Source organism: uncultured Methanobrevibacter sp., from assembly GCF_947166415.1.
In the GTDB taxonomy this organism is placed as follows: Archaea; Methanobacteriota; Methanobacteria; order Methanobacteriales; family Methanobacteriaceae; genus Methanocatella.
This window is the reverse complement of the sequence record NZ_CAMVEE010000005.1, coordinates 1-57,671: the sequence shown is the minus strand read 5'-3', so window position 1 is coordinate 57,671 and position 57,671 is coordinate 1. Positions and strand designations below refer to the sequence as shown.

Sequence of the window (57,671 nt, the reverse complement as noted above, 5' to 3'; positions counted from 1 at the left end):
ATCTCATCAACGCTCATGGATAAATTTTCACATCCAAAAACCAGCTCGCTTGTTGTATCAACATTGAAGAATTGCGTTTTCGGATTCTGAAAAACAGATCCTATATGCTTTGAGATTTCATATATGGGCATTTCGCTTATTAAATCATCGCCCAAATAAACATCGCCCTGTCTTTTTCCATCAAAGAAATTTGGAATTAGTCCATTTAGGAAACGTGTGATCGTTGTTTTTCCACAGCCTGATTCTCCGCAAAGCAGAATAACTTCTCCTTTTTTAACATTTAACTTTATATCAGTTAGATTTTGAGCATTGCCATTGTTTTCGTATCTAAATGAAACATCTTCCATTTTAAGCAATCAGAACACCTCTTAAAAAATTATATGCATATATTCCAAAACCGATGAATGTTATTGCTAAAAGGGAGTAATCCACTTTGGTTAATTTGACTTCAAGTAAATGGGTCCTAGGTTCTGGATTACTGAGCCCTCTTGTTAGGGAAGCGGCTGACAGTTCATCTGCAGTTTTAACGGCACTAATTAAAATTGGAATCATATAAAATTCAATTACTTTTAAAGGGTTTTTCAATGATTTAATATTCATTCCGAAACCCCTCATCCTCATTGCATCAGTAATCGATTTTATCTCTTCATAAACTGACGGGATATATCTAAACACAACGGAAACGGGAATAATGATATCTCGGGGGATATTGCTTCTTTCCATAGATGAAATGAATTCACTTACTTTTGTTGTTGTTATAGTATAATATCCCATCATGAGAATAGGCAACATTCTAGAGGTGGTATAACTAAATGTGATTAGTATTATCGCCTCCAATCCTGTTGCTGTAGGGAGAATATAAATTTGAATATATTTTGCCAGCACATAAACTACAATATACATTAATGCAGATTTTTTATGATTTGAAAATAATAAACAGATAAATGGAATTAAAACTAAAATTCCACTAACATATAATGACATATCATTAAAAACCATGAAACTTAAAATAACCAGAATAATAATTTTGGTTCTTGGATCCAGGTTAAAATTTAGTTCTAATCCCATAATCACACCTAAGCTATACCTGCTTTTTCAAAATGTTTTTTGAGTACGATTTTTCCAAGATATGCACTTGCAACGCCTGCAATGAATGTTAAAATAAATAGGATTATTAAAACTCCATTGTTAAGGAAAGGGGCAATGACATTAACATAATCATTTCCCATTGAAACACGCATTGCTTCCATGAAATAATCTCTCAAAATGAAAAACGGCAACATATTACCCATAATTCCCATTATAAAAACACCATGGCTGATAATTGAGTTTTTAATTGATGAATAATTGCCCATTTTTAATATACAATCAGCAATGAACGCAAATAGGGTAAATACAAGTATCGGTACCCAGGTGTGGCCGCTTAAAAACATTACAATTCCCAGAATCAATCCCAGTAATGTAACCATTCCAAATTTAGAAACTCTTGTTAAAAACAACATGTATGGGATTCCACAAATCAGCGCTGCCAATATTGGCAGTGCCAACATTAAAATCGGAATATATCCCAGCATTCCAAATGCAAATATCAACACTATCAAAATCACTGCAAAGATACCTACAGTAATCAAATCTTTTACATTTAACATTTCAGACATAATTTTTTCTCCTAAAGTTTTTTAGGGGAATTAAATTACCCATTCCCCACTTAAATTTTGCAAATCGACCATTTTCTTGAATAGTCCATTTTGAGCCAATAATTCCTCAGGTGATCCTTGCTCAGAGATTCTACCCTCATCGAGAACGATAATCTTATCGGCATTAGCTATTGTACGCATCCTGTGAGCAATAATTATCACGGTTTTGTTTTTAATAAGCTCGGATAATGCTTTTTGGATTTTGGATTCATTTTCAACATCCAAAAATGAAGTTGCCTCATCCAAAAGAATCACGTTGGCGTCTTTCAACATTGCCCTTGCAATTGAAATCCTTTGCCTTTGGCCTCCGGACAACAGTTCACCATTTTCGCCAATGACTGTATCGTATCCATCAGGAAGCTTTTGGACAAATTCATCACATTCGGCAAGTTTTGCAACCTCAATCACCTCTTCGTCAGTTGCATCCTTTTTACCGACTCTGATATTCTCCAGAATTGATGTATTAAATAGTATTACATCCTGGAAAACAATTGAAAAGTTTTCTAGGAGTTTTTCACTATCCAATTTTGACAAATCCTGACCTCCCAAGATTACTTCGCCAGAAACAGGATTCCAGAATCTTGCTGCAAGTTTGGAAACAGTGGATTTTCCGCCCCCTGAAGGACCTACAAGCGCTGTGACCTCGCCCTGATTTGCTGTGAAATTAATATCGGTTAAAACATTTTTCAAATCATCATAATTGAAGTCGACATCTTTAAATTCAATGTCATAGCCATCAAGGGAATAATCTGTCAAACCTTCTTCAACGACTAATGATTCGATTTCTTTGGTTCTGTCAATTTTTATGTCCATCATCAATATTTCGGATAAAAACATCAATCCGTTTTCAACAGGGGCATAAACTGTAGCGGAAGCTATCAGGAATATCAAGAGTGTGAAGAGTGACACCTGTGAATTCATTATCAAGTAGGATCCTAGAAGAATCACTGAAACGATTCCTAAATTCAGGACAACTTTACCTGTAATCACTCCGGCAGCAGCCATCAATTCAGCTTTGATTCTTGACCTTTCAATTTTAGAAGTTAATGCAGAAATCTTTCCAAAGTATTCGTCCTGATAGTTGTATGATTTTAAATCCCTGACAGATTCGATGCATTCCTGCATCCTGTCTCCGCAGTCAAGCAAATCCGCCATGACGATTTCTCCACCTTTGTAGATGAGAATCTTTGAAGCATATAATATTGCAAAAGCAACAGGAACTGGCCACAATAGTGCAATGCCCAATCTCCAATCAAAGGTTAGCATACCAATTGCAACAAGACATAGTGAAATAATAGAACCGAGCAATTGTGGAATTGCATGTGAGAAGACATGTTCCAAATCGGTACAGTCATTCATGATTGTTGCTGTTAAGTCCGCCAGGTCCCTGTTTTCAAAAAAGGATAACGGAAGTTTTCTTAAGTTTTCACCCAGATTGATTCTTCTTTTTTCACTTTCTGTGTATGTTGTATTGAATACGAAGTGGTATTGTTTCCATGCACATGCAAAGATTATTCCCAAAACAATCAATATCAATACAATAAACATTCCTAGGTTGGGATCAATTATTTCCCCGCCAGTCAATGGTTCTACCCACATGTAAATGAGCAAGGCATATAAACCGACAGGCAACATGAATGCAATGTTTAAAAGCGCTGTGTAGAGGATTCCTTTAATTAAGTTATCGGAACCTTCCTTTGTAAGTCCGAATCTTTCAACAAAATATTCAGATATCATTTATGCCACCTCACTTTTTACTTTCCATTGGATGGATTGGTTGAATTCATTCCACATTCTTGAATAAAGTCCGCCGTCATCAACAAGACTGTTATGGTTACCTTCTTCCACAATCCGTCCGTTTTCAACAACATAGATTTTGTCCACGTTCTTGACTGTGGATAATCTATGTGCAATCATGATTACTGTTTTATCTTTGGTAATTTCTGAAATCGCCTTTTGAATCATATATTCGTTTTCCGGATCTGCAAGGGCAGTAGCCTCATCCAAAATGATAATCGGAGCATCCTTAAGAATCGCCCTTGCAAGAGCTATCCTTTGCTGCTGGCCTCCTGAAAGATATGTTCCTTCAGTTCCGATTACAGTATCGATTCCATCAGGCAGTTCATCAATGATATCATCGCACTGAGCCAAGCTCAATGCCTTTTTAACATCTTCTCTGGAGGCGCCTTTGCGACCAATTGCCACATTATTGTAGATTGAATCTTTAAACAATGTGGTATTTTGGAATACAAATGAAACGTTTTCCATCAAATCTTTTGTTGAGATATCCCTCACGTCAACTTCACCGACTTTAATAGAACCTCCATCAACGTCCCAGAATCTTGGTATTAATGAAGCTATTGTTGTTTTTCCACCACCGGAAGGTCCAACTAATGCAACAGTTTCATTTTCATTGATTCTTAAATTAACGTTATTTAAGATATGTTCATCGCCATCAGTCTTTTCATAGTCGAAATAGACTCCTTCAAATTCAATTGAATGGTTTTTAGGCTTTTGAGGATGATCTGTTTCAACTAAAGGTTTTTCGGCTAAGATCTCTTCAATGCCATCCAAAGCATGGCTTGCCAGCATCCAATCCTGTGAAACTGTCATTATCCTATTCATCATTACCGCACAAACCGGTGTGAAGATTACATAAAACATGAAATCGGCTAGGAACTTTTTATCCACTACAGATCCTGCAAGCAATATCCCTGCGGGGATTAGAAGAGCAAAAAATCCATTAATGGATACAGTAAATGCTGTCATTGGAAGCTGAGTGGACAATGAATAGTTGGCTGAGAATTTTGCATAATTCTTAATCGCATCAATAAAGTTTTTAAATGAATAAACACTTTGCTGGAATGCCTTAGTAACTGGAATTCCCCTAACATATTCCACCGCTTCAGCGTTCATCTTTTCTAGGTAAGTCTGATATTGAACCATAATGTTTTGGGATTCTGAAGAAAACATCGGATACATGAATATGAAACATAAGATAATTGGAATCAAGCAGATTAAACCTAAAAGCCAATCAAAGCTGAACAGTAATATCAAAAATGCTATTGGAGTAACAATAGCTCCTGTTAAATCGAATAATTGGTGAGCTAAAAATGTTTCTGTTTTTGCAGTGCTGAAGTCAATTACTTTTCTAAGCCCGCCGCTAGTGTGATTTGAGAAGTATCCCAACGGCAGCTTAAGTAGGTGGCTTACAGCAGCATTTTTCATGTTCTTTTCGTTTTTAAATGCAGATAAGTGTGTACCCATCAGGCCGAAAAAGTTTAGGACAATTCCGGCTATTGCAAATGCAAATGCATTAAATGCATATGTATCTATGTTCTGTGCTTGAGAGAAGTTTGGTGCAACAGTTAAGAGGGCATTTACAACATTCCATATGTATATGAATGGAATTAACAGGCATATTGCACTTAAAGCAGACAATATCATGCCTAAGATTGACAGATATTTATAATTGCCCGAATAATTCAATAATCGTATAAATTTGTTTTTGCTTTGAGTATTTGACATAATAAACTCCTTAAAATTTAATTTAGGCATACCTAAAAATTTAAAACAATTCTAAAAGGACAATCCTTTAAATTATCTTAAAAATAAATAAAAGAATTGTTTTAAAAGTATTTATAAAAATATAATCAGATATATCTTTTTTTCACTATTATGTATTTTAAAATAGGTATATATAATTATTTGAACTAAAAAGACAAAAAATATTCCAAAAAGACAATTAGTATTTTCTATACTCGGAAGGTGTGCAGCCGACATGTTCCTTAAATGCCTGGCTAAATTTCGATGGTGAAGAATAACCAACTTTTTTGGAGATTTCTGAAATGTTTAGCCACCCCTCTTCAATCAATCGACAGGCATAATCAAGTCTGTATTCCTTTCTCCATTTATAAATAGGCTTTCCATAAATTTCCTTAAAGCAATTCTTCAGGCTGGTTTTACTTATTCCATATCTGTCGGACAATTCCTCAATTGTGATTTTGCTTTCCAAATCATTGATTAAATCATTTTTAACATTTTCAATAATATCGACTTGCTTTTTAGAAAGGGATAATGATTCTGTTTTAGTTTCTTTAACTATAGAGAAAAATAACAACAGTTCCAGACATTTTAATTTGAAATAAGATTCCTTAATTCTGTCATCGACACAATATAACTCTCCAATCACGTGATCGATTTTTTCATTTGCTCTAAGTAACCTATAACCTTTGGATTTTTCTAAACGTTCATATAACTCAATTAAATCAAAATCAGGAATTAGGTCTTTAATCTGTTTGTTTGCAACATCAACATCAATGAAAATCTCCAAACCTTCATAATATCCTAAGGGAAAATCAGAAACAGTTTTTGTTATATCATAAATGCTAACACACAAATCTCCTTTTCCAAAGTAAACAATCCTGTCATCTCCTACCGCATATGAGTATCTGCCTTTAGCACAATGGTTGATTTGAAGCAAACGGGAAGAGATTTTATCTTCAAAAAATATGTTATCATAATTGCCAGGGGTGATGTCCATAAAAGCAATTATTACTCCATCAAATAGGGAGTAGGTCTCCATTGTTCCGTATTCGCCATCTTTTCCCAGTTCGATTGTCTTTTTTGAACCTTCTTCCATAATCGAATATTCGGATTGTAAAACTTTATCGAACATTCCATAAAGATTTTCATTCATATACTTAATTTGTGATATTTTTTATTAAAGTTTTTATGATGAAAAATCGACAAGGATACTAAAAATTTCATGTTGTGTGGAGTGGAAATGATTATTTAGATAGGATTACAATAGATAATTATGGCGTTAATTGAATTGCAGGATAAAGATTCAGCTGAATTTAAAAGATTAATGCAAGAATCATTTCAATTTGGATATGAAGAAGTTTTTGGTAAATGTGATGAATTAATATTGCCTGAAAAAGACATTGATGAGTGTTTGAAAAAAGAAAACAGCCATGCTTACGTAATGAAGGAAAATCAGGAAATACTTGGCGGCGTGGTTGTTGAAATAAATGAAAAAACGCAACACAACAAATTGGATTTCTTGTTCGTTAATGTTCACTGTCAAAACAAAGGCGTTGGACAAATGATTTGGAGCGAAATAGAAACTTTATATCCCGATACGGAAATATGGGAAACCTGCACACCATACTTTGACAAAAGGAATATTCATTTTTATGTTAACAGATTGGGATTTCATATAGTTGAATTTTATAATGAAAAAAATCCGGACGATAATTGGGATGAAGATCATCCTATGATAGATCAGGAAATGTTTGAATTCAATAAGATAATGAAAAAATAACTTTTTAAGAAATATCAGCATTAACTACTTCCAAGAGACTGCAACATTTATATATTAGTTATGAATATATATTCATAATATCTGAAGATACATTTGGGGAGAATATTATGGTAAGACCTAAAAGAATGAGAAGAGTAGTTACATGTCACAAACATGAGTTGAATAAGAATAGAAAACCAATTGAATTATCAGTAGATGAGTTTGAATCAATCAGATTTAAAGATTACCATGATATAAAGCAAACTGAAGCTGCTGAATTCATGGGAATTTCACAGTCAACTTTTCACAGAATTCTGAATTCTGCAAGGCATAAACTGGCTACCTCTTTAATTGAAGGCCGACCAATAGTAATTGTCAAAGGTGATACAATGATAGATCCGAATAAATATTTATGCGAAGATTGTGGTTTTCAATGGTCAAATCCAGAAAAAGAATACGAGGAATGCCCAGACTGCAAATCAACAAATATCCGAAAATTAAACACAAACAATAGAAGAAATCAAATGTCAAATGACACATGCAGTTGCCCTAATTGCGGTTACACAGAACCGAAGATTAGAGGTGTTCCATGCAGAACCAAAACATGCCCTGAGTGTGGTTCACCACTACAAGGAAGAGGATTATGCAATATTTGAATAGGAGATGATTTTAATGGCTGATAATTTAGAGTATATCTGTAAAGAATGCGGTTTCAATTGGATAACATTGAATGGTGAGCATGAAATGTGTCCAAGATGCCACAGCGAAACAATAGAATATGTTGGGGAAGTAGAAGGATTGGGCATCGATTCAATATTGAATCACAACAAAAGGATGGGAGGATGCTGCGGTTCTGCCCGTGGAAGAGGACCATTGACATGCGGAAAACCATATCTAGATCACCATGACCCAAACGTTCCACATGACCTTGAAAAATGCTGTGGACATAGGGCATGCTAAAATTAGTTGAGGTTAACGGAATGGCAGACATTACGATAAACACTGATAAATGTGACAATTGTGGAGACTGCACAGACGTTTGTCCGATGGAAGTTTTAATTCTTGAAGATGGCATATTAACCATCAATGACCCAGATGAATGTAGTTACTGCGAAACCTGTGTGGATATTTGCCCTAACGAATGCATCAAAATAGAATAAAACTTCAAATTATTTTTTTTATCATTTTTTATTAAAATAACCATCATTAAATTATTTTGAACTCTTCATAATTGATTGAGATAATTTTTTTCCAGAGTTTTAGTTTATTTGATAAGTATGGAATGTTATTTTAAAATTTAAATGAATATGTTTAAATATCCCTTTTGATAGAGTTATATTTGTTAATTATATTTATGGTGGAAAGATATCATGTTGGAAGAATATTTGCCTTTTATGTGGTTGATAATTTTTGGAAACATTGAAAACCTGATTTTATCTTCACAGGGTGTCGTTAAGGGCGTGAACCCTAGGATATTGGGTGGTTTGAGTATACTCGTTGTAATAATCTGGTTAATATTGGGTACGGTTTTGACTGAAGCAGCCATCCAATATTCAGATGTTATTAACTTCATCGGAGGACTTGCAATATTTCTATTAGGTATTCAGGCTGTTTATGCTTCAGTTAAAAATATCAAATCAAAAGGTGGCGAATAATCATGGTTGACTTAAAGCAATATGCCCAATTTTCAACTTTGCTTATTTTCGGAAACATTGAAAACCTGATTTTGGCATCACAAGGTGCTACAGCTCATGTGAATCCGGTCATCCTTGGCGCTTTAAGCATAATTGCTGTTATAATATGGCTTTTAATCGGAACATATGGGACCAAAATTGCCATTAAATATGCTGACTACATAGAAATCATCGGCGGCGTTGCAATTATCCTTTTGGGTATTGAAGCAATGCTGGAAGGTGTTGGAATATTATAATTGCTTTTTTAAAATTAAATATGAGGGAAATGAAACTATTAAGGAACACTCTTGTGTTCCGTTGCTTCCTTTTCCAAGTGTCCAGGTAAAAAACATTTTTCTTTTTTAAAGCTAATTCCTGAAACATACATCAGGAAATTACTTCATTCAAAATTTTTGAGACACTTTCATTTAAGCTTATTCACGTAGCTTTAAAACGCCTTTTTTGCTCACAATCCTATCAATGCCTGAGTTCTTAATCATTCTAAAGCATATCGGACAAGGTTCGGCATCTTCGATTTCCACCCATGCCCCATCATCATACTTTTCGCCGGCAAGATATATTGTTGAGCCAAGCATTTCATTTCTGCTTGCGCTGATCATGGCGTTCTGTTCTGCATGCACTGAAAAGCAGTCATTGTAGTTTCCGGAATTGGATGGAAGGTTCATCCTTTGACAGTCTCCCCTGTCGCAGCAGTTTTCCTCTCCTCTTGGATTTCCGTTATATCCTGTACTGATTATCTCATCGTTGTTGACTATTACTGCCCCATATCTTCTTTTCAGGCATGTGCTTCTTTTTGAAACGGCAAGGGCGATTGCAGTATAATATTCATTCTTGCTCATACGGTTTGCATTGTTTTCATCTGCCATATGTTAATCTCCTGTTCTTTAAAAATAATAAAATTAAATCTTTGGTGCCATTCACCAGAGTTCATGTTATATTATGGAAGTTAATGTTAATATTTTTATTCAAGGCTTTTCCGCAATATCCTTTATCACTTCACCTGCGATTATCAGTCCGGCAACGGAAGGCACAAATGAAACGCTTCCTTTAACCTTGAATTTTCTGTTCTGATTTATTTCGCAGTCGTTGGTGTTTATTGGATGTTCCTTTGAATATACGACCTTCAATTTTTCTATATTTCTCTTTCTAAGGTCCTTTTTCATTATTCTGGCAAGGGGGCATACGGAAGTTTCATAGATGTCTGCCACTTCAAACATTGTAGGGTCCAGCTTGTTGCCGGTTCCCATTGAGGAGATGACCGGAATGCCGATTTCATCGCATTTGCAGATGACTGCAATCTTGGCCATTATGGTATCCACGCAGTCGACGGCATAGGACAAATCCTCCGTGATGATGTCGCTTGTCGAATCGGCCATATAGAATTCCCTGTGCACTTCAACGTTTGCTTCAGGGTTTATCTCCAGAATCCTTTCCCTCATCAGGTCGACCTTATGCATGCCTATTGTCTTTACGGTTGCAATCAGCTGCCTGTTGATGTTGCTTTCATCCACCTTGTCGAAGTCCACCAAAACAAAATTGCCTACTCCGCTTCTTGCAAGCCCTTCACAGACAAAGGAACCCACTCCGCCAAGGCCGAAAACGGCAACTTTCGAATCCTTTAATTTTTCGAGCCCATCATTTCCAATCAGCATTTCTGTTCTTGAAAACTTCTCTTCCATATCCTTTCACCAAAAAATTTAATTTAATTTAGTTTATTATATAATAATTGATATTGAAGCAATAAAAACTTAATGCAAAAAGAGTTTATCATTTTAAATGAGGATTTTCATGATAATAGATACACATTGCCATATTTACGCAAGCGAAATGGAAAATGCAGACCAGATTATAACCGAAGCTGCGGAAAATGACATAACTGTCATATTGAACGGTACAGACCCCCTGAGCAATGAGGAGGTGCTTGAATTTTCCCGCAGGCATGAAAACGCCTATGCCGCTTTGGGATATTTCCATTCCTTTGCAGACAGCATAACTGATGAGGACATTTCCCGATTGGACAGGCAGCTTGAAAGCGACAAGGTGGTTGCGGTAGGAGAGATTGGCCTTGACTATTATCATGGAAAGGATAATAAAGACAAGCAGATTGAGCTATTTGAAAAAATGCTCGGCCTTGCCCAAAAGCATGGCCTTCCCGTGATAGTCCATTCCAGAAAGTCAATTCAGGACACATTCGACACATTGAAAAAATTTGATGTTGCCGGATCAATGCACAGCTATCAGGGTTCAGCCCAAATGGCCCAGGAATTCATTAAGATGGGATTCTATATGGGAGTGGGCGGCCCGGTTACCCACACCAACAACAAGAAGGTAAGGAACATGGTAAAAAGCGTAGGCATTGGCAATATCCTTCTTGAAACCGATTCCCCATATCTTCCTCCGGAAGAAAAAAGGGGAGAGGAAAACACATCTATGAACCTGAAGTATATAACCGAAAAGATAGCTCTGGAGCTTGACATCACAGAAGATGACGTCATCAGGATAACTACTGAAAATGCTAGAAAACTATTCGGAATTTGATTGGTATCTTCCAATCTATTTAGTTTTAAACGAACAGTTCGTATTCAATGATTTTGATTTTTTTATAAAATGTTTAATAATTAGGATATATTTTTAAACAGTATGCTAATTTTTCCTTTTTAGATATATTTATTAACTAATGATTTATAATATAGGTATAAGTGGGGGATTAGCAATGAAAAATAAAAAGCCAATTCAGATTTTCTCAAATTTCAACGATAATCTCGGAGTAAACGTAATCAAAAGTCCAGTGAAGCTCACTATATTGGAAATGTTAAGGGACAGTGACATGGAATTTGATGAAATTGTCAACAATACAGGTAAATCAAAATCTACAGTTTCAGTCCATTTAAAAGGATTAAGGGAAAGCGGAATCATTTCCTATCGGGTTCATCCGGTAGACAACAGAAAGAAGATATTTTTCTTGAATTCAAAATATTTGGGCTCCGTAAACATTACCGAACCGAAGGTTATAAAGGAAACCCAGGCGGATTATATAGTTAAAAACATCGTTGATGAAGATGCTGAATTTTCAACATTGCTGTTCCATACCTTAAAGTCAATGCTTATCCAGGAAGGAATCAACATAGACCCTATCCTGCAATCCACAGGAAACAGCATAGGCAATTCCATTTTCGATAAGCTTTATGATGATGATCTGGACGTATTTTTAGAAAACATCACCCGATTCTGGCAAACCAAAGGCTTGGGCAGAATATATTTCGATGTCGGTCAGGTAATCAAGATTACCACATACGATTGCTTCGAATGTGAACTGCTTCCAAAAACAGGAAAACCGGCATGCTTTTTGGATACAGGAATTTTTGAAGCTCTATTTACAGGATTCTTCAAGTTGCCGGTAAGCGTAATAGAAACCCAATGCTACACAATGGGTGATGAAAAATGTGTTTTTGAGGTAGAACCTCTACCTGTCAAAAACTACTAGTCATCTGTAAATTTTATGATGGTTGTTGTAAGGTAAGGTTTTTCGTTGGAAAAGCCTTCAATAATCTTTTCGTTTTCACGGGTGCAGTTTTGCACTGAATAGATTTCTTTTGGTCTGTTTTTTTCCTCGATTGTATTTTCCAAATCGGAGGTATTTCTTGAAGCCTTCATCAATACGATTGAATCACTGTATTCCAATACTTCATTTAGCCTTTCATCTATTTTAGGCACGATTGTAAGGATATCGTTCTGTTCGACAAGCGCTTCGTTTCTAGCTGCTGCGCATGCGGTGAATGAGGTGATTCCAGGTATTGTTTCTATTTCATATCTTCCGATCAATTTTTTTTGCACGTAGGAATATGTGCTGAATATTGAGCTGTCCCCGAGGGTAATGAATGCGACGTCCCTTCCGCTGTCAAGGTATTGGGCTATCATTTCACCCGCACTGGACCAAACCTTTTCAAGTTCTTTTTTGTCTTCAATCATTGGAAATATTGGTTCTACAAGCATTAATCTTTTGTAATCTTTTCTTTTTTCAATAATTGGCTTGACGATTGATAATGCGATGCTTTCTTTTTCTTTTGAGGATTTTGGTGAGAATATTACAGGCACGGTTTCCAAAACCTTTGCGGCCTTAAGGGTAAGCAGTTCTGTATCTCCCGGTCCAACACCAATTCCAATCAATTTTCCTTTTCCTTTCATATAATCACTTTGTTTGAGAATCATTTAATTTGAAAATTATTTTCCAAATGCTCTTTCTATAATTTATTTATAGGATATTAACTAATATAATGTTAATGTCTAATTCTATTTTTTGTGAAAATTGCGGTATGCTTAAAAGCAATTGTACTTGCGGAAAGTACAAAAATGAAGAGTCCAAGGGTCCCACTACCCTATTCAGCTTTTCCAAGAAGGTTACATCCTCAATTCTGGACGATGAGATTCCGGAAGTGTATAGTGTAGATGACCATAAGCTTGATGAGGGCACAGAGGCATACCTCAAGGAGATTTATCCTCACATAGATGATGAGATAATCGAGAATTTCCCGTTCAATGAGCCTAGATTGGGCCAGCTGGACATCATTCAGGACATCAACGATGCAATCAAGAAGGGCTTCAAGTACATCATTCTGGAGGCAGGAACCGGTACTGGAAAATCCGCAATAGCCACTACCCTTGCCAAAATGTATGAATCAGCCTACATCCTGACAATGACAAAGCAGTTGCAGGCACAGTATTCAAACGAATTCGAATTCCCTCTGGTTAAGGGAAGGGGAAATTTCGCCTGTCTCAACAATAATCTAGACACCACATGCGATATCGGACTGTGCAAAACAGCTCCAAATTCAAAAAACTTCTATTGCAGATACGGCATTGCCAAAAACCCTTCTCTGGATTCGGAACTCGCTTTTGAAGATTCATTCGGAGGGGTGGTGTTTTACCAATCACCTAGCCACTGCCATTACTGGAACCAGAAGGCAAACGCAATCAACTCTCCAATCACACTTATGAACTATGACTATGCTATTGCAGAGCTGAACTATGTAAAGCATTTCGGCAAACGTTCCCTTTTGATTCTGGACGAGGCCCACAACATAGAAAACAAGCTTATGGCAACCATGGAAGTCACACTGTACAACAGGACACTTGAAAAGGACATCAGCAAGGCCATATCTCCAGAAACCCTGAAGGACGGCGAGCTTGAGGACTGGAAAATGGAAATCGAAGCAATTCATGAAAGCTACGAAGACATTGACCTAAAGGATTTAAGCAAAAACAAAGCCGACAGGATCCGCTCAACAATCTACAGGCTCAAGACACTCAGAAACAACCTGGAAAAGGAACCTAAAAATTGGGTCATTGATGCCGAAGAGCACGGCGTCACATTCAAGCCACTGAGGGTTCATCATTATGCCAAAAACAATCTGCTGAAATACGGGGACGTCGTCATCTTCATGAGCGCTACAATCCTTTCCCACACAATGTTTTCAAAATGGCTGGGATTGAATCCTGCTGAAGTATACCACATCAAGGTTGACAGTCCGTTTACCAAGGAAAAAAGGCCGATTATTCTAAACCTCGTCGGAAAGATGTCAGCAAACAGAATCAAGAACACAGCCCCTAAAACAATTCATATACTTCAGGAAATTTTGAAAAAGCATGAGGGAGACAAGGGTCTTATTCACACTCACAGCTATAAGTGCCAGCAGTACATTACCCGAAACCTGCCTAGCTCAAGGTTGATTTCCCATACCTCTCAAAACAGGGAGCAGATATTGAATTTCTTTGAAAAGGATGAAAATCCGCTGGTTCTGGTTTCACCTTCAATGAGTGAGGGTGTCGACTTGCCTTACGACAAGTGCAGATTCCAGGTCATCTACAAGGTTCCGTTCCCTTATCTTGGAGACAAGCAGGTGAACATGAGAATGAAAAGAGACAAGAAATGGTATGCCTATAAGACAGTTATGACACTTATGCAGGCATACGGACGTGGAATGAGGGCAGAAGACGATTCATGCTACACCTACATCATAGACAGTGACATCAACATGCTCTTCAAAAGTCCGCTCTACAGGTCATTGATGCCTGACTTTTTCAAAGAAGCAGTTGTAAGGGTTAAAAATTAGCGGACCTGGAGGGATTTGAACCCCCGACCTCAGGATCCGAAGTCCTGCGTCATTCCTGACTAGACTACAGGCCCATAAAAAATAAAATAAAAAGGAAATTAAAGTCTTAATTTTTTTCTTCTTTTGAATCGATGGAAATGTCCATGTCTTCAACTTCCGCAAAGATCTCGTCGATTGATTCGTCATCGAGTTTTGCCTTTTCGTATTCAATTTCGTCGATTTCCTCGGTGGTCAATCCTTTTTGTTCATCAGGCTTTTCCCTTGCCGGTGGAATGTCTTCGAAATTTTCTTCGCGGGGGATGGTTTTTGGCTTAGAAAGAGTTGGTGGTTTTTTAAGACTTCTTTTCAATTCTTTGAAATCGAATTCACCTATTTTGTAAGATTCCTTGTCTAATGGGATGTTGCTTTTTGGTATAATGTTATCATCGGTTTCAGGTTCTTGTTTTTTGACATTGTCCTGGTCGATGGAATCTATACTGTTTGAAATGCTTGACAGAGGATTTTTGAATCCGATTACTCTGTATAATCCGTATAATAATAGAAGCAATCCTAAAATGGCGAATATCACAGACATAAATGTGCTTTCACCTGAAATAACATTGTCAATAACCTTGTCACTACGTGATGAGAAGATTATTGCAGATATGACTATGAAAATCAATCCCAAAATGGCGCTGACCATTCCGATTACTGGGGTTCTTCCGATTTTTGCATTAATCAGGCTATCAAAGCCTTCGCTTATATCGCCGACAATGTCTTCTTCATATTCTTCAAAATCAGAAGCATCATTTTTGGATTTTTCTTCAGATGGCTCCGGAGCGTTGATTATGAAGTTTTCATCGATAGGATTTTCATCTAAATTGACTGCGTAATTGTTTTCATCGTTTGGACGGTAGATGAATTCGTCGTCAATTTCCAAATCTCCGAATTCCACTTCGTCATGATTGAGGTAGTCGATTAGTTCGCTGTCCTCTTCCATGTCATCATATAGGGAGGAATCGTCTTTGACATTGTCAATCATGTCTTTGAGATTTGAAATCCTATGCTCCTTTTCTTTAGATTCTTTCATGGTATACCCTCAGTGATATGCTCTCCATGTGTGTCCGCATTCGGCACATTCAAAAATACGTGTAGGTGCTTCATCAGCACTACGGGTTTGTTTAATTTCACAATAAGCTTTATCATGTCCGCATTCAGGACATACTTCAGTTGTGGTAGAGCGCATGTCTTCTACTTCTCCAAGGTCTTTTACGGTTTCCTTGGATTCAATATTTTCTATTTTGACTGAGTATTCAACATTTTTTTCTTCAGATGAGTAACCGCATGTCTTGCATGTCAGTACACCGTTTTCATCCGGGAAAAGTATTGCTCTACATTCAGGACAAAATTCCATTTAACTCCCTCCATTTATAAGAAATTTCTCTCTATTATGATGTAATCTTTTTTTTAAATTATTTAAATATATAGCATTAAAACGCATTTTTAGCCATTTTTAAACAATCTTTTATAATTTTATCATGGTCAAATGCAATATTGATTTCAAATAATTTTTCTTCACAAAAAATTCCGATTTCCTTTGCATCGCTGTCGGCTCTCATGTCATCGAAGTTTCCCTTTGCGGTGTAGGCTACAGTAACAGTGTGGCCTCTCGGGTCCCTGTCTGGTTTGGAATAGACATTCACCAGGTCCTTAAGCTCAACATCAATGCTGGTTTCCTCTTTTGCTTCCCTAACAGCTGCAGTTTCCACGCTTTCGCCGTATTCCACAAATCCTCCGGGAAGCGCCCAGCAGTCTTTGTACGGGTCATTCCTTCTTTTGATTAAAATGAAATTGAAGTTGTCATCAAAAATAAAAATATCGGCAGTTAATGAAGGAATCCTATATTCTGTCATTAAATCACTATAAAAAAATAAATGGGAAGCTATAAAGCTTCATCAATAAGTTCTTTAAAATCAGCACTTTCGTTTTTAAGTTCTTCTGCTGCTTTAGCCAAAGCTATTCTTGGCCTTTTTCCTCTTTTTGTTTTGATGGTCATTTCCGGTTTTCCGGTAAGAGGGTGATCGATATTGTAAACAGCATATTCCACATCAGGATTTTGCATTAAGATATGTCTGAGCGCATTGAAAACGCCGTGACTTTCATCTTCAACAGTAAATGTTAATTCTAAAGTTTTCTCTTCAACAATTTTGAAATTTTCATCCATTATATCCAATCCTTAGTTTATTTCGTTAACGTAGTTTTTAGAAATTTTTCTTCTTTCTTTCTTGTTGCATGTATTGCATTGGACCTCATTGTCCTTGTTGGTTGTGTGCATATAGTCTCTACAACGAGTACACATAGCTTTCAATACTCCACAGTCGTCATCTACAGTACCTAAATCGACATTGTCTCCTGTAAGTTTAACTACTTTAGCCTGAACGATGTCGCCTATTCTAAAAGCATCAGATAATTTTTCTAAATAATCTTTTTTAGCTTGAGAGATGTGGATTGCACCCATATACGGTAATGCCAATGGTCTTGCATTGTCTTTTATACATTCGATTTTAACGTTAGCCCTTTGAGGTTTGATGTCAGTTATCTGTCCGTAGACGATATCGCCTAATTTTAAAAGGGCAGGTTTCGCATCTGATTCAACTGAAATAACCTTTTTTTTCTGATTAATCTTAACATTACCTAATACTGATGATTTTATGTCGCCATTGTCGTCGTAAGTACCTTCTCCTGGGAGATATTGCTCAATTATTCCTAACTTGTCTCCAGGCATTACTATTTTATTGTCTTCTATACTCATATTAAAATCACCAAAATAACGATTTAATATAATAATTTTATTTATATTACTATTTAATTATTTGTATCTTTCATGGAACAAAATTTCATCAAGCTGATAGTGTTCCCATTCCCTTTTGTTCAATACTATCTCCAGTTCCTGCGGTGTAAGCAGAGGCTTTTTATACATCTGTGAATCGTCGATAGCTATTCTCGGACATGCGCTTACGACAAATGCCTCAAGCTCGAGATACGGTAGAAGAACGTCAGGGTTAACGTTGTCAACAAGAATTATGTATGCTTCCATTCCATGGTCTTCGAGGGTCTTCTTGATTTCCTTTGCAAGCTTCATCCTGTATTGGCCTTCCTTTGATGATACCAGTATTCCCCATTTTTTCGCGCTTCCTGCCTTTGTAATCCTTGCAAAGCGTATTCTCAAAATCCTGTCTGCATACTCGTCCATTTTCCTGATTTCATTGTTGTAAGGATCAAGTGCCAGTACTGGAACGTTTGTGAAAAGCTTGATTCCGAGAGGGTGGAAATTTCCGCTTCCGATAAAGAGGAATATCTCCGCATCCAGGTTCTTGATTGATGAGAAGTTGCACCCCAGGACCTGCCCCTTTCTTGTTGACTTTGATGAGCCGAGAACAACTTCCTTGCCGTTGTCCTCCAAAAAGTCCCTGATTTCGTTTAGAAGGTGCAGATGCTGTGTGGTTGTGACTAGAGCTATCTTGGAGTATCCCTTAAGTTCCTCCAGACATTTCTCTAGGTCCTTTTTGATGTCTATGTTTGAGTAAGCTTCAATGAAAATGGTTGGAACCTCATATTTCAGCGGAAGTGGTGTGTGTCCGTAGTGAACGATTAAATCGACTGAGCCTTTCATCTTGTAGTCGCTGACGTCACAGGCCCCGTAGCACGGGTCTCCTGAAATGATTACTGTCGCGTCGGTTTCAGCTTCGATTTCGCGAGCTATCTTTACCGCCTGCATTTTCAGACCTTCTGGAAACTGCAGCCCCACTGTCCTTGCGTCTTTGGACTGAATTTTTTTGATAACCCTGTCCAAATCCATATTGTAAAGTGACATCTTAATCTTCGATTGTTCTTTCGATTACCACTTTTCCGTCGATTACGTCAAGCTTGACGATGGACAATACGTCGAGGCCGGTTTCCTTTTCGACTACTTCTTTTCCTTCGCCCTTTTCGATGACAGCAACGATGGATTTGATGTCAAGGCCTAAATCCTGAAGGGTCTTGATCAATGCTATAAGGGTTCCTCCGGTACTTACAACATCATCTATGAGGAGAATCTTTTCTCCAGGATGAAGGTCGTTGATGTAGAGATTGGATGAGCCGTATCCGGTTTTTTGATAGACTTCATGTTCCCCTTCAAGTCCGTACTGCCTTTTTCTTATCACGACAAAAGGAACGTCGGTTGCAAGGGAAAGTGCTGTGGCCAGGTGGATTCCCATGGCTTCAACGGCAACTATCTTGTCGATGTCCAAATCCGCATGCTTATAGACTACCAATGCCAATTCACGCAACATTTTAGGGTCCATTGCAGGAATACCGTCACTTATAGGATTTACAAAGTAATTGTAATCATTTTTCTTAACAATTGGTGAGCTTTCTAAAGATTTTCTTACTTCCTCTAACATGGTATCACACAAAAATTATAAAAACTTGTTAATTATAAATATATTTTAATATAATAATTAAGTTTTCTAATGGAAGTGATTAATCATGCTTGGAAATTTAGGAGAAAATCTTACTAATACTATGAAAAAATTAGTAGGAATGTCTGTCATTGATAAAAAGACAATAAAAGAGGTTGTAAAGGATATACAACGTGCTCTAATTCAATCTGACGTTAATATTAAATTAGTATTAGAATTATCAAAAAAAATAGAGACAAGGGCTCTTGAAGAGGAACCTCCAAAGGGAATCACCCCAAGGGAACATGTCATCACAATCATTTATGAGGAAATGGTAAATCTCCTGGGCAAGGAAGCCGCAGGACTTGACATCAACCAGAGGCCATACAAGATTCTATTTTTAGGTCTGCAGGGAAGTGGTAAGACAACCACAATAGGTAAGCTATGCAGATACCTTCAGAAAAAAGGTTTCAACCCTGCGGTTGTCTGTACAGACACATGGAGGCCTGCAGCATACGAGCAGCTAAGGCAGCTCACAGAGGAAATGGACGTTCCATTATATGGAGATCCTGACAACAAGGACGCTCTTGACCTTGCAAGAAAAGGTCTTGAGGAGTTCAAGAACAGAAAGGTCATCATTTTCGATACTGCAGGAAGGCACAAGGAAGAGGCAGATTTGATTGCGGAAATGGATGAGCTGGACGACATCATCGAGCCTACCGAAGCCATTCTTGTAATCGACGGTACAATCGGTCAGCAGGCCGGAGAGCAGGCAAAGGCATTTTCACAGGCAACCGATATCGGTTCAATCATAATTACAAAACTCGACGGTTCAGCAAAAGGTGGGGGTGCGCTTTCAGCTGTTGCGGAAACCGGCGCTCCAATCAAGTTCATCGGTACAGGTGAAAGGATTGATGACTTCGAGCTGTTCGATCCTGAAAGGTTCATTTCAAGGCTGCTTGGAATGGGAGACATCAAAAGCCTCATAGAAAAGGCTGAGGAAAACATCGACGAAGATATTGCCGAAAAGACCATGAACAACATGCTCACCGGTAAGTTCACATTGATGGACATGAAAAACCAGTTTGAAATGATGAACAAGATGGGTCCTATGCAGCAGGTATTGAACATGATTCCCGGCATGGGAAACAAGATTTCCAAAGAGGCATCCAAGATGACCGAGGACAAGATCGATTCCTACAAGATCATGATGTCTTCAATGACCGAAGATGAAATGCTTAACCCTAAAATCATCAAGCAGTCACGCATTCAGAGAATCGCCCGCGGTTCCGGTGTTGATGAAAGCGAAGTAAAAGAGCTATTGAAGTATTACAACAACACCAAAAAGACTATGAAAGGACTTGGAAAACGTGGAGGCCGTTTAGGAAACGGTGCCATGAACCGTATGATGGGACAATTTATGAACAGATAGCATGTTTGAGTTAGCAAAGCAAATACTGGATGAATGTGACGGTAAAATCTGCAGAAACTGTCTTGGCCGAAAGCTTTCAAGGACAATCGAAGGTACCAACAATATAGAAAGGGCAGACAAGGTCTGTGACGCTTTAGGCATTGATTTAAAAGATTCAGACTGTGTCATCTGCGATAACCTCTTCGACAAGCTCGACGAGGACCTGTACACCAAAATCGACGACAAGATTGACCAGCTGGAAATAGAGTTCGACACATTTCTTGTAGGCTCCAAAATCCCAAAAGACATTCAGGAAAGGGATGATGCGCTATCAGAAAAGTTCGAATTGACTGTCGAGACATTAAAAAAGGAAGTCAACAGGCTTATAGGGCTTGAACTTTGGGAAAGGTATGATAAGGAAGCGGAATTCGAAGCCCAGGATATAGTCTTCAGCATTGACCTCACAGGCGAGCCTAAAGTAAAGATTCAAATTAATCCGTTATACATTGAAGGAAGATACAACAAGTTCAAAAGGGGAATCCCTCAAACCAAATGGCCATGCAGCAAATGCAAGGGCAGAGGTTGTGAGGAATGCAACTTCACAGGAAAGCAATACCCCGAATCAGTGGAAGAACTGATTTCCGAGCATTTCCTGAAACTGACCAAGGGCCGTGAGGCAAAATTCCACGGCGCCGGAAGGGAAGACATCGACGTATTGATGCTCGGTTCCGGCAGGCAGTTCGTTCTGGAAATCAAGGAACCGAAATTAAGAAAATTTAATTTAAAGGAAATTGAAGACAGGATAAATGAGATCAATGAGGGCAAAACAGCCTATCATGACCTGAAGTATTGCCAAAGAAGCAGAAAGGCAATCATCAAGCAGTCTTCACCTGACGCATATAAGGTTTATGAAGCCCTGGTCGAATGCGACGAGGCATATGATAAGGACAAACTCAAGGAATTGCTGGAATTGGGTGAAATCCATCAGCAAACCCCTTTAAGGGTTATGAGGCGTCGTGCCGATAAGGTGCGAATCAAGAACGTGCTGGACCTTTCGGTGGATGCAATCGACGAGAAAAGGTTCAAAATGCGCATCAAAACCGAAGGGGGCCTTTACATCAAGGAACTGATTTCAGGTGATGATGGAAGAAGCCAGCCTAACGTAAGCGACATTTTGGGCGTCAAGGCAATTTGTGCACAATTGGATGTAATTGAAGTAAGCGAGAAGTAGATATTATGGCAGATGAATTTACACATTTAACAGACTCTGGAGTCCACATGGTTGAAGTGGGCGCAAAGCCAGACCAGAAAAGAAGAGCAATTGCAAGTGGAAAGATATGCTTGGACAAGCACACCATCGAACTGATTCAAAACGAGGAAATCAAAAAGGGAAACGTTTTGACTACAGCTCAAATCGCAGGAATCCAGGCAGTCAAGAATACCTCTTCCATGATTCCGCTATGCCATCCTTTGGCGCTTACCGGAATCGAGCTTGACTTCAAGGTCGATGAGACAGAAATCACTGCAACATGCTCAGTCAGCACTTTGGGAAAAACCGGTGTTGAAATGGAAGCTATTACCGGTGTGAGCGTTGCATTGCTTACTGTATGGGATATGGTAAAGGCCGTTGAAAAGGATGAGAACGGACAGTACCCTGATACAAGAATAAGCGACATTCAGGTAATTAAAAAAGAGAAAATATAGCTTTATATACTATGAATATAATAATTTATAATTGATTATTTTTAATGAAATTAAATAAGGAGATTAATTATGGCAAAAAAAGATAATAAGATTTCTATGCCTCAGACAGGTGCAGGTTTAGTAAGATACTTTGACGAAGAAAGTCTTGGTCCGAAACTTTCTCCTGAGCACGTTTTAGTTGCTACTGTTGTTTTAGCAATATTTTGTTTTGTTTTAAGATTCTCTGCTTAAAAATATTATTTTTTAAGCAATGACTACTTTTTTTTATTTGATACTATGTTAACCAAAAGAATTATTCCCTGTCTAGACTGCGACCTTCAGGTTCCTGAAGGAAGGGTCGTGAAGGGCGTTGAATTTAAGGAAATCAAATACGCCGGAAACCCTGTGGATTTGGCAACCAGATACTATGAGGAAGGTGCCGATGAGGTTGTGGTTTTGGATATTACAGCTTCCCATGAAAGGCGCGCAACAATGGCGGACGTTATCGACAGATTGACAGAAAACGTCTTCATGCCGATTTGCGTAGGCGGAGGAATAAGGAAAGTTGACGATTACATAAAAATGCTCAAGGCGGGCGCAGACAAGTGCTCCACAAACACCGCGGCCATCAAGAATCCGGAGCTTCTAACCGAAGCATCCAAGGTCGTCGGATCACAGGCTGTCGTTATAGGAATAGATGCAAAAAGAAGGTATGTTGACCATCCGGATGACGCACCGGACAGGACTGTAATCGAAACAGACAAAGGATACTGCTGGTTTGACACAAGCATATATGGCGGTCGCGAATTTACAGGAATCGACGCAATCCAGTGGGCACAAAAGTGCCAGGATCTTGGAGCAGGTGAAATTCTGCTTACAAGCATGGATGGGGACGGAACCCAAAACGGATATGACATCGAGCTGAATAAGGCAATCAACGATTCAGTCGACATTCCGGTCATTGCAAGCGGAGGCGTCGGAGAGCCTAAACATATTCTGGAAGTATTTGAAAAGACCGACGTGTCAGCGGCCCTTGCTGCAAGCATTTTCCACTTCAATCAATATTCAATAGGTACTGTCAAGGAGTACCTGAAAGAAAATAATGTAGCTGTTCGCCTATGATAATAGATTCACTAATTGATTTGAACCTGACCCAGACTTCAGGCCAGACTTCACAGCCTCCATGGATAAAATCAGGGGATGTTTTCAGTCAGGTCGTCATGGTCGGGGAAAAACCGGTTGTTTTCAACGCCAAACAGTCCGGCGAATATCTTGATTTTGACTTTAAGGGGGACATCACCCAAAATGAGGCCCTTTCAACCATGAAATACATTTATGATCTTGATTTTGATTTGGATAAGTTCTACAAATACCTGTCAAATCATGCGGAGCTTGCTGAAATGAGCAGGTTTTGCAGAGGCCTCAGACTATTTTTGGCACCGGATCCATTTGAATGCATCATCTCATCGATATGCTCTGCAAACAACTCAATAAAAAGGTGGACCAAGTCAATTTCCGATATAAAGTGCAGGTGGGGATGTGAATATGATGGTTTTTACGCTTTCCCTGGCATTTCTGATTTTAGTGACATTTTTCTCGATGATGATGAAGAGATTGACTTATGCGGCAGGTGTGACTCCAATAATCTGAAATCATGCGGTGTTGGCTACAGGGCACCTTACATGAGAAAGGCTTCACAGCTCCTTACACTTGAAACGGACCTTTCTGAAATCCCTAAAATGAGTTATGAGGAAGCATTCGAAACAGTGCTTGAACTTCCGGGAGTCGGTCCTAAGGTCGCAGACTGCATACTGCTTTACGGATTCAACTTCAAAGAGGCATTCCCGTCTGATGTGTGGATAAAAAGAATAGTTTCCCATTTGTATTTTGAAGGAAAGGACATCAGCGTGGCAAAGGTAAGGGATTTTGGAATGGAGGAATTCGGAGAATATGCGGGATACGTTCAACTGTACATGTTCCACTATGCCCGAAAATCCGGATTGATGGAAAAAATAAGATAGAATCTATTCCTCATTGTTCTTTTTAATCAGCTCTTCCAGCTCTTCAAATTTGCTGTTGAAGTGTTTTGTAAGGATTGCGGCTGTCAGTGTTGCGGTACCCACTCCGGATAGGATATAACCCGCCCAAACCAGAACTATAGCATCCAGTTTTCCAGCAATGGAATTTCCTAAAACTGCATATCCGTTACTTGTAAAAGCGTTTGAAACCATAACGAGGGAATCCAAAGCATTAGCCCCTTCTGCAACTTGAGTTGCCAGGAAACTGATGAAGACTATCATAAACAGGAGTATTATTGCTATTCCCAAACCGTTTGACTCGGTATATTCCCTGAACTTGTCATAGTAGATTTTTATGATGTAAATGAATATCGGGACGTGAAGAAAATCCAGAAATCCTACAAGGGTATTTCCAAAGAGCAAATAGGTCAGGGAACCATATGGAACCAACAGAAATATCAAAATCTTGTTTTTAAGAATGCTTCTGTCCAGTCTGATTGCAACAAACAATGACAGGAGAATATCAAATATTACAAGGTATATTACATCTGTAGAAACAAAAACAAGCGAATACAGGATGTTGATGAAACATGCTGCCATCATTATCAGGTAAAATACCTGTCTCAGTGAATGGATTTCCTCTTCCGGGAAATATTCCCGAGGGTTAAATATTTTATTCCTGCTTTTCATAATTTTTTTTAAAAGGAAACTTGCAATTACCATTAAAACCATGAATACGGCTATTTCCACAAAATATTCTATAATCTTTATGTAAAGAAAATCCATTCTAGCACCTGTGTAATATTTTTCTTAGTCCAACTATTAATATTAATTGGTCAAATTCAAAAAAAATTATTAATCATTATCTTGAAATAGTAATATTGATGGAAAAGAAAAACATAATCCTTTTGATTTGTACAATATTGAACTTCTTTGCGGTTTTTGCGGTCAATGCAGTAAACATTGTAATTCCGTCAATCGCAACCGAGTTTCACATGAGCAATATTGTCCAGAACTGGATTACAATAATCTTTTTTTTAGTAATGGCAATGCTTTCCATTCCAGCAGGCCAGATTTCAGGAAAATACGGTCTTAAAAAGGTTACAATCATAGCCAGCGCACTATTTATAATAATTTCAATCGTCAACGTGCTGGTTGCAACTTCAGACCAGTTTCTTGTCTGCCGTCTGGTGCTGGGTCTTGTTCTTGCCTTCATCAACGTAACCTCAATGGCGATGGTGGTGTCTGCCTTTGACCCGCAGGAAAGGGGAAAGGCACTTGGAATGAACATCACGGGAGTCTATGTGGGACTGTCCCTATCTCCGTTTCTTGGAGGATTTTTGAACTACCAGTTCGGCTGGAGAGCGGTAGTGCTCTTTGCAGTTCCGTTTCTTTTAGCAATAATCGTTCTTCTATTGAAAATCGATGATGAGTGGATTACATTTGAAGGAATCCCGATAGACTTGAAAGGTTCAGTGCTCTACTGTGTCGGAATAGCACTGTTCATCTATGGCTTTACAATTCTAAACGAGCCTCTCGGCGTAATCCTGACCGTCTTGGGAGCTATTGTTTTATTAATATTTGGTGCAGTTGAGCTTAAGGTGGACCATCCGGTATTCGATGTCAGGTTTTTCAAAAACCACAAGTTCCTATCGGCGAACATGGCTTCCCTATGCGCATATCTTGCAACATTTGCGGTAACAACAATCCTCAATTACCACCTGCAGTACATAAAGGGATTCGATTCACAGACCGCAGGAACCATTCTATTGGTTGCACCGGTATGCCAGGTGATTCTCGCACCGATTGCCGGTAGATTGGCTGACAGATACATTCCGCAGATATTGGCAGCCATTGGAATGGCACTGGGTACAATTTCATTAATTTTATTCTCATTTTTGGACAAGGGAACATCACTTGAGTTTCTAATTGCCTCAATGGTGATTTACGGCGTTGCGTTCGGTCTTTTCTCACCTCCGAATACAAGCGTCATCATGGGATCCGTTCCGCCGAAAGACACTTCAGTCGCTTCAGCTTCAGTGGCAACCATGCGTACCGTAGGCCAGGCAATGAGCATGGGGCTTTTGACACTGGTTTTCGCATTCGTGATGGGGGACGTGCCTATAATTCCTGAGTATTATCCTCTATTGACAAGCAGCTGCCAGATAACATGTCTGATTTGTGTAGTGTTATGTTTGATTTCAGTATTCGCTTCACTTGTCGGATACAAGTCCAAGTCAAATTAAAAAAAGAAAAAAAGAGGGTACTCTAGAATGTTTGAGTACCGCTTGAAGGGCTTAGGTTAACGCTTTTTGATGTCAAAAGATGACTGTTTGTGTCATAGATGTTGATTGTCGCATGGTCCGGATAGTAATGGTATGCATCGGCACTGGCTATTTCAAGATAACCGTCTGAGTGGACGCTTGCAGGCACCATGTTACCGTGGTTTAGAGTGTTTCCATCCCTTGAATACCAGATTTGGACAATCACGTTTTCACCCGCATGTGCGGTTCCGACATTGATTCTAGCGTAGGTCTTGTCTGATTCAGCGCTTCCAGTTGAGAAGCTTCCACCTAAAATGCTTATTGAGGATGGTGAAGACGGACTGGACTGTGTTGTTGATGAACTTGAACTGCTGCTTTGACTTGCTAATTTTGTTTTGTCAGTGATTTTTATTGAATTGAGCATTTTAACCATTGTATTAGGATCTCTTCCCATTATATTGAAAGAATAATCATCAATGTTTTTTGCAGCAAGATATAATCCTGTTCCAGTTTCATCTTTAAAAATTACAACGCCATCTTCTTCACGTTCGTATTTCATCGCTGAAGGTATTGACGGACCCATTTTTGAAATTCCAAATGTTGATATTTCTTCGGAATATGCACCTTTATTTTGTAAATACACTAACCCTCCGATATTTCCATAAGCAGGAATTGATGTAAATTCTTCAAATCTAGCACCAACAGGCACGTCCATTTCAAATATTTCAAAATCCATTGTTTCAAGAGGAATATTGCTATTAAATAATCCTCCTACAAAAAGCACACCTACAGCTAAAATAGCCACTACAGCTATTAGGGCAATAATTATCATTTTATTTTTATCTGTTGTTTTGGTAGTTGCTTTAGAAACAGAATTAAGTGGTGTTCCGCAATGTTTGCAGAATTTTGCTTCATTTTCGTTTTCATTTCCGCATTTTGGACAGTTCATTTTCTCCTCCTGTTATACTTCGTGTTAATATAATAATTCCGTTATTGTCTTTACTAAAGGAAATGTTTGGCTTTCATTTCAATATTTTTCAAGTTTTGAAATTGTTTTAACTTGCACATTGCATTCCAGACGGGATTTTGCAATTGTTTTTCCAAATCCGTCTCTAGATTACTATATGATGCTAATAATTTATATTATTTTGGACACATGATTGTAATAGTTTTTTAAAGTAAAAAAAGAGGTATTTAATTATAAAACCTCGACCTCAGTGAGCAGATTATAATTTGAAGTGTAAACGGTACAGAGCTTGTTGTCCTTTACAAATGAAAATGAATATGCGTCTGAAAGCTCGTTGTAGTATCCGTCATATCCGAACATGTTTTGCCTTTGTCCGCCGAGATTGCTGTTGACCCGGTTTGCATCAACGAATGTGTTTGCAGAATACATCACGTCAATCTGGATAAAGTCTGATCCGTCTTCGAAATATTTGGATTCGGTTATGATGCCTTGATCGTTTTCATGCAGGTATTTTAATGTGTTTTCCTGGAAGGTATCAGGTATTTCAAATTCGATTGTGTTTACCTGGACCTCTTGGGTTCCATAGAATGCGATGGTTGAAAGGCTTGCGATTGCAATGACTGCAAGGATTAGGAGTCCTCCTATTATTATGATGGGGACCTGATACTTTTTAAAAAAGATGTCCTCCTTTATTTTTGGCTGTTTTATTGGTAGCTGGTATCCGCAGCTTCCGCAGAACTTCACGTTTTTTTCTAGTGCTTCGCCGCAGTTTGGGCAGAAGTTTAGTGAAGTTTTTTGTAATTGTTTTCCGCAGTCGGGACAGTACTGGTCGTTTTCTGAAATTTTTGCGCCGCAGTTTTTGCAATAGTCTGGCATTTTTTTCACCTAATGTATGTTCTGTTTTTTCTTGTTAATAATTTAGAATGATTGATTAAATTTAATATTTTTTCCTATTGTATTAAATTATGGAATTATTGTTCTTGATTATTTTCCTGATTTTAATAAGATGCTCCCTATTTTAAAGATAAATTTAATTAGATTAAGTACTAATATAATATTATCAAAATATTATCAATTTTAGGGATAAATATGAATCAAATCAATAGAAACCAACAACGACTTTTTAATAAATTATTTGCTACTTTACCAAGTGTTAAAAAAGTCACAAACTTTAATAATGATGTTAATTTTGATGGTAAAATTAGTTATATTTTCTATTTTAAAAATAAAGATTTTTGGTTTACAAAATATGAAAATAACGATAAATTCTTTTTTTTATTTGGTATTAAAGATAAATCTATTAAAGATATTACTGGGAAGGATACTTGTTTAATAATTGATTTTGATCAGAATATTCAATTTAATAGTGATTGTTTAGGATTATTCAGTATTAAAAATGCTGAACTTCATATTTTGATAAATAATAATATTTTACAAGAAAAGTATCCTTATATTAATACTTTTGGTCTTAAAAAAACAAACTTTAAATCGGTAAATAACCCTTTAGAGTTGGAAGTAATAGATCTAGGTAATTTGAATAATGATTTTATTGATAACCTTGAAAGATTAATTAAAGCAACTTTTAAAATTCAATCAAAAAATAAGGAACTTTCTCAAAACGCTAAAATTGCTTCTCATGATTATAAAAGACATTCTAAAGATAAAATTGAAGAAAAAACTGTTATTGAATTAGAAAACAATACGCTTGAACAAATGGAAATTGTTTTAGAAGCTATTAGTAATGGAAAATCTAGAAAAGAAGCCGCTGAATTAGCTAAAATTCCAAGATATAAAATACTTCACTGGTGCAATGAAGGGAGAAATGGGGATAAACCAGAATATACTTTTTTCTTAAGACGATTGGAAGAACTTGATAGAATTAATAAAACTAAAAATAAAATGGATGAAGTACTTAATGAGTTAAAAAATGGAAAAGATATTTATCAGTCACGTTTTTTTGAAGTAGATGAAGTAAATACCTGGATTGAGAAAGGAAAACAAAATATAGTGCCCTATGATTATTTTTATAGAGAATATGACCTCATCATTAAAGAACAAATCAAGGAATACGAAACAAAAGAGATTAATAGAAAAATATTTTTAGAAAATTTTAAATCTGGAAAAACAAAAGAGGAATCTGCAAAAAATGCAGATATTGATTTGTCTGTTATCTGTAATTGGTATTTCAAAGGTCAAGAAGGCGTTAAGCCTTATGTTGATTTTTTTAAGGCATGTTTATCTGTAAAAAAGAGTAAAAAACCAAAAATTCCAAAATTAATTAAAACAGATTCATTTGGAAATAAAAATACACTAATGAATATGAATAAAATTTTAGAATATTTAGCAATGGGAAAAAGTGAAGATGAAGCCATTAGATATGCAAAAATTTCTAAAACCACATATAAATATTGGATGAATAGGGGAAAACAAGAATTTGGGGAATTATATATTCAATTTTATTATTATGTTAATCAAATTAAATATGGAATTTACGATGATGGAGAAGAAGATCCTCAGGAAAAATTGATCGACCCAGATATTTATGCTCCTCTTCCAATCGAATATGAAAATGCATTTAAATCTAGTCCGATGAATCAAACTGGTATTGCATGGGTTAATATGCCCGGAACAGGCATTAAATTCTCATATTCAAAGAGTATAAATGGTAAAAAGATTAATTTCATTGAAGATGATATTTATGAACTTCATAGGATAGTTAAAGAAAATAATCATGTTTGGGGAATTAGAGATTATGAGAGAGCTAGAAAAATTATAGATATTCCCGATGATTTTGTAATTCCGTCTAAACCTAAAACTATGGATGCAAATGACAACGTTCCTGAGGAGATTGATCCTGATATTTATGCTCCACTCCCTGCAGAATATGGGAAACAATTCATTGAGTCCAAATCTAACAAAACAGGTATTGCATGGGTAAATTATGTAGGTAAACAATGGGTATATCAAAGAAACATAAACAAAAATAAAATTTATTTCGCTGACGAAAACATCTATAATCTTCATCAAAAAATTAAAGAAAATAATTTAACTTGGGGAATAAAAGATTATAATAAAGCAAGCAGAATTATTGATATTCCTGATGATTTTATAATTCCTGAAACTAAAGAAGAACCTATTGTGATAAGTTCAGACATATTATCACCATTGCCTGAAAAATATTTTAGTTCATTCAATCCAAATCAGAAAAATAAAACTGGAATTGCATGGGTCAATAAAGTGGGGAATAAATGGATATATCAAAGAAGTGTTAATAAGATAAATATTAGATTTAGCGAATATGACATTCATGAACTTTATGAAACAGTAATCAAAAATAAACAAGTATGGGGAATAATAGATTTCGATAAAGCAAAACCAATAATTGAATCAAATCAAATTGAAGAAGAACCTCAATTACCAGAGCCTCAAATAACTCCAGAACCAATTGATTCAAATACAGTCACTGTTAATTATATTGATAAGTCAATAAATGAGCTTGATGTAATTATTAAAGGTGTTATTGATCACAATGATTTGATAGAAATATTTAATAGACTAAAATTATTCGAAAAAAATATAAAAAGGATTATTGCAACTCCAACCGGCAATAATGTTGATATTTTTATAGAGTTGGAGTTTAGTAAATATTTAAAAAATACTTTTGAAGAAAAGTTAGATGATTTGGGGTGGAATATTGGCTGATATTTATGAATTTTTATTATGAGAATCTATTATTGTTTTTCATAATTATAAAGTCATTTTTATATTGTTTTCATTATTTTTTTCTTTGAAATTGTATATAACAGTTATGTAGAGTTATTTTGTCCATTGTTGATTTTTATTGGATCTAGGATCCTAATACCGATCAAATATGTTATATAGTTATGTTTAAATAGTTTTTAAGGTAGATCTTATTATAAAGAGAACTTTGGTTTTTCGCATGTCTTTGAAAGATGTTAACATAAAAATTAAATATGATTCTGATGAAGATGACTTGCTAAATGATTTTTATATTCCTGTTCTTTCACAGGCTAATGAATATTATAGGTTATCTGGTTTTTTTAATTCTTCATCTTTAGCGGTTTCTGCTTGTGGTTTAGAAAATTTTATCAAACATAATGGAAAAATGAAGTTAATTACAAGTGTTATCTTTTCAGAAAATGATTTAAATCGAATTAATGAAGCTGAAGAGAATCCTTTGAAAGTCATTGAAGAAAATTTCATTAAAGATTTAGATAATATTTCAGACGAGTTTGTTAAAGATCATCTAGCAGCATTGGGTTGGATGATTGCTCACGATTATTTAGAAATTAAAGTTGCGTACCCTAAGGATTTAAATTCATTATTCCATCCTAAAGTTGGAATTTTAAAAGATTCTAATCAAAATATTGTGAGTTTCAGTGGTTCAGATAATGAAACTCGTAGTGGTTGGTTAAGTAACATTGAGGAGTTTAAAGTGTTTGCATCATGGAAATCAGGTCATCCGGAGATTATTGATTCTGATATTAACTCATTTTTTAAGTATTGGGATAATGATGCGAATAAAGTAAATGTTATTGAAATTCCAAAAGCTATTAAGAAAGATTTAATTAAATTAGCACCAGATAATTCAGATAATTTAAATTTTCATCAATTACCGAATTATGGTGGGGGTTCTATTTCAAAAGATGAAAGAAAATTAAGATTTTACCAACAAGATGCATTAGATTCTTGGTTTGGGAATGGATGTCGAGGTATTTTTGAGTTAGCCACTGGTACGGGTAAAACATTCACTGCATTAAAATCGTTAGAAAAACTTTATAAACGTGAGGATATTGTTTGTGTAATTGCTTGTCCTTTAATTTATTTAGTCGAACAATGGTTTAAGGATATTAAGAATTTTCCTATTTTTGAAAATGTTTATAGAATTTATGGTACAAATGCAAATTGGAAAAAACAACTAAATGATTTCATGTTTGATTTGGATTTGGGAATTATTGATGATGGTATTATTATAACAACTCATAATACTTTTTCTAATGATAATTTCATCAAGGCATTATCTAGTTGCAATAAAAAACTTTGTGTTATAGTTGATGAAATGCATCATTTAGGTGCAGAGAAATTTAGTGAAGGTTTAACATGTATTAATTATCAATATCGTCTTGGATTAAGCGCAACTCCATCTGTTTATATGAATGAAGAAGCAACAGATTTTTTAATGGATTATTTTGGAGGTATTGTTTCAAGTTTCACAATTAAAGATGCTTTAACAAATATAGATCCTGAAACTGGGGAATATTACCTAGCAGAGTATAATTATTATCCGATTAGAATAGAATTATCTCAAAAAGAAATGGAAGAGTATAATAAGTTATCCAACATGATTAGAATAGAATATTTTAAGGATAATGATGATTCAGAGAAAAACTTAGTACGCCTTTTAAATAAAAGAAGGCAAATATTAAAGGATGCTAAACAGAAAGATGTAAAACTTCGAGAAATATTAAATAAATATTCTGATATAGACCATCTAATTATTTTCACAACACATAATCAAAAGGATAGAGTTTTAACAATTTTGGGTGAGGAAGGTGTATCTCCAAGACATGAATTCACTTCCAATGTGGGAACAAAAAATATCAAAGAAATTGGGATGAACGAACGTGAATTCTTAATAGATAAATTTGATAAAGGTAATTTAAAAGCATTAGTTGCCATCAAATGTCTCGATGAAGGAGTGGATGTTCCATCTGCAGATAAAGTTATCATCATGTCAAGCAGTACAAATCCAATGGAATATGTACAAAGAAGAGGAAGAGTTCTTAGAAAATATAAAGGTAAAGATGTGGCCACCATATTTGATATGGTTGTTTTACCAGAAGATGATGGTTTTGATGCTACTAAAACAATAAAAGAAGCTGAAATAAGAAAATTATATGATTTTATTGAATCTGCTAAAAATAAATCTGATTGTTATAAAATTTTAGATGAATGGGGGATTTAATTGAAAAAAGAAATTGTAATAAATAAGGAAATTTTAGAAAAAATTTATAGTATTGATGAGAATGATAATATCAAAAATTTTTTGATTGATGCATTAGTTTGGGAATATGATAACATCGATGAAAAAAAACCTCGTGTAACTAAAAAATTCGATGATTTGGTATCTAAATATATTGGGAAGTAATTATTATGATTATTAAGTCTTTAAAAATGAATAATTTTAGAATTTATAAAGATTCTATTACTATCAATTTTGCATCTGGTGATAAGAATATTACAATTATCCAAGGAAATAATGAAGTTGGTAAGACAACTATAATGAATGCAATTACTTGGTGTTTATATAATAAAGAATATTATAAACTAGAAGGTAAAAAACCTATTTGGAATTCATATGTTGCTGACGAATTAGAAACTGGTGAAGAAGATTTTGTCGAGGTTACTTTAGTCATGGAAGATGAATCTAATAATATTGTTACTTTTAAAAGAATATTAAATTTCTTTAAAAATGACAGTGGAAAAGTTATTAATGGAACTTCTTCTTTTGAAATAACTGAGGATGATGGTAAGAATACAAAACAATTTTTAAGTACAGAAACTTATTTAAATAAACATTTACCTTTAAAATTAAGAAAATACTTTTTATTTAATGGTGAACAGTTGGAAAACTTTTTTAATTTAGGAAAAAGTGGCAATATAAAAGAGTCCGTGGATCAATTATCTCAGTTAAATTTATTAAAACGTTTAGTAAAGCATATAAATTCAATTGAAACAACTCATATTGCTAGAGGTGAAAAATTAGCTCCTAAATTAACAAAAATTAGGAAAGATATTAATAAAGAAGAATCTAGTCTTAAAAAAAATTCTACTAAAAGAGATCAATTAGATAAAGATAAAAAAACATTTTCTGATGAAATCACCGATTTGGAAAATCAAATCTCTTCGATTAAAGGAGACCCCGAAGAATTAATGGCAGAAAGGAAGAAAAAAGAAAAAAGTTTAGAAGACACTATTAAAAAAATTAAGGAAGATGAAAAAGAATATAAAAAATATTTGGTTAATAAATTTGGGTATGTGTTTGCTTACGAATCATTAAATAAGCTTCAAGTAATTGGTGAAGATTTAACAGTCCAAAATTTCATTCCTGCAGATATCAAAAAAAGTTTTTTGAAACAATTATTAGATAATAAAGTCTGTATTTGTGGAGAGCCATTGGTTGAAGGAAGTGAACATTATAAGCATATTAAAGCAATGTTTGAAGATACTAATCCGATAACAGATATTGAAGAAGAAGTAAACACATTATTAGGTTCTACTAAAGTTCATATCTTGGATTATCCAAAAAATTTCAAAAATGATTTAGCTAAATTAAAAAAAGATAAACAAAATCATATCAATACAAAAAATGAACTTAATGACAGGATAGTTGAAATTGATAATATTTTAAGTAATATGAATGCTGATGAAATTATCAAAATCCAGAAAAGATTGGTAAGTTTAAGAAATTCAAAAAATTCAGCTATTGATGAAATTGCTTCATTAAATGCCGCGATTAAAATTTCAGATAATAATTTAAAAAAATTATATAAAGAAGAACAAGAGGAGATTAAAAAGGCTAATTTACATGAAGAAAATGAAGAACGTTTAAAATTCATTAAAAATCTTAAAAAGATTTCTATTGATCTTAAAGATGAACTTTCAGAAGATATGCATTATAAACTTGAGAAAATTACAAGTGAATTATTTACAGAGATGCATTGGAAAACAATTTATGATCATGTTGAAATTGATGATAATTACACGGTCACTGTATATCAAAAAGATGGTGATGTAAATTCAGCCAATGATTTGTCTACCGGTGGAACATTAACTTTAGCATTAGCATTTACTTTAGCCCTCAATTCTTTGTCAGGATTTGATTTACCTATAGTTATTGATACGCCAATGGGTAATTTAGATGAAGATATTCAGATGAATATTGCTGAATTTTTACCTAATTACTCAAAAAATAAACAAATTACCTTATTAGTTAAAAGTAAAGAATATACTAAGGAATTCAGAAGTGCAGTTTATGATTATGTTGGTGAAGAATATAAACTAGAATTTGATGAAGGACAAAAAGGAATAACAAGGGTGAAACCATGGAGTTAGATATTAAAAATGATTATGATGAAGTAAAAAGATCAAAACGTGATCATGTTCTCATCGATGAATCTGATGTTGATAAGTATAAATTAATTGAAAAGAAACTTCCTTTCAAAAATCATTTGCATACATTTACTGTAGCAACTTTGATCGGTTATTATTGTGTTGGATCTTCAAAAAGTATTGAAAAATCATATAATGGTTTTGTGCATTTAAGTGTCTTCAGAAATTCACCTTGTTTAGATTTTTTGAAAACATTTGCTATTGTTCATGAAAATGATCCATTGGTATTGGTTGATGAAAAAAGGTTATTTGATCTTTGTGAAGGTTACGCACGAACTGGAATAGATCAATTGATTCAATGGGCTGATTCTAAAGATGAAGATCTTGAAAATATAATTGCAAAGGTTATAATTGAGAAATTTAATGAATTAAATGTTGATTGAATAGTTTGTAATAATTAATTCATCTATTTCATTTCTTTTTTTACCATTTGAGTTAATGTTACGTCTAGCTTTCACAGGATGTATTTTTTGGTCGGAATAATGTTTTTCAAAAAAGCCGTCTTTTGTTTTGCTATTGCTTAACATTACATTAACTCCATTTTTTGTTAATCTTTGGATAAATTCACATAATCTAATTTGATCATCGTCAGTAAATCCATTTTTATAATATTCTGTGAAACTTGATGTTTTATTAATAGGTCGATATGGAGGATCTAAGTATACAAAAGAATTTTTTGCAATGTTTTTTTTAATGTTTTTTTCAATCTCTAAATAATCTTGAATTTTGATAATTACATTATCATTTAAAACGTTATGGATTTCATCAATGTTATCTGGGTCATATATCTTTGGGTTTTCATATCTTCCCATGGGAACATTAAATTTACCTTCTTTATTTACTCTAAATAATCCATTAAAACATGTTTTATTCATAAATATTGTTTGAGCAGCTCTTTTAACATCTTGTTCGTTGATTTTATTCAAGTTTATTTTGTAGATATTATCATTATAAGTTTCTCTAATTGAATTATAATAATCTTTTTTGTCTTCGAATGTACATTTTCTCAAATATTTTTCCCTCATTTCTTTTAATTCTTTTTTAATACCTTCAGGGTCTTTTTGGATACATTTATATGTTAACATTAATTCGGGATTTATATCAGAGATTATTGATTTCTTAATAGGATACTTATTTTTCAAATAAAAAAATACAGAACCGCCTCCTAAAAAAGGTTCAAAATAAATTGTATTGGGGTCTTTAATATTTTTTGGGAGGTTCTTCTTTATTTCACATAATAATTGTCGTTTACCCCCAGCCCATTTTAAGAAAGGTTTAGCATAAAAATATTGCCCTTGAATTAATCGACTCTGCATACTAATAATTTATGATAATTTTTTTATTTAAAAGATTGGATCGAATATATTAACTGTTTAAACACATACATTAATACATATGAGATTTTTGTGGGGAGGCAAATGATGGAAGGTGAGGAATATATTTCGGAAATCGATGGAAAATTTTCTGTGGATAGAATTTTCAATGATAAAAAATATAATTTTGGCGTTTTTAATACTTATAATGAAGCTTTAGAGAAATTAGAATATTTGGAGGAAGAAGGTTGGCCTATCTCTAAAGATATTGTCAAAAAAGATGTCTTGATCGATGACTTGGGTTTATCCTTGGATAATATTGAAAAAATTGATGGTAAATTTGTAATTTTTAAGTTTATAAATGGTGAAAAAGTCATTTTTGGAGAATATGATTCAATTGATGAGGCCAAACAAATTAAAAATAATTTGATAGATAATGCATGGGAATCTACAACAGAATACACTCGTTCTGAATATGGAAAATATATTGTTAAAGATAATAATCGATTTGTTGTTAAAAGAACTTACAAAGGAGATTTACATATTTTTGGATATTTTAAAACATTAGATGAAGCCATTAAATGTAGGGAAGATTTAGTTTCAACAAATTGGGGCGATCTAAACATATCTCTTCAAATAAATAAAGAAAAATATATCTCTTATAATGGATTAATGTATACTATTCAAAGAATGATTAATGGAAAGCTTAATGTTTATGGATTATTTTATGAATTAGATGATGCTATCCAACAAAGAGATTGGCTAATAAAACATGGTTGGTCAAGATTGGAGGTTCCTGATGATTCAAAAAGGCATATTCATAAAAATGGTAATGAATTTTTAATTTATAAAAAATCACACGATGATATTGAGTATTATGGCGCTTATTCATCTTTAGATGAAGCAAAAGCTATGAGAAATAAATTAATAGAAAATGATTGGGTCTTAGAGGATTCCGTTGATGCTGAAAAAATTAGTGATTTTGTTTACTTTGATGGGGAATTTTATTTCATTGAAAAAGAAATTGATGGTCAAAAAAGAATTTATGGGGTATATAAAAATAAAAATCAAGCACTTTCTGATGAAAAATCGTTAATTAGTTATGATTGGGATGGATATTATGCAGTTCCAACTGAAGAATATCCTTATGGTGAGAATATTGTTCCATTTGATTATATATTTATTTTAGAAAAAAATGAAGCGGGTATTAAGGAAGAATTAGGTACATATTACAGTTTTAAAGATGCAGTGATCGCTAAAAATGAAAAATTAAATGAAACTTCTAATGGAATAAATAAGTTAATATTTTCAGTTAAAGTAGGTAAATCATTTAAAAATAGGGGTTGGGCAATAATTAGGGATTCTACTTATGATTTAATTCCAAGATTACCTTATGAAGATGAATGTGATATAATAGTTGATGGAATTCCTACTACTGCAAGGTTTAATTTATTGCCTAGACTATTTTATGATAAGACAGATGATGTTGTTAGCCATTTGGAAAAACTTGCTAAAAAAAATCCTGAAAGTCGAATTAATGTGGAATTATTATTAAATAAAGAAAGTGTGGATAGTATTAATAATGAGCATAATATTTCATATAATGATATATTTAATCTAAAAAATGAGAATAAGGAATTGCAAAATTCTATTGATGAATTAAGAGAAATTTTATCGTATATGGATCATGAAAATAGAACTTATTTAGAAAAATTTGCTCGAATAAATAAATTGATTCAAAAATATAATGATGTTGATCTCTCATTAGATGAATTAGGCACCATCTCTAATTCTAATTTAAGAATTAAAATATTTGATATTAAGGATTTAATTAAAGAGTTAAAAGAAGAAATGGAAAGATGATTAATTTCACTGCTAAATAGTTGACCAGAGGAAAAACCATGAAAACATTAAACGTTGTTGCAGCTATCATAAAAAAAGACAATAAAATTTTAGCAACCAAAAGGGGCTATGGTGAATTCATAAACATGTGGGAATTTCCAGGCGGAAAAATAGAACCCCACGAAACCAAAGAGGAAGCCCTAATTCGAGAAATCAAAGAAGAACTTGACTGTACAATCAAACCAACTAAATTCGCACTTAACCTTGAATATCAATATCCTACTTTTTATCTTAAGATGGATTGCTTTGAAGCTATTATTACTGAAGGCACTCCAAAGCTTCTTGAACACAATGATGCCAAATGGCTCACTAAAAAAGATTTAGACGATATCAACTGGATTCCAGCTGATATTAAAGTAGTTAATTACCTAAAGGAAACTATGGATGATTAAAATGTCAGATAAAAGATTAGAATTAGCAAAAAACAGATTGGCCGAACTGGAATCTAAACTGGAAAAAGTTAAAGGAACTCCTAGAGAAGAGGAATTCCAAATGCAGGTAGACAAGCTGAACGAACTGATTAAACACCTTGAAAGCTCAGACGTTTGAGGAAAATTCAACTGTTTTAATCATATCTTTTAAAAGTTCCAAATCATAGCCTGTCAAGGTAACTGTATTGCCTTTAACGGTAGTGTCGACAAAGTAGAGTCCTACTCCTCCGGCATCCTCATAAACAGTAAATGTATCGTTTTTTTCGCAAAGTTTGGTAGCTGGCAGTGAACTTTCAAACTCATAGGGGGTGTATGTGATGTAGAGCACTTCCTCACTGTAGTTTCCATTGTTTTTGAATGACATGTGTTCCTTGCCTATTGTCTTTTCATAGACAAAGTCGGATCCGACCGGTGCGGAAATGTTGAACATTCCGTTTATCTCCTGTTTTTCGAGAGTGGTGTTTGTATGTTCAGGAGTCTTTGTATCATTTCCTCCGAAGAGATTATCCAACAGTCCTGCACTGACGCAAGTCATTGAAAGCATCAGCACTATCAAACTTATAATGATTATCTTTCTCATCCATCCCACCATCTTTTATTATGTAATATTTTTATTCATTATACATATAAAGTTTATAACGTTAGCTGCTAAATATTAAATCAGCTAAAGTTAAATTTTTAGGACAGATTCTATGAATATTGATGAAATCTTGGATGGGGCTAAAACTGCATTTATTGATGAGAGTTTGGACTCTAACATAGACTTCAGGCCAAAGCTATTGTCCAATAATGAGGATTCCAAGGTTTCAAGCGCAATTAGGGACGAACTTGTTAAGTGCGATGAGTTTTTTATTTCAGCTGCTTTCATCAAGTCCGGCGCAGTCACATCTTTTAAAAACGAATTTAAACTTTTAGAAAAAAATAATATTAAAGGTAAAATCCTTACAACTGACTATTTTTACTTAACAGAACCTAAAGCTTTAAGGATGCTTCAGGAATTTGATAATTTAGAAATCAGACTTTTTTCAAGCGAAAAGGAATGCTTCCACACTAAAGGATATATTTTCAAAAAAGGTGAAATCTATACAGGAATTGTTGGAAGCTCAAACATGACTCAAGGGGCACTTTCTTCCAATAAGGAGTGGAATGTTGAGTTTACCTCTTTAAAAGAAGGTGAAATGTTAACAGAAATTCAAAAAGAGTTTAATACTCTCTGGAATCAAGCAGATAAGTTAGAAGATGTGCTTCCGCAATATGAAAAGTTATATGATGATTATAAACAGTTTGCAGACTTAAAAAAAATTACAAGCGAAGTAAAACAACAAAATGACGTTACTTTAACTCCAAATTACATGCAGGAGGAATTTTTGGAGAATATGAGAAATCTCATTATCCGAGGTGAAGACAGAGCTATTCTTGTTTCTGCTACTGGTACTGGTAAAACATATGCCTCCGCTTTTGCAGTTCATGATTTCAAGCCTCAAAGATTTTTATTTTTAGTTCACAGGGAACAAATTCTACAACAGGCAATGAATGCATACAAAAATGTCTTTAAGGACCATGAAAACTTCGGATTATTGTCCGGAAATTCAAAGGAATATGATGCACCTTATCTTTTTTCAACTATCCAGACAATGTCTAAAGAGGAAGTTTACACAAGATATCCTGAAGACTACTTTGATTTTATTGTCATTGATGAAGGGCACAAAGCTGGAGCTTTATCTTATTTGAATATTATTAAATATTTCAAACCTAAATTCCTTTTAGGAATGACTGCTTCACCGGAACGTACTGATGGCTTTAACATCTATGATTTATTTGACAATAATATTGCTCATGAAATTCGCTTGCAAGAGGCTCTAGAAGAGGATTTATTATGTCCATTCCATTACTTTGGAATAAGTGATGTTGAGTTTGAAAACGGCACAATTGATGATGACTTTGATGATTTCAACCTGTTAGCTTCAGATGAAAGAGTTGATTATCTAATTGAAAAGTCAGAATTTTATGGCTACAGTGGTGATAGAAGAAAAGCATTGGTATTTTGTTCTAGAAAACGTGAAGCTGAAGAATTATCTAAAAAATTCAACGAAAAAGGTTATCCATCAGTTGTTTTAACAGGTGATGACTCACAAGAAGCAAGATTTGAAGCAATTGATAGGTTAACCAATGATGATAATCCAAATAAACTAGAATACATTTTTACTGTTGATATTTTCAATGAGGGTGTAGATATTCCGGAAATTAACCAGGTATTGCTTGTAAGACCGACAGAATCTCCAATCATTTTTATCCAACAGTTAGGAAGAGGTCTTAGGAAATATCAAAACAAGGATTATGTTGTCATTTTGGACTTTATTGGTAATTATAAGAATAATTTTATGATTCCAATTGCACTTTCAGGGGACAGATCCTATGATAAGGATAGAATTCGTAAATACCTGATGGAAGGAAACAAGATTATCCCTGGAGCTTCTTCCATTAATTTCGATGAGATTTCAAAAAAGCGTATATATGATTCAATTAACAACTCTTCATTTTCAAGAGTTGCTTTATTTAAAGAAAAATACAATCAATTAAAATTCAAATTAGGAAGAATTCCTTATCTTTATGACTTTGCAATTAATGCAGAATTCAATCCGGAATTGATTCTTGCACACAATAAGTTCGATACTTACCATTCATTTTTGGAATATGTTGATAAGGAATATAGTTCACATTTAAGTGAAGAAGAAATCGCCTCCCTAAAATTCATTTCTAAAAAGTTAGTGAAAGGAATAAGGCCGCATGAATTAGTAATTCTAAATTGCCTTAAATATAACAAATATTTCACAATTGAAATGATTGAAGAATGCTTGGATAAAAGTTATGGCCTGAAAAATCAGGAAAAATCAATAAAGGGAGCTATTAATTATCTAAGCCTGGATTTCTATAGAAAGGAAAATGGGGATGGCTATCAGGCAAATACCGTTCAGGGGTTAATTGGTGATGCAATAGAATATGAAAATATATTTTTCACAGATGATTTTAAAATATCTCCGTACTTTAAAAAATGTTTAGCAAATCCGATTTATCTAAAACACTTTGAAGATGCCTTAAATTATGCATTTTTTAAATATGAACATGTTTACAAGGATGAAAATCCATTCAAATTATATGAAAAATACTCAAGAGAAGATGTTTTAAGAATTCTTAATTGGAAACACTTCATGAACGGGCAAAACATTGGAGGATATAAAATCAAATACAATACTTGCCCAATTTTTGTAACTTATAATAAAAAAGAGGATATTTCTGAAACCATTAACTATGAAGATCACTTTATATCAAAAGATACTTTCAATTGGATGAGTAGAAACAACAGAAAAACCTCTTCACCAGAACTTGAACCTTTAATTAACTATAATGGAATGGATACTTTGTTATTTGTTCAAAAAAGTAATGATGAGGGTATTGAATTTTATTACATTGGTAATTTAACACCACTAAGCTATAAGCAGGTCTATAGAAACATTGGTGGAAAAGACCAGCCAATCGTCAACTTCAAATTCAAGATCCATACTGAAGTTAAAGACGAATTATACAGCTATTTTGTAAATGATTAATTTTAAAAAAAGAAAAAGTTGAAAGATAATGTTTATCTTTCTTCTACGGTCACTTTGTTCATGACGTCGCCTTGCTGGATTGCGTTAACAACGTCCTGACCTTTAATTACTTGTCCGAATACTGTGTGAACACCGTCTAAGTGTGGTTGCGGACAGTGTGTAATGAAGAACTGGCTTCCTCCAGTGTCTTTTCCGGCGTGTGCCATGGATAATGCTCCGGTTCCGTGCTTGTGAGGGTTTCCTTCGGTTTCACATTTGATTGTGTATCCAGGTCCTCCGGTACCGTTTCCTTTTGGGCATCCGCCTTGAATCACGAAGTTTGGAATAACTCTGTGGAAGGTCAATCCGTCGTAAAAGCCTTCATTGATAAGTTTTTCAAAGTTAGCGACAGTTCCTGGAGCTTCATTCGGGAAAAGCTCCAATTCAATATTTCCTTTGTCAGTTTCGATTATAGCGACTTTCATTTTATCACCTAATACTATTAGTTATACAATCATTGATTAAATATTTAACTGAAAAAAGGAATTTTGGTTATAAGGTGGAATTAAGTTAAGATTTTAAAAATCTTAACTGTATGAATTTTTTGCATATGGATGAAGGACAATACCTTCTATCGTGTTTTAAAAAGGGAGTAAGTATGATATGAAATCTTTGAGTTCATCATACTCACTTCTTACTTTATTCAAGGCCATATAAATAGTTTTTCGAGTGCAAGTGCTTACTTGCATCTTAAATAGTTAAATAAAGGATTTTAAAGTGTTATTTCGGATAACTAAATCCGAATTCGAAGTCTTTTCCCTATTTTTTGCAGGCGCAGCATTCAAAACCGGATTGTCAATTATTCATTGCAAGTATTTATTATTGATGAAGTTCAATATAGGTTATGATTAAACAAATTAGGGAGGATAAAATATGAATACTCAAGAACTTATTAAGATTGAAGATGACTATTTCATAAACACCTTCACAAGACAGCCAATCGTATTGGACCATGGTGAAGGCGTCAAAGTCACAGACATTGACGGAAAAGAGTACATTGATATGTTTGCCGGAATTGCAGTAAACGCTTTGGGTCACAACCATCCTAAGCTTGTAAAGGCAATTCAAGACCAGGCAGAAAAGCTCATTCACATTTCAAGCATTTACTATAACGAACCAGCATTGATTTACGCTAAAAAATTAATCGATTTAACCAGTTTCGACAGAATATTTTATTCAAACAGCGGAGCTGAGGCAAACGAAGGTGCAATCAAGCTTGCAGTCAAATACACTGGCAAAAGCGAAATCATATCAACCGTAGATTCATTCCACGGAAGAACAATAATGACCCTTGCTGCAACAGGTCACGAGGAATACCACGAACCTTTCAAGGCAGTAATGCCTAAAGGTTTCATCAACGTTCCATACAATGACATAGAAGCAATCAAGGATGCCATTACAGAAAATACTGCAGCAATCATCGTTGAGCCTATCCAAGGTGAAGGCGGAGTCAACGTCCCTGATGCAGATTACCTAAAACAGATTGAGGAAATCTGCCATGAAAAGGACATCGTATTCATTGTAGACGAAGTGCAGACAGGTTTCGGAAGATGCGGAACACTCTTTGCCCATGAGCTATTCGGCGTAAAGCCTGACATAATGACAATGGCTAAAGGTATCGGAGGAGGAGTCCCAATGGGCGGAATCCTTGCAACCGAAAAGGTAGCCAGCGCTTTCGTACCAGGTGATCACGGAACCACATTCGGCGGAGGACCTCTTGTTTGTGCAGCTGCAAATGCAGTACTCGACGCATTCGAAGAGGAAAACATCTTAGATAACGTCAATGAGGTCGGCGAATACTTCCTAAGTGAACTCAAAAAATTAGATAAAGAGATTATAGCTGATGTAAGAGGCAAAGGATTGATGGTCGGTTTGGAACTAACCAAGCCTGGAGCTGAATACGTCGACAAATTAAGAGAAGCAGGATTCTTAATCAACTGCACTTCAGGAAACGTATTGAGATTCGTTCCACCATTGACAATTACCAAAGAAGACATTGACGCGTTTGTAAAAGCGCTTGATGAAATATTATAATCCTTAAAGGAGGTGTAGCCATGGCAAGGCAAGTAGACTACGAATGCATGAACTGCGGCTATGAACTATCATCAATCGACGAGATATTCTGGATTGATGACGGGCTGGATATCCACATCGAGCCGTTGCTGATGACAACATCAGCAATCAGTTCAGAAGCTCCGGTAAAAGGTTATTTTACAAGATATTACTGCTATGACTGCCGAAAGTTCATATCAAAATTCGTAATATTCAAAAACTCAAACGAAATATCCGATGAAAACATCATTACGCTGATTGAGCAGTATGACGATTCAGCGAAAATCATCCAATTCGATGACGTGTTCCAGAAATGCCTTGAATGCGGAAGCGATTTGGCTTCAAAGGCGGATTATTCATTCGTTTTGGATGAAAATGATGAGTTCCACATCGGAGAAAGCGTCATTGATTTTCCAGAAAGCGAAAGCAACAAGTTTGCAGGTGAATATCATGGATTTTTCTGTTCACAATGCAAAAAGCAGATTAACAAGTTTGTCATAACACAGAACAATGCTAACTTTACCGATGATGAAATCAAAGCGGTTTTAAAAGAGCATACAAACGATTTGACAATCTTCATTCGCCGTGACTATGACTTATGCCCTGTCTGCGGTGAGGAAATCTATTACCTGCATGAAAATTCAACATGCCCAAGCTGCATGGAAGAGAGATTGACCATCACAAACATCACAATGATGGATTAAATCTCCCAATTTCTTTTTTTCAATACCTTTTCAAGGGAGCTTGAAAGCTCCAATTCTTTCAATTTTTCAGGAGTTACCCACATCCAGTCAACATGCTCGTCGCTTATTTTGAAATCTCCTGTAACGTCATCAAGATACATCACAAGCTGAACGGTCCTCTTGTGCATATAATCATTTTGAACGGCCTCTGCAAAGTCTCCGGCTTCACAGTCCAGATTTGTCTCTTCCTTTATTTCGCGGACAAGTCCGTCAGTGAAATGCTCACCTGCTTCAAGCTTGCCCCCAGGCAATTCCCACATGCATGGGTCAGTCTTGCTTTTCGGGTGTCTTTTTAAAACCAAAATTTCGCCGTTCTCGTTTTTGACAATCCCTCTCATAGTAAGTCCATATCCTTTCATGGTTAATATTTTGGTCTCAATCCTATTAATCTAATCGGAAAAATTCTTTCCTTCACTAATTATAAATAGATTGAAATAGATAACTAAATACATAATGTAACTTTTTTAGGAGTTTTAATTATGGATTTAAATATTAAAGTAAACGATAAAAACCACTTGGACATAGGTGGAGCCGATGCAATCGACATTGCTGAGGAATTCGGAACCCCAACCTATGTAATCGATGAAGCAAGGATTAGAGACAACTACAACAGATTCTATTCCGCCTTTTCAAAATATTACCCTGACTTTAAAGTGTTTTACGCATGCAAAGCAAATACCAACCTCGCTGTAATGAAAATCCTGGAAAGCGAAGGCTGCTGCATTGATGCCGTATCCCCTGGAGAAGTCCACATCTCAAAAATGCTCGGATTTTCAGGAGACAGAATACTCTTTACCGGTAACAACATTACCAATGACGAATTGAAATACGTCCACGATGAAGGCGCTGTTTTAAACATAGATTCAGTCTCAGCGCTTAAAAGATTATCAAAAGTGGTGGATCCTGAAGGATTGAAAATATCATTCAGGGTAAACCCTATGGTAGGTGCCGGACACCACGACCACTGTATCACCGGTGGTGTAATGTCAAAATTCGGTATTATGGATAACGAAGCAGTTGAAGTGTATGAAATGGCAAAAGAATTAGGATTCAATCCTGTAGGTATGCACTCACATATCGGATCTGGAATCCTTGACCCTGAACCTTTCAAACTGGCAATCGAGTCCACAATGGACATTGCAGGAAAAGTCCATCAGGAAGCAGGAATCGACTTCGAGTTCGTCGACTTCGGAGGGGGTGTAGGAATTCCATACACACCTGAAGAAAACATAGTCGACCTCGACAAGTTCGCTGAAGTCAACGTAGGACTCTTCAAGGAAAAAATAGAGGAATACGGCATGGACAACCCAACAATGTATCTCGAACCTGGAAGATACCTTGTAGGAGATGCAAGTGTACTTCTTGTAACAGTAAACAGCGTAAAGCAAAGCTACAGAAAATTCATCGGAGTGGACGCAGGTTTCCACACACTCCTAAGGCCTGCAATGTATGACTCATACCACCACATCGTAGTCGCAAACAAGATGGACGCTCCAATGACCCAGGAAGTGGACATTGCAGGAAACGTCTGCGAATCCGGAGACCTTTTTGCACGTGACAGGCCTATGCCTGATGTTGAAGAGGGTGACGTATTGGGCATACTCAACGCAGGAGCATACGGATTTACAATGTCTTCAAACTACAACTCAAGACCATTGACCTCAGAAGTTCTCGTAACCGACGGCAAATGCAATCTTGTCCGTGAAAGAGAAACATTTGAAGACCTTTACGCAAAACAAAGAGTTCCTCCACATTTAAAATAAGTTGATTATTATGGTTAATTTAAAAGGATTAAAATTTTCAAAAATGCACGGAATAGGCAATGACTTTCCAATAATCGATGAAAGCAAAGGGGAAGTCATTCCTGAAGCGGACAAACCTGAAGCATGCAGAATGTTATGCCACAGGAACTTCGGCGTCGGCGGTGACGGAGTTCTTTTCGTCGAACCTTCCGAAGTTGCAGATATAGGATACAGAATGTTCAATCCTGACGGAAGCGAAGCTGAAATGTGCGGAAACGGCATAAGATGCTTCGGAGATTTCGTATACAGAAAAGGCATCCTGAAACAGGAAAAAATGACTGTAGAAACAAGGGCAGGTATCAAGACAATCGAAATAACCTTAGAAGACGATGAGCCGGTATTGTTCAAGGTGGACATGGGCTTATCAACATTTAAAACTCCTGAAATCCCAATGACATCCGAAAAGGAAGAATTTTTGGATGGCGAACTCGATGTGCTTGACACTAAATTCAACCTGACAGCAATCAGCGTCGGAAACCCTCACGCAATCATCTTCGTGGATGATGTGGATGCCGTGGACATCAACAAGTACGGCCCTGCAATCGAAGCCCATGAGGTTTTCCCTGAAAAGATCAACGTACACTTCGTTGAAGTCATATCAAAAAACGAAGGAAAAATGATTACATGGGAAAGAGGCGCAGGCGTCACTTTGGCATGCGGTACCGGAGCCACCTCAACAGCTATTTCCGGTTTCAAGCTAGGCCTCTTTGATGCGGATGTATTGCTCCACCTGCCTGGCGGAGACTTAAAATTCAATGTTTATGAAAATGAGGATTCCCTTGGAGCCTTCATGGAAGGCCCTGCGGTACTTGTTTTTGATGGAGAATTATAATTCTCCTTTTCTTTTTCTTACTATTCCCAAAGCGATATCGACCACACCTAGAATAATTATCAGAATTATCCAGATGTTGAATTCGCCTCTAGCTATCGCAAACATTATTGCCAAAATTATTAGGATTGCTCCAATTAGAGTTGATTTCAACCATTCTTCCATTTTATCACCTTGTCATATTTTATAAGCGTTAATTAATGTTATGTCTTCAAAAAAGAAGTGTTCTGATGCTGCAATTTCAGCTATAAAACCTAAACTGTCCAGTTTTTCAAGGGTTTCTTCATTGCCCGAAAGCGAAGACTGTATGAGCTGGACAATTCCTCCATCATTTAAATGATTTCCCACTTCATTTAAGAATAAGTCAATAACTTTTCTTCCATTTAATCCACCGTCGAATGCATAATTTATAGTGTTGTCCAAAACTTCATCTTCTTCGGTCGGTAGATATGGAGTATTAAATAAAATTACATCAAACTTTCTATTTTTCACAGGCTCAAAGAGGTTTCCAAACAGTATCTCAATGCCCTCTATTCCGTTAGCCCTGAAGTTTTCCTCGGCCAGCCTGCAAGCATCGAAGTTGATGTCTGTAACAGTCACACTGTCGGTGAGCCTTGAGGCATACATCGCAACTATTCCTGAACCGGTTCCGATTTCAAGAACGCTCTGGCCCTCATTTATCTGAAGATTGTCTGCAAGAAGATAGCTGTCTTCAGCGGGAATGTAAACGTTCTCGTCAGTGTTGATAATGAAGTTTGCCATGGTATCTACTCTTTAAAAATAGGGTTCAGTTCCCTTGAGACATAAAGTATCTCTTCAGGGGTCAGGGTTATCACTCTTCTTTTGAGATATTCGTTGAGCCTTTCGTCCTCGATTTCATTGAGTCTCATCTTGAGGACCTTCTTGTCAATGTTGCTTATGATGTGCCTTGAATCAATAAGGGCGTTTTTGATTTTCTTGTTTCTGTGCTGAAAAAGGGCCTTTGTAAAATTAGAATAAGTCTTGAAGTCAATGTCTTCGATCTGGTTGTCCTTTGGAGTCAGTTTAACCACTGTTGAGTCGACCTTTGGCTTTGGTATGAAGCTTTCGGCGCTGACATGGGTCAGTGTCTCAACTTCGCACTTGAAATACAGCATTGCGGAAAGCCGGGAATAGTTCTTGCTTCCGACCTCGCCGTTCATGCGGTCGGCAAACTCCTTTTGATACATAAGGATGGCCAAATCAAAATCATAGTCTAAAAATTTAAAAGTAATTGGTGATGAGATTTGATAAGGTAGGTTTGAGACGATCTTATTGAATTTCGGAAAATTGATGCTTAATGCGTCCTCATTAATCAACTCTACATTATCTATTTTCTCTTTTTTAAGTCGCTCAGCTAATATTCTACAGATGTTTTCGTCCTGCTCGATGGCTATCACTTTTTTAGCCTTTCGGGCAAGTTCAATTGTTAGTGTACCGATTCCAGTCCCGATTTCCAAAACAACATCATCCTTGTCAATGTCGCCGTAGCCGATAATCTGATCTCTCTTGTTTCTGTCAATCAAATAATTCTGACCAAGATTCCTGTTTAACGTTATCCCGTATTGATTTAAGATGTTTTTGGTTACTTTGGATAAGGATTGGGAGGTATCACTAGTCAATTTATCACTTTATCTTGGGTTTCTTTTAGGTTTCCTTTGTGACCTTGGAGGCTGGGTGAAAATGTTGTACTTGCTTTTTCCTCTTCTTGGAGCGGAAGTGTCAAGTTCCAGAAGGATTCTTTTCACAATCATTCCCGCAGGGTCTGCAATTGTTGGAAGCCTTTCGGAAATGTCCTCAAAGCTTTCAAAAGGTTTTTCTTCCCTAGCTTTAATAATTTCCCACATGTATTTTTTACCGATTCCAGGAATCAGTTCCAGTGTGTGAAGCCTTGTGCTTACTGAATCGGTTGTATTGAAGAATTCAACGAACCTGTCTTCCTGTTCTTCAACGATGTCGCGAACAGCGTACTCAAGTTCGATTCTGCTTGTTGCAGTTAAATTTTCAAAATCTAATTTTCCAAGGACCCTATATATCTTGTCTCTTTTTCCTTTTCCGATATATACGGTGTCCTGTATTTCTAAATCCACTCCATTTTTAGGAGCTAATTCTAGTAAAGTGAATTGTTCTGTACCAATAGCTTGAGCGATAGGTTTTCCACCGAATTTGGACATGTCCGCTTTGACATATCCGCGACTTAGGTAGTCAAGTACAACAGCGTATTCTTCTTTTTTCACTGTTGGAGCCTTTTCTTTTTTATTCTTGTTATCCATGTTATCACTTCACTATTGTTTTTAGTCTTTTAATATAGACAAAATATAAACTTATTAATAAATTTTATTTTTAAGTGTTATAAACATATCTAAAAAAAGTCGATAGATATGACTGAAAGTATTAAAAGTATAAAAAAAGGAATGGTTTTTAGAACTATTCGACAATGTCGTACTGTTCTAAAATTTCTAAAATTTGTTCCATCTCTTCCTTGTTTGGCTGATAAGCTTCTTTAGCGAAAATTAATCTTAAATCAGCTAAATCTTTAGGAACTAAATCTACTATGTGAACTGCCACTTTGGCTTTTAGGTTAGGGAAAGCTTCATGAAGCTTTTCGAGAATCTCTTTGCTGTCTTCAACGGAATATCTTTTGAATCTTGCAAGGTGGTTGATTGTAAGATTCTGTTCATAGTTCAATTCGTTGTTTTCAGAGTATTCTTCAATGATTTCCTTAACTTCAGCACCTGAAACAGGTTCACTTTCAATTATTTTTTTTCCAATCATAGAAATCAGTTTTGTAATTTTAAGTGGTCTGGTCTAACGATTAAGTCTTTTTGTTTGTTTCCGTCTTTTAATGTTACGATGTAAGCTTTTCCTTTTTGACCAATTACTTTACCAGTTTTACCGTGGAACCTAGGAGCAGGTTGTCCTTTTTGGATACTTGGGTTGATTGTAATGTGAACTAAGTCTCCTTCTTCGAATTTTTGGAGTCTGTTTGTAATTGGGTTGGTTCTTCCTGGTCTTTGTACTTTAGTCAATTTTTTTCTTGATCTACTTTTTAATCCTCTTGATCTTTGCATTTAAATAACCTCTTAATCAGTAGTCTGGGTATAAATCTATGTTATCAGCTACCTAGTATTAAAAAAGCCCATAAATACTAGTAACATAGAATGTAAATATAAAAGATTATCATCAGTGATATGATAATATTATAATTTTAGTTTAATGGTATTAATATACTTTTAGTTTTTTAGTGATTTTGGAAAATTTTCTCACTTTTGAAAATTTATATTGGTGCGGTTTTGTAGTATATAAAAAAAATAAGGTGGGTGAAGATAACTGGTTTAGTTATCTTCGAATCTTCTTCTGTCAATTAATTCTTGACGTTTACCTGGGTTCCATCCACCGGAAGCGGATTTTGCACGTCCTACTTGTTGTACGTATCCGGTAATTCTGTCGTACCATTCAACGTCTTCTTTTTCTCCGCAAGTAGGGCAGGTATTGTTTAAACCTTTCATTAAGGTTTTGCATTTAAGACAGAAACTTAATGCTGAACTGTAAGCCCAGAATCCGATATCAGATTTTTTAGCAATCTTGTTGGTTAAGCTCATTAATGAATCTGGGTCTGAGTAGGATTCTCCCATGAATGCATGGAAGATGTGTCCACCAGGGGTTAAGCCATGGTATTGCTCTTCGATTTTGATTTTTTCGATTAATGATGCTTGTGTATTTACTGGCACGTGAGATGAATTTGTGTAGTAGTTTGCATTTCCTTCACCTTGAACAATAGCCTGATCACCAAATTGTTTTTTGTCGAGTGTTGCGAATCTGTATGCTGTAGATTCTGCAGGGGTTTGGATAACAGACCATCTGAGTCCAGTTTCATCTTTTAATTGTTTGGTTCTGTCGTTGATGTATTCAAGACATTTGACACCAAATTTATTTGCATCCTTGTTTTCAATACCTTCGCCGAATAAGGATAATAACATTTCGTTAAGTCCAACAAAACCAAAGGATAATGTTGAATTTTCGATTCTGTAGTATGATTCTCCGTTTACTTCTTGTTTCAAGAATGGTAAAATGTGGAAATCGTTTAAACATTTTAATCCTTGTTCTCTTCTGAGCATTAAGGTTTCAACAGCCAAATCCATGTATTCGTCTAAGTATTCGAATACTTGGGATTCGTCTTTGGATTGGTATCCGATTCTTGGGAAGTTTAATGTTACGTAAGCAAGGTTACCGGTTCTTAAACAGTCTTGATCCCAGTCACCAGTCCAGGTGTCTTGTAAACAGGTTCTGCATCCCATGTAGTTTGCCATTTTTCCTCTGTATTTAGGGAACATGTTTACGAAGTAGGATGAACCGTATTTTGCGGATAATTCATGAACTAAACGAAGGTCATCTTCGTATTCGCTTGTCATGGTTTCCTTACGTAATGTGTAAATAGTATTTGGGAATAAATGAGGTTTACCTTCATTGTCTCCTTCAAGGAGGGTTTCGGTAAATGCTCTTTGGATTAATCTGGTTTCTTCTTCGTAGTCTGCGTAGGTTCCGACCACTTGACCTTTTGGTCCGTATGCGGTTTCATCTTTCAGGAAGTCAGGAACACCGAATTCCAATGCCATACTTGTGAATGGCACTTGGGAACCTCTTGCTGCGTAAGCCATGTTCAAATTGTAGATGAGCATTTGTACAGCTTGTTTGATTTCGGCATAGCTTCTGCCTCTTGCAAATGGTGCAACGAAGACGTTCCAGAGGGACATTGATTGTCCACCGGACATGTTTTGCTGTGCTGCAAGCATGATTTCACCAGTGTGGTTCATTAAAGTTTCCATGTGGTTTGGTGCACCTGCAATGGAGGTGTGGTCACCGGTACCGTCCACTTTAAGTCCGTATCTGATGAAGGTTCTTATATCATGTTGAAGACAGTTTAAAGGTCTTCCTGCGAAGAATTCCAAATCGTGAATGTGAATGTCACCGGCCATGTGAGCGTCAGCCAAGTGTGCTGGAAGCATTTTTAGGAGTGCGTATTGTTTTAAAGCTTCGTCTGCTACATGTTTGTGAATACTTTCCGGGTTGTGGATCATGTTTGCGTTATCCCTGTTACCGTTTTCAATTAAAGAGGTAATGTTGTATACAGGAATACCTAAACGGGTGTAACGGCTTCTTAAGTCTTCAAGTCCGTATTCAATCAATTTTGTGTTGACCATTTCCCTGATCATTGGAGCGGTCAAGTATTCAACATTTAATTTTTTGAGTTCTTTCCAGGTTTCGGTAGCAATTTCAAAAGCTGTTTCTTGGCTAGCACCGGTTTCTTCAATCAATGTGTTAGCGATTTTTGATAAATCGAATGCTTCGATAGTGTCTCTTGAAGTACGTACTCTTAATTGGGTACTTGCTAAGTATTTGTTTGCGATTTCACTATCGATGTCTTCTAAACATTCATAAACGATTTTTTTGATTTCTTTGGTTGTAATTCCATCATATAATTGTGAAACTACAGTTGCTACAATTTTATCAGATTCAAAGAAAGGTGTTTCGACCATTACTAAGGATTTGAGTAATTTTTCGTAACTGAATCTTTCCTTGATTCCGTTATTCTTTTCTACGTTTATTTTAACGGATTCATTTAATTTATTTCCGATTTCTGAACTTCTTTCCATATATATTATCCACCTTATTTTTTTAGACAATTATTATATTAGTCCTAATTGTATAATTAATGTTCGTATTTATACGAACTTCTTGATTATTATTTTATTCGAAGTAGTATATAAATTGTTCGTCTTAACACGAACAATATTTCCCTACTCTGAAATTTGATATGTATTTTATATTTAATATTGAATGCCCGAGAGCATATGAAAAATAATTGAAATTCTTTAGAAGAAAATATCTAAAGAACTTTGTTTTGATTTGTCACTTTCAAACAGGGACTTGATTCCGAATTCCTGAATTTCAAGACGCTGTTTAAGGTAATGTGAAACAGGATATCTGTTTACAAGTTCCTGTGAAATTTCAAGGTATTTTGTAACTGAACCTTTTGAAACAGAAAGGATCAGGTTTCCTCCGCACTTTCCGCATTTTCCGGTAAGCGGCATTCTCCTGTACTTTGAACCGCATTTTGTGCATCTTACCTTCTGCTTGGAAAACGCCCTTGAGTTACCCATGATGTCCGGCAGGAAGTGTGAGGACAATACCCTTTCGACAACTCCCCTCTGGTCCACTGCACGGATTGTCTCGGCCAGTGCGATTTGGGCTTCAACCTTTTCCCTCATTGACGGCAGCCTTTTATACAGGCAGACGGTAGGTCCTGCGTGAATGCTTGAGGTGTGGTGTGAAAACATCAGTCCCTCATACTGTTCCGGTGTTCCCAGATGCATTCCCACATTGTCGATGTATTCCAATACTTCGGCAGGCTTTAACGGGCTGTAGGTCTTTTCATAGAATTCGACAGGGAACCTTTCGAAAATGTCCAGGTTGTGTGATTCGTCGTCGATTTCCTCAGGGTCAATCCTTGAAGATAAAACCAGAGGTGCATCCATACTTCCTCCCCTTGTGTTCGGAAGATATGTTTTTGAAAAGTTGATTAAAGCATCCAGAAGAAGCATTATCGCATCTTCGTCACTGTCACAGTTTCTACGTTTTGCAGAATGGAAGTAAGGGTGTGCATAACATCCCAATGCCTTAGTAAAACCGACGATTCTTCCTAAAACTCCTGCGGATGTGTGCGGCGCAAGGCCTGCAACCAGATGTCCGATAAGGTCGCTTTTCTCCTTGACGTTATAGAATGGCTCCATTCCGTAGTATCTTGTAAGCTCGTCGTCGATGAACTGAGCTGTCCTGAGGAGGTATTCTCCACAGTTGTCTGAAATTACAATGTCCTGAACCCTGAGCTCTATGATTTGGTCCTCATTTTCTATAGGGTTTCCATAGCAGTCCTTTTCATATCCCATTTCAAGCAGCTTTTCGACGCTTACTCCAATTTCCTTTGGAATGAAATGTGTCAGCGGCAAATCGGTTGAGTCGTGACGTATTGTTCCATCCTTGAAAGTGAACACTTCGTTTTTGGCTCTGAGTATTCCCTTTTCAAGAGGTTCAGGCAACTTAGCCTCTGAAATCATACCGACTACACCTTTCACTTCATCGACCCTTCTGACCTTGACATTGTCTGATGCCTTCTTGAGCATGCTTGCAAGCTCAATTGTCTTTGAAGAAGGAGCGGTTTTTTCAGTTGGATGTCCACATTTAGGACAGATTGAATTGAATGAGCTGATTCCGCATTGAGGATTTGTACATTTTCTTCTTGATAAATCTACCTTGATTTTTCCTCTTTTTGCCGCGGTAGCTATGAGCCTTCTTGATCCCCCATAGTTTCCAATTGGGAACAGTCCATGAGGTGCAGGCTTCATGAGTCTTTCCTTTGACTTTTCAGGCCTTCCCACACGGGTACCGATATAGGCCGGAGCCTTATCGATGATTTTGACCGGTGAGACCTCATTCAATGCTTCCAGTGTGGTTTTTCTTTCAGGAAGCCTTTTGGCCAATGTCACTAAAAGCGCGTAGGAATGATCCTTGTCTATAATGATTTTCCCGTCACGTACAATGTGGGGAACTCCGATAATTTCCAGTGTCCTTTTCGGATAGGACATGTCCAGCTGGATTCCTTCATCCTGCTTGTAGCTTGATTTGCATTTGTTTATCAAATCAATCAATGAGTTCAGATCCTGAATGGTCACGTCATTGTAGCAGTAAGTGTATTTCGGATGAAGCGGAATGTCGTATTCCTTGGATAATGTGAATGCCTCAATGGCTGAGAGGTATTCATATTCGAGCTTATGCAAGTCCAGGTCGTTGTTTTCCGCATCGAATTTATCGCTTCTTTGAAGCAACTGAATCCACCATTCCTCAACCCATCCTGAAGGATACAGCGGCTGGTTGTTTCTTAAAAATTCTCCGAACGCAACAAGCATGTCTCCCAAAAAGAGGATTTCAACAACATCCTTTTTAAGCGCACGGGCCTGGCTCACGCTGTCGATTATTACAACGTCTCCATTTTTAAGCTTGACTGTAGGTCCTTCAATGGAATCAACAGGCACTACACAGTTACCTTTTCCCGGATATTCGATTTTAAGCTGTGTTCCGACAGCCAAAAAGTCAAGAAGCGCCATTGTCGCAGGATGGACTCCCATGGTAGCGAGGCCTGTGTTTCTTGACCTTCCATACCTCAATCTGAAGCCGCCTTTTTCGGAAGGATATCCAAGGATAGGCCTTCCTCCGATGATATCCTGAATGTATTTAGGTTCGCTTACGATATCTGAGTCGCCTCCATCGTCGCTTGATGAATCATCAGTTTTTGGCTTTGAATATTCAGTGAGCCATTCCCAGTCAAGGCCAAGCTTTTTGGAAATCTTGTGGATCTTTTTGGATTTCTGGATTACCCCTTCAACCATCGCTAGAAGAGCTCCTCCACGGATATTGTTTGTTTCGACACGTTCCAAATCCCTGTGGGACACTTCAACCTGGTCGGTCTGTTCTCCTGTAACTTCAACGGGAATGTGATTTGCGGCAAATCTCACTTCTTCTGGTGTTGGTGAGTACTGCAGGTTTGTGACTTCGGATTCGTAGAGCTCGACTTCCTCCACATACCTTTCGATTTCATCATCAATCGGCTGGAACGCGTCGATGCCTATTGCTTGTCTGATTTTGTCTCCTAAAAGAACGGCCAAAGCAGCGGCGGTACCTCCCGCACTTCTGATAGGTCCTGCGAAATACACTCCGATGTATTCTGTACCGTCAAAGTTCTTCTTGATTTTTACCGCAGAAATTCCTTCAAGCGGTGCTGCCACTACCCCTTCTGTAAGGATAGCCAGCGCTGTTCTTAAGGCCTGGTCACACTTTTGCTCTCTGTCATAGTCGGCCTTTTCGCCTTTGAGTTCAAACTTGCCTGATGCGATTTCTGCAGCTATCTCAAATGCTACTTCTTCCCTTGAGATATCTACTTCCAATTCCTTGATACGCTTTGCCACACCTTCCGGGCCAACTAGCCCTTCCACTCTTTCGGCCAAGTCCTTTGCAAGAGGTACTTCTGTAGTTGTTTCAACATCCAAACCTTTTGACCTAGCTTCATTAGCTATTTCGTATAGGTGATGGGTTTCAGCTTCTAATCTGTCAAAATAATCC

At 36.1% G+C, this 57,671-nt stretch carries 60 protein-coding genes and 1 tRNA gene (1 of these 61 running past the window's edge); 29 read left to right on the top strand and 32 right to left on the bottom strand.

Going from position 1 to position 57,671, the window contains the following annotated elements; genetic code table 11:
* The 6 genes from Q0W25_RS01835 to Q0W25_RS01810 form a co-directional block, all read right to left on the bottom strand.
* Positions 1-356, bottom strand: partial view of an ABC transporter ATP-binding protein gene (locus Q0W25_RS01835; RefSeq protein WP_367270518.1) — the 5' end (the start) only. Its footprint begins 1,087 nt before the window's first position; 356 of the gene's 1,443 nt are visible here — the first part of the coding sequence; it begins with the start codon at positions 354-356; the stop codon falls past the left edge of the window.
* Positions 349-1,068: an energy-coupling factor transporter transmembrane component T gene (locus Q0W25_RS01830; RefSeq protein ID WP_298518224.1), complete on the bottom strand. Its 720-nt coding sequence runs from the start codon at positions 1,066-1,068 to the stop codon at positions 349-351. Before Q0W25_RS01830 ends, Q0W25_RS01835 begins: the two co-directional genes overlap by 8 nt.
* A gap of 8 nt (positions 1,069-1,076) precedes the next feature.
* Positions 1,077-1,658 (bottom strand): MptD family putative ECF transporter S component, encoded by a 582-nt coding sequence (locus tag Q0W25_RS01825; protein ID WP_298518221.1) that lies wholly within the window; start codon positions 1,656-1,658, stop codon positions 1,077-1,079.
* A gap of 30 nt (positions 1,659-1,688) precedes the next feature.
* Complete coding sequence (locus Q0W25_RS01820) at positions 1,689-3,434, bottom strand: ABC transporter ATP-binding protein (protein ID WP_298518218.1); 1,746 nt, start codon at positions 3,432-3,434, stop codon at positions 1,689-1,691.
* Positions 3,435-5,225 carry an ABC transporter ATP-binding protein gene (locus tag Q0W25_RS01815; RefSeq protein WP_298518211.1) on the bottom strand — a complete coding sequence of 597 codons (1,791 nt, stop codon included), beginning with the start codon at positions 5,223-5,225 and terminating at the stop codon, positions 3,435-3,437.
* Between the two features lie 217 nt (positions 5,226-5,442).
* On the bottom strand, positions 5,443-6,396 hold the full coding sequence (locus tag Q0W25_RS01810; RefSeq protein ID WP_298518197.1) for an AraC family transcriptional regulator: 954 nt from the start codon (positions 6,394-6,396) through the stop codon (positions 5,443-5,445).
* A gap of 120 nt (positions 6,397-6,516) precedes the next feature.
* Between Q0W25_RS01810 and Q0W25_RS01805 the strand changes: the two genes are divergently transcribed.
* From Q0W25_RS01805 to Q0W25_RS01780, 6 genes are all read left to right on the top strand, one after another.
* Positions 6,517-7,023 (top strand): GNAT family N-acetyltransferase, encoded by a 507-nt coding sequence (locus Q0W25_RS01805; protein WP_298518185.1) that lies wholly within the window; start codon positions 6,517-6,519, stop codon positions 7,021-7,023.
* Positions 7,024-7,130: 107 nt separating this feature from the next.
* Complete coding sequence (locus Q0W25_RS01800) at positions 7,131-7,658, top strand: DUF134 domain-containing protein (protein ID WP_298518182.1); 528 nt, start codon at positions 7,131-7,133, stop codon at positions 7,656-7,658.
* 16 nt (positions 7,659-7,674) lie between these two features.
* The gene (locus Q0W25_RS01795; protein WP_298518179.1) at positions 7,675-7,962 is read left to right on the top strand and encodes a DNA-binding protein; all 288 of its coding nucleotides are present in this window, start codon (positions 7,675-7,677) and stop codon (positions 7,960-7,962) included.
* 20 nt (positions 7,963-7,982) lie between these two features.
* Positions 7,983-8,162, top strand: coding sequence for a 4Fe-4S binding protein (locus Q0W25_RS01790; protein WP_298518240.1), 180 nt, complete (start codon positions 7,983-7,985; stop codon positions 8,160-8,162).
* Between the two features lie 210 nt (positions 8,163-8,372).
* Positions 8,373-8,657, top strand: coding sequence for a hypothetical protein (locus Q0W25_RS01785; protein ID WP_298518176.1), 285 nt, complete (start codon positions 8,373-8,375; stop codon positions 8,655-8,657).
* A gap of 2 nt (positions 8,658-8,659) precedes the next feature.
* Positions 8,660-8,932, top strand: a complete 273-nt coding sequence (locus Q0W25_RS01780) for a hypothetical protein (RefSeq protein ID WP_298518173.1) — start codon at positions 8,660-8,662, stop codon at positions 8,930-8,932.
* A 177-nt stretch (positions 8,933-9,109) separates the two neighbouring features.
* On the opposite strand, the gene Q0W25_RS01775 is transcribed toward Q0W25_RS01780, so the two are convergent.
* Both Q0W25_RS01775 and Q0W25_RS01770 read right to left on the bottom strand, forming a co-directional pair.
* Complete coding sequence (locus Q0W25_RS01775) at positions 9,110-9,562, bottom strand: dCMP deaminase family protein (RefSeq protein ID WP_298518170.1); 453 nt, start codon at positions 9,560-9,562, stop codon at positions 9,110-9,112.
* A 99-nt stretch (positions 9,563-9,661) separates the two neighbouring features.
* Positions 9,662-10,375 carry a tRNA threonylcarbamoyladenosine dehydratase gene (locus tag Q0W25_RS01770; RefSeq protein ID WP_298518167.1) on the bottom strand — a complete coding sequence of 238 codons (714 nt, stop codon included), beginning with the start codon at positions 10,373-10,375 and terminating at the stop codon, positions 9,662-9,664.
* A 109-nt stretch (positions 10,376-10,484) separates the two neighbouring features.
* On the opposite strand from Q0W25_RS01770, the gene Q0W25_RS01765 reads away from it, so the two are divergent.
* Both Q0W25_RS01765 and Q0W25_RS01760 read left to right on the top strand, forming a co-directional pair.
* The gene (locus Q0W25_RS01765) at positions 10,485-11,234 is read left to right on the top strand and encodes a TatD family hydrolase (protein ID WP_298518163.1); all 750 of its coding nucleotides are present in this window, start codon (positions 10,485-10,487) and stop codon (positions 11,232-11,234) included.
* A 175-nt stretch (positions 11,235-11,409) separates the two neighbouring features.
* Complete coding sequence (locus tag Q0W25_RS01760; RefSeq protein WP_298518160.1) at positions 11,410-12,180, top strand: V4R domain-containing protein; 771 nt, start codon at positions 11,410-11,412, stop codon at positions 12,178-12,180.
* Here Q0W25_RS01760 and cobI read toward each other — a convergent pair.
* Positions 12,177-12,881 (bottom strand): precorrin-2 C(20)-methyltransferase, encoded by a 705-nt coding sequence (gene cobI, locus Q0W25_RS01755; protein ID WP_298518157.1) that lies wholly within the window; start codon positions 12,879-12,881, stop codon positions 12,177-12,179. The genes Q0W25_RS01760 and cobI overlap by 4 nt on opposite strands.
* 95 nt (positions 12,882-12,976) lie before the next feature.
* On the opposite strand from cobI, the gene Q0W25_RS01750 reads away from it, so the two are divergent.
* Positions 12,977-14,806 carry a helicase C-terminal domain-containing protein gene (locus tag Q0W25_RS01750; RefSeq protein ID WP_298518153.1) on the top strand — a complete coding sequence of 610 codons (1,830 nt, stop codon included), beginning with the start codon at positions 12,977-12,979 and terminating at the stop codon, positions 14,804-14,806.
* Here the strand turns inward: Q0W25_RS01750 and Q0W25_RS01745 are convergent.
* From Q0W25_RS01745 to hpt, 8 genes are all read right to left on the bottom strand, one after another.
* Positions 14,807-14,880, bottom strand: a tRNA-Arg gene (locus Q0W25_RS01745).
* A 32-nt stretch (positions 14,881-14,912) separates the two neighbouring features.
* Positions 14,913-15,875 (bottom strand): topoisomerase IV, encoded by a 963-nt coding sequence (locus Q0W25_RS01740; protein ID WP_298518150.1) that lies wholly within the window; start codon positions 15,873-15,875, stop codon positions 14,913-14,915.
* Positions 15,876-15,884: 9 nt separating this feature from the next.
* Positions 15,885-16,199, bottom strand: a complete 315-nt coding sequence (locus Q0W25_RS01735; protein WP_298518147.1) for a transcription factor S — start codon at positions 16,197-16,199, stop codon at positions 15,885-15,887.
* 76 nt (positions 16,200-16,275) lie between these two features.
* On the bottom strand, positions 16,276-16,698 hold the full coding sequence (locus tag Q0W25_RS01730) for an NUDIX hydrolase (protein WP_298518144.1): 423 nt from the start codon (positions 16,696-16,698) through the stop codon (positions 16,276-16,278).
* Between the two features lie 29 nt (positions 16,699-16,727).
* Positions 16,728-17,012, bottom strand: coding sequence for a DNA-directed RNA polymerase subunit L (locus Q0W25_RS01725; protein WP_367269931.1), 285 nt, complete (start codon positions 17,010-17,012; stop codon positions 16,728-16,730).
* 9 nt (positions 17,013-17,021) lie between these two features.
* On the bottom strand, positions 17,022-17,597 hold the full coding sequence (locus Q0W25_RS01720; protein ID WP_297827566.1) for an exosome complex RNA-binding protein Csl4: 576 nt from the start codon (positions 17,595-17,597) through the stop codon (positions 17,022-17,024).
* Between the two features lie 57 nt (positions 17,598-17,654).
* Complete coding sequence (gene dph2 / locus Q0W25_RS01715; RefSeq protein ID WP_298518140.1) at positions 17,655-18,659, bottom strand: diphthamide biosynthesis enzyme Dph2; 1,005 nt, start codon at positions 18,657-18,659, stop codon at positions 17,655-17,657.
* 1 nt (position 18,660) lies between these two features.
* The gene (gene hpt / locus Q0W25_RS01710; RefSeq protein WP_297827563.1) at positions 18,661-19,230 is read right to left on the bottom strand and encodes a hypoxanthine/guanine phosphoribosyltransferase; all 570 of its coding nucleotides are present in this window, start codon (positions 19,228-19,230) and stop codon (positions 18,661-18,663) included.
* Positions 19,231-19,315: 85 nt separating this feature from the next.
* Between hpt and Q0W25_RS01705 the strand changes: the two genes are divergently transcribed.
* The 6 genes from Q0W25_RS01705 to Q0W25_RS01680 all read left to right on the top strand — a co-directional run bounded on the left by Q0W25_RS01705 (position 19,316) and on the right by Q0W25_RS01680 (position 24,342).
* Positions 19,316-20,659 (top strand): signal recognition particle protein Srp54, encoded by a 1,344-nt coding sequence (locus tag Q0W25_RS01705; protein ID WP_298518137.1) that lies wholly within the window; start codon positions 19,316-19,318, stop codon positions 20,657-20,659.
* Position 20,660: 1 nt separating this feature from the next.
* A complete protein-coding gene (locus Q0W25_RS01700) occupies positions 20,661-21,869 on the top strand; it encodes a tRNA pseudouridine(54/55) synthase Pus10 (RefSeq protein WP_298518134.1) in 1,209 nt (402 codons plus the stop codon).
* A 5-nt stretch (positions 21,870-21,874) separates the two neighbouring features.
* Entirely contained in the window at positions 21,875-22,342 is a 468-nt protein-coding gene (moaC, locus tag Q0W25_RS01695) for a cyclic pyranopterin monophosphate synthase MoaC (RefSeq protein ID WP_298518132.1), read from the top strand.
* A 69-nt stretch (positions 22,343-22,411) separates the two neighbouring features.
* Entirely contained in the window at positions 22,412-22,573 is a 162-nt protein-coding gene (locus tag Q0W25_RS01690; RefSeq protein ID WP_298518130.1) for a preprotein translocase subunit Sec61beta, read from the top strand.
* Positions 22,574-22,618: 45 nt separating this feature from the next.
* Positions 22,619-23,443: an imidazole glycerol phosphate synthase subunit HisF gene (hisF, locus tag Q0W25_RS01685; protein ID WP_298518127.1), complete on the top strand. Its 825-nt coding sequence runs from the start codon at positions 22,619-22,621 to the stop codon at positions 23,441-23,443.
* On the top strand, positions 23,440-24,342 hold the full coding sequence (locus Q0W25_RS01680) for a DNA glycosylase (protein ID WP_298518122.1): 903 nt from the start codon (positions 23,440-23,442) through the stop codon (positions 24,340-24,342). Before hisF ends, Q0W25_RS01680 begins: the two co-directional genes overlap by 4 nt.
* A 3-nt stretch (positions 24,343-24,345) precedes the next feature.
* Here Q0W25_RS01680 and Q0W25_RS01675 read toward each other — a convergent pair whose 3' ends face one another.
* Positions 24,346-25,125: a hypothetical protein gene (locus tag Q0W25_RS01675; RefSeq protein WP_298518120.1), complete on the bottom strand. Its 780-nt coding sequence runs from the start codon at positions 25,123-25,125 to the stop codon at positions 24,346-24,348.
* A 98-nt stretch (positions 25,126-25,223) separates the two neighbouring features.
* Here Q0W25_RS01675 and Q0W25_RS01670 point away from each other — a divergent pair, with 98 nt between their 5' ends.
* Positions 25,224-26,585, top strand: a complete 1,362-nt coding sequence (locus Q0W25_RS01670; RefSeq protein ID WP_298518117.1) for an MFS transporter — start codon at positions 25,224-25,226, stop codon at positions 26,583-26,585.
* A 22-nt stretch (positions 26,586-26,607) separates the two neighbouring features.
* Here Q0W25_RS01670 and Q0W25_RS01665 read toward each other — a convergent pair whose 3' ends face one another.
* Positions 26,608-27,552 carry a zinc ribbon domain-containing protein gene (locus Q0W25_RS01665; RefSeq protein ID WP_298518114.1) on the bottom strand — a complete coding sequence of 315 codons (945 nt, stop codon included), beginning with the start codon at positions 27,550-27,552 and terminating at the stop codon, positions 26,608-26,610.
* A gap of 249 nt (positions 27,553-27,801) precedes the next feature.
* Complete coding sequence (locus Q0W25_RS01660; protein WP_298518112.1) at positions 27,802-28,446, bottom strand: zinc ribbon domain-containing protein; 645 nt, start codon at positions 28,444-28,446, stop codon at positions 27,802-27,804.
* A gap of 213 nt (positions 28,447-28,659) precedes the next feature.
* On the opposite strand from Q0W25_RS01660, the gene Q0W25_RS01655 reads away from it, so the two are divergent.
* The 5 genes from Q0W25_RS01655 to Q0W25_RS01635 all read left to right on the top strand — a co-directional run bounded on the left by Q0W25_RS01655 (position 28,660) and on the right by Q0W25_RS01635 (position 36,146).
* A complete protein-coding gene (locus Q0W25_RS01655; RefSeq protein WP_298518109.1) occupies positions 28,660-31,272 on the top strand; it encodes a hypothetical protein in 2,613 nt (870 codons plus the stop codon).
* 238 nt (positions 31,273-31,510) lie between these two features.
* Complete coding sequence (locus Q0W25_RS01650) at positions 31,511-33,556, top strand: DEAD/DEAH box helicase family protein (RefSeq protein WP_298518106.1); 2,046 nt, start codon at positions 31,511-31,513, stop codon at positions 33,554-33,556.
* A complete protein-coding gene (locus Q0W25_RS01645) occupies positions 33,557-33,739 on the top strand; it encodes a hypothetical protein (protein ID WP_298518103.1) in 183 nt (60 codons plus the stop codon). It abuts the gene before it with no gap.
* A gap of 5 nt (positions 33,740-33,744) precedes the next feature.
* Entirely contained in the window at positions 33,745-35,706 is a 1,962-nt protein-coding gene (locus tag Q0W25_RS01640; RefSeq protein WP_298518099.1) for an ATP-binding protein, read from the top strand.
* Entirely contained in the window at positions 35,697-36,146 is a 450-nt protein-coding gene (locus Q0W25_RS01635) for a hypothetical protein (RefSeq protein WP_298518096.1), read from the top strand. Before Q0W25_RS01640 ends, Q0W25_RS01635 begins: the two co-directional genes overlap by 10 nt.
* On the opposite strand, the gene Q0W25_RS01630 is transcribed toward Q0W25_RS01635, so the two are convergent.
* Positions 36,132-37,079, bottom strand: a complete 948-nt coding sequence (locus Q0W25_RS01630; protein WP_298518093.1) for a Dam family site-specific DNA-(adenine-N6)-methyltransferase — start codon at positions 37,077-37,079, stop codon at positions 36,132-36,134. The genes Q0W25_RS01635 and Q0W25_RS01630 overlap by 15 nt on opposite strands.
* 102 nt (positions 37,080-37,181) lie before the next feature.
* Here Q0W25_RS01630 and Q0W25_RS01625 point away from each other — a divergent pair, with 102 nt between their 5' ends.
* The 3 genes from Q0W25_RS01625 to Q0W25_RS01615 are packed head-to-tail and all read left to right on the top strand — an operon-like array spanning position 37,182 to position 39,527.
* On the top strand, positions 37,182-38,939 hold the full coding sequence (locus tag Q0W25_RS01625) for a hypothetical protein (protein WP_298518090.1): 1,758 nt from the start codon (positions 37,182-37,184) through the stop codon (positions 38,937-38,939).
* Positions 38,940-38,977: 38 nt separating this feature from the next.
* On the top strand, positions 38,978-39,370 hold the full coding sequence (locus Q0W25_RS01620) for a (deoxy)nucleoside triphosphate pyrophosphohydrolase (protein WP_298518086.1): 393 nt from the start codon (positions 38,978-38,980) through the stop codon (positions 39,368-39,370).
* A gap of 1 nt (position 39,371) precedes the next feature.
* Positions 39,372-39,527, top strand: coding sequence for a hypothetical protein (locus Q0W25_RS01615; RefSeq protein WP_297828004.1), 156 nt, complete (start codon positions 39,372-39,374; stop codon positions 39,525-39,527).
* Here Q0W25_RS01615 and Q0W25_RS01610 read toward each other — a convergent pair.
* Positions 39,516-39,989, bottom strand: coding sequence for a hypothetical protein (locus tag Q0W25_RS01610; protein ID WP_298518083.1), 474 nt, complete (start codon positions 39,987-39,989; stop codon positions 39,516-39,518). The genes Q0W25_RS01615 and Q0W25_RS01610 overlap by 12 nt on opposite strands.
* A 112-nt stretch (positions 39,990-40,101) precedes the next feature.
* On the opposite strand from Q0W25_RS01610, the gene Q0W25_RS01605 reads away from it, so the two are divergent.
* Positions 40,102-43,014, top strand: coding sequence for a DEAD/DEAH box helicase (locus tag Q0W25_RS01605; protein ID WP_298518081.1), 2,913 nt, complete (start codon positions 40,102-40,104; stop codon positions 43,012-43,014).
* A gap of 32 nt (positions 43,015-43,046) precedes the next feature.
* On the opposite strand, the gene Q0W25_RS01600 is transcribed toward Q0W25_RS01605, so the two are convergent.
* Entirely contained in the window at positions 43,047-43,478 is a 432-nt protein-coding gene (locus Q0W25_RS01600) for a peptidylprolyl isomerase (RefSeq protein WP_298518077.1), read from the bottom strand.
* A 448-nt stretch (positions 43,479-43,926) separates the two neighbouring features.
* On the opposite strand from Q0W25_RS01600, the gene Q0W25_RS01595 reads away from it, so the two are divergent.
* Positions 43,927-45,087, top strand: coding sequence for an acetylornithine transaminase (locus Q0W25_RS01595; protein WP_298518074.1), 1,161 nt, complete (start codon positions 43,927-43,929; stop codon positions 45,085-45,087).
* 20 nt (positions 45,088-45,107) lie between these two features.
* Complete coding sequence (locus Q0W25_RS01590) at positions 45,108-45,809, top strand: hypothetical protein (protein ID WP_298518071.1); 702 nt, start codon at positions 45,108-45,110, stop codon at positions 45,807-45,809.
* Here the strand turns inward: Q0W25_RS01590 and Q0W25_RS01585 are convergent.
* Complete coding sequence (locus Q0W25_RS01585; RefSeq protein WP_298518068.1) at positions 45,806-46,207, bottom strand: NUDIX domain-containing protein; 402 nt, start codon at positions 46,205-46,207, stop codon at positions 45,806-45,808. The two genes, Q0W25_RS01590 and Q0W25_RS01585, sit on opposite strands and share 4 nt — an antisense overlap.
* A gap of 120 nt (positions 46,208-46,327) precedes the next feature.
* On the opposite strand from Q0W25_RS01585, the gene lysA reads away from it, so the two are divergent.
* Entirely contained in the window at positions 46,328-47,611 is a 1,284-nt protein-coding gene (gene lysA / locus Q0W25_RS01580) for a diaminopimelate decarboxylase (RefSeq protein WP_298518065.1), read from the top strand.
* A 10-nt stretch (positions 47,612-47,621) separates the two neighbouring features.
* Complete coding sequence (dapF, locus tag Q0W25_RS01575) at positions 47,622-48,482, top strand: diaminopimelate epimerase (RefSeq protein ID WP_297828017.1); 861 nt, start codon at positions 47,622-47,624, stop codon at positions 48,480-48,482.
* Here dapF and Q0W25_RS01570 read toward each other — a convergent pair.
* The 8 genes from Q0W25_RS01570 to polC all read right to left on the bottom strand — a co-directional run.
* Positions 48,477-48,644, bottom strand: a complete 168-nt coding sequence (locus tag Q0W25_RS01570) for a hypothetical protein (RefSeq protein ID WP_298518062.1) — start codon at positions 48,642-48,644, stop codon at positions 48,477-48,479. The two genes, dapF and Q0W25_RS01570, sit on opposite strands and share 6 nt — an antisense overlap.
* Positions 48,645-48,656: 12 nt before the next feature.
* Positions 48,657-49,241 (bottom strand): HemK2/MTQ2 family protein methyltransferase, encoded by a 585-nt coding sequence (locus Q0W25_RS01565; protein ID WP_298518059.1) that lies wholly within the window; start codon positions 49,239-49,241, stop codon positions 48,657-48,659.
* Positions 49,242-49,246: 5 nt separating this feature from the next.
* Positions 49,247-50,119 carry a 16S rRNA (adenine(1518)-N(6)/adenine(1519)-N(6))-dimethyltransferase RsmA gene (gene rsmA, locus Q0W25_RS01560; protein WP_298518056.1) on the bottom strand — a complete coding sequence of 291 codons (873 nt, stop codon included), beginning with the start codon at positions 50,117-50,119 and terminating at the stop codon, positions 49,247-49,249.
* A gap of 9 nt (positions 50,120-50,128) precedes the next feature.
* On the bottom strand, positions 50,129-50,770 hold the full coding sequence (locus Q0W25_RS01555; RefSeq protein WP_297828024.1) for a DUF655 domain-containing protein: 642 nt from the start codon (positions 50,768-50,770) through the stop codon (positions 50,129-50,131).
* A gap of 154 nt (positions 50,771-50,924) precedes the next feature.
* Positions 50,925-51,272, bottom strand: coding sequence for an RNA polymerase Rpb4 family protein (locus Q0W25_RS01550; protein ID WP_298518053.1), 348 nt, complete (start codon positions 51,270-51,272; stop codon positions 50,925-50,927).
* A 5-nt stretch (positions 51,273-51,277) separates the two neighbouring features.
* Positions 51,278-51,568: a 50S ribosomal protein L21e gene (locus Q0W25_RS01545; RefSeq protein ID WP_297828027.1), complete on the bottom strand. Its 291-nt coding sequence runs from the start codon at positions 51,566-51,568 to the stop codon at positions 51,278-51,280.
* 264 nt (positions 51,569-51,832) lie between these two features.
* Positions 51,833-54,151, bottom strand: a complete 2,319-nt coding sequence (gene nrdD / locus Q0W25_RS01540) for an anaerobic ribonucleoside-triphosphate reductase (RefSeq protein ID WP_298518049.1) — start codon at positions 54,149-54,151, stop codon at positions 51,833-51,835.
* Positions 54,152-54,370: 219 nt separating this feature from the next.
* Positions 54,371-57,671 (bottom strand): DNA polymerase II large subunit (gene polC / locus Q0W25_RS01535; protein WP_298518046.1); only part of this gene is annotated, 3,301 nt, incomplete at its 5' end.

Excerpts from the sequence above, each read along its gene's own strand:
- Q0W25_RS01830 (WP_298518224.1), bottom strand. The coding sequence starts at position 1,068 with ATGGGATTAGAACTAAATTTTAACCTGGATCCAAGAACCAAAATTATT.
- Q0W25_RS01825 (WP_298518221.1), bottom strand. The coding sequence starts at position 1,658 with ATGTCTGAAATGTTAAATGTAAAAGATTTGATTACTGTAGGTATCTTT.
- Q0W25_RS01820 (WP_298518218.1), bottom strand. The coding sequence starts at position 3,434 with ATGATATCTGAATATTTTGTTGAAAGATTCGGACTTACAAAGGAAGGT.
- Q0W25_RS01815 (WP_298518211.1), bottom strand. The coding sequence starts at position 5,225 with ATGTCAAATACTCAAAGCAAAAACAAATTTATACGATTATTGAATTAT.
- Q0W25_RS01810 (WP_298518197.1), bottom strand. The coding sequence starts at position 6,396 with ATGAATGAAAATCTTTATGGAATGTTCGATAAAGTTTTACAATCCGAA.
- Q0W25_RS01805 (WP_298518185.1), top strand. The coding sequence starts at position 6,517 with ATGGCGTTAATTGAATTGCAGGATAAAGATTCAGCTGAATTTAAAAGA.
- Q0W25_RS01800 (WP_298518182.1), top strand. The coding sequence starts at position 7,131 with ATGGTAAGACCTAAAAGAATGAGAAGAGTAGTTACATGTCACAAACAT.
- Q0W25_RS01795 (WP_298518179.1), top strand. The coding sequence starts at position 7,675 with ATGGCTGATAATTTAGAGTATATCTGTAAAGAATGCGGTTTCAATTGG.
- Q0W25_RS01790 (WP_298518240.1), top strand. The coding sequence starts at position 7,983 with ATGGCAGACATTACGATAAACACTGATAAATGTGACAATTGTGGAGAC.
- Q0W25_RS01785 (WP_298518176.1), top strand. The coding sequence starts at position 8,373 with ATGTTGGAAGAATATTTGCCTTTTATGTGGTTGATAATTTTTGGAAAC.
- Q0W25_RS01780 (WP_298518173.1), top strand. The coding sequence starts at position 8,660 with ATGGTTGACTTAAAGCAATATGCCCAATTTTCAACTTTGCTTATTTTC.
- Q0W25_RS01775 (WP_298518170.1), bottom strand. The coding sequence starts at position 9,562 with ATGGCAGATGAAAACAATGCAAACCGTATGAGCAAGAATGAATATTAT.
- Q0W25_RS01770 (WP_298518167.1), bottom strand. The coding sequence starts at position 10,375 with ATGGAAGAGAAGTTTTCAAGAACAGAAATGCTGATTGGAAATGATGGG.
- Q0W25_RS01765 (WP_298518163.1), top strand. The coding sequence starts at position 10,485 with ATGATAATAGATACACATTGCCATATTTACGCAAGCGAAATGGAAAAT.
- Q0W25_RS01760 (WP_298518160.1), top strand. The coding sequence starts at position 11,410 with ATGAAAAATAAAAAGCCAATTCAGATTTTCTCAAATTTCAACGATAAT.
- cobI (WP_298518157.1), bottom strand. The coding sequence starts at position 12,881 with ATGAAAGGAAAAGGAAAATTGATTGGAATTGGTGTTGGACCGGGAGAT.
- Q0W25_RS01750 (WP_298518153.1), top strand. The coding sequence starts at position 12,977 with ATGTCTAATTCTATTTTTTGTGAAAATTGCGGTATGCTTAAAAGCAAT.
- Q0W25_RS01740 (WP_298518150.1), bottom strand. The coding sequence starts at position 15,875 with ATGAAAGAATCTAAAGAAAAGGAGCATAGGATTTCAAATCTCAAAGAC.
- Q0W25_RS01735 (WP_298518147.1), bottom strand. The coding sequence starts at position 16,199 with ATGGAATTTTGTCCTGAATGTAGAGCAATACTTTTCCCGGATGAAAAC.
- Q0W25_RS01730 (WP_298518144.1), bottom strand. The coding sequence starts at position 16,698 with ATGACAGAATATAGGATTCCTTCATTAACTGCCGATATTTTTATTTTT.
- Q0W25_RS01720 (WP_297827566.1), bottom strand. The coding sequence starts at position 17,597 with ATGAGTATAGAAGACAATAAAATAGTAATGCCTGGAGACAAGTTAGGA.
- dph2 (WP_298518140.1), bottom strand. The coding sequence starts at position 18,659 with ATGTCACTTTACAATATGGATTTGGACAGGGTTATCAAAAAAATTCAG.
- hpt (WP_297827563.1), bottom strand. The coding sequence starts at position 19,230 with ATGTTAGAGGAAGTAAGAAAATCTTTAGAAAGCTCACCAATTGTTAAG.
- Q0W25_RS01705 (WP_298518137.1), top strand. The coding sequence starts at position 19,316 with ATGCTTGGAAATTTAGGAGAAAATCTTACTAATACTATGAAAAAATTA.
- Q0W25_RS01700 (WP_298518134.1), top strand. The coding sequence starts at position 20,661 with ATGTTTGAGTTAGCAAAGCAAATACTGGATGAATGTGACGGTAAAATC.
- moaC (WP_298518132.1), top strand. The coding sequence starts at position 21,875 with ATGGCAGATGAATTTACACATTTAACAGACTCTGGAGTCCACATGGTT.
- Q0W25_RS01690 (WP_298518130.1), top strand. The coding sequence starts at position 22,412 with ATGGCAAAAAAAGATAATAAGATTTCTATGCCTCAGACAGGTGCAGGT.
- hisF (WP_298518127.1), top strand. The coding sequence starts at position 22,619 with ATGTTAACCAAAAGAATTATTCCCTGTCTAGACTGCGACCTTCAGGTT.
- Q0W25_RS01680 (WP_298518122.1), top strand. The coding sequence starts at position 23,440 with ATGATAATAGATTCACTAATTGATTTGAACCTGACCCAGACTTCAGGC.
- Q0W25_RS01675 (WP_298518120.1), bottom strand. The coding sequence starts at position 25,125 with ATGGATTTTCTTTACATAAAGATTATAGAATATTTTGTGGAAATAGCC.
- Q0W25_RS01670 (WP_298518117.1), top strand. The coding sequence starts at position 25,224 with ATGGAAAAGAAAAACATAATCCTTTTGATTTGTACAATATTGAACTTC.
- Q0W25_RS01665 (WP_298518114.1), bottom strand. The coding sequence starts at position 27,552 with ATGAACTGTCCAAAATGCGGAAATGAAAACGAAAATGAAGCAAAATTC.
- Q0W25_RS01660 (WP_298518112.1), bottom strand. The coding sequence starts at position 28,446 with ATGCCAGACTATTGCAAAAACTGCGGCGCAAAAATTTCAGAAAACGAC.
- Q0W25_RS01655 (WP_298518109.1), top strand. The coding sequence starts at position 28,660 with ATGAATCAAATCAATAGAAACCAACAACGACTTTTTAATAAATTATTT.
- Q0W25_RS01650 (WP_298518106.1), top strand. The coding sequence starts at position 31,511 with ATGTCTTTGAAAGATGTTAACATAAAAATTAAATATGATTCTGATGAA.
- Q0W25_RS01640 (WP_298518099.1), top strand. The coding sequence starts at position 33,745 with ATGATTATTAAGTCTTTAAAAATGAATAATTTTAGAATTTATAAAGAT.
- Q0W25_RS01635 (WP_298518096.1), top strand. The coding sequence starts at position 35,697 with ATGGAGTTAGATATTAAAAATGATTATGATGAAGTAAAAAGATCAAAA.
- Q0W25_RS01630 (WP_298518093.1), bottom strand. The coding sequence starts at position 37,079 with ATGCAGAGTCGATTAATTCAAGGGCAATATTTTTATGCTAAACCTTTC.
- Q0W25_RS01625 (WP_298518090.1), top strand. The coding sequence starts at position 37,182 with ATGATGGAAGGTGAGGAATATATTTCGGAAATCGATGGAAAATTTTCT.
- Q0W25_RS01620 (WP_298518086.1), top strand. The coding sequence starts at position 38,978 with ATGAAAACATTAAACGTTGTTGCAGCTATCATAAAAAAAGACAATAAA.
- Q0W25_RS01615 (WP_297828004.1), top strand. The coding sequence starts at position 39,372 with ATGTCAGATAAAAGATTAGAATTAGCAAAAAACAGATTGGCCGAACTG.
- Q0W25_RS01610 (WP_298518083.1), bottom strand. The coding sequence starts at position 39,989 with ATGAGAAAGATAATCATTATAAGTTTGATAGTGCTGATGCTTTCAATG.
- Q0W25_RS01605 (WP_298518081.1), top strand. The coding sequence starts at position 40,102 with ATGAATATTGATGAAATCTTGGATGGGGCTAAAACTGCATTTATTGAT.
- Q0W25_RS01600 (WP_298518077.1), bottom strand. The coding sequence starts at position 43,478 with ATGAAAGTCGCTATAATCGAAACTGACAAAGGAAATATTGAATTGGAG.
- Q0W25_RS01595 (WP_298518074.1), top strand. The coding sequence starts at position 43,927 with ATGAATACTCAAGAACTTATTAAGATTGAAGATGACTATTTCATAAAC.
- Q0W25_RS01590 (WP_298518071.1), top strand. The coding sequence starts at position 45,108 with ATGGCAAGGCAAGTAGACTACGAATGCATGAACTGCGGCTATGAACTA.
- Q0W25_RS01585 (WP_298518068.1), bottom strand. The coding sequence starts at position 46,207 with ATGAAAGGATATGGACTTACTATGAGAGGGATTGTCAAAAACGAGAAC.
- lysA (WP_298518065.1), top strand. The coding sequence starts at position 46,328 with ATGGATTTAAATATTAAAGTAAACGATAAAAACCACTTGGACATAGGT.
- dapF (WP_297828017.1), top strand. The coding sequence starts at position 47,622 with ATGGTTAATTTAAAAGGATTAAAATTTTCAAAAATGCACGGAATAGGC.
- Q0W25_RS01570 (WP_298518062.1), bottom strand. The coding sequence starts at position 48,644 with ATGGAAGAATGGTTGAAATCAACTCTAATTGGAGCAATCCTAATAATT.
- Q0W25_RS01565 (WP_298518059.1), bottom strand. The coding sequence starts at position 49,241 with ATGGCAAACTTCATTATCAACACTGACGAGAACGTTTACATTCCCGCT.
- Q0W25_RS01555 (WP_297828024.1), bottom strand. The coding sequence starts at position 50,770 with ATGGATAACAAGAATAAAAAAGAAAAGGCTCCAACAGTGAAAAAAGAA.
- Q0W25_RS01550 (WP_298518053.1), bottom strand. The coding sequence starts at position 51,272 with ATGATTGGAAAAAAAATAATTGAAAGTGAACCTGTTTCAGGTGCTGAA.
- Q0W25_RS01545 (WP_297828027.1), bottom strand. The coding sequence starts at position 51,568 with ATGCAAAGATCAAGAGGATTAAAAAGTAGATCAAGAAAAAAATTGACT.
- nrdD (WP_298518049.1), bottom strand. The coding sequence starts at position 54,151 with ATGGAAAGAAGTTCAGAAATCGGAAATAAATTAAATGAATCCGTTAAA.